Genomic DNA, 57,671 nt, shown 5'->3' with positions numbered 1-57,671 from the left:
TGCATGGACAGGCACTTCGTAACTTGCAAGGTCGTGGTTGACAAAGTAACCCAAGCGCTTGTCTACCGCGAGCTCCTCCATCAGCGCCGCGCCGACTCCCATCGTCATTGCGCCGATCACTTGGCTACGGGCCGTTTTAGGGTTGAGGATGCGGCCTGCAGCACATACCGCAAGCATGCGCCGGAGGCGTATCTCGCCGGTTGCTGCATGGACGCCGACTTCTACGAAATGCGCACCGAAGGTCGATTGCTGATATCTCTTGTCGAGATCGCCATATTCCATCGTATCTTCAGCGACAATGCCATTCTCGCCTGCGGCCTCGGCGAGCGGTACGCTGCGATTGCCCGAGCGAACTTGGCCGTCTGTGAAGACGGCGGATGTCGAATTGAACCCCAGCTTTTTTGACACGCGTTCGCGCAGCGTGACGCACGCCGCGTAAACGCCGGCAGTCGAACTATTGGCGCCAAACTGGCCGCCGGAGCCAGAGGAGGCAGGGAAGCTAGAATCGCCCAGCCGCACCTCTATCCTGTCGAGCGGCAGGCCCATCATCTCAGCGGCAGTCTGCGCGATGATCGTATAGCTTCCAGTGCCGATGTCGGTCATGTCAGTTTCGACTGTAACGATCCCTCTATTGTCCAGCCGAACACGCGCCGCCGACTTCTGGACGAGGTTGTTGCGGAATGCTGCTGCAACACCCATCCCGAGCAACCAGCGTCCCTCGTTCGTCTTCCCAGGTATTGGACTGCGCCTGCTCCAGGCAAAACAGTCGGCGCCGGTGCGCAGACATTTGATCAGCTGGCGCTGTGAGAAAGGTCGCTCAGGCTGCTCGGGATCAACCTGAGTGTCATTCAGGATGCGAAACTCGATGGGATCGAGTCCGAGTTTCACTGCCATTTCGTCCATGGCGATCTCCAAAGCCATCATGCCTGAGGCCTCACCGGGCGCACGCATGGAGTTGCCTTCTGGGAGATCGAGCTCGGCCAGCCGCGTTGCGGTCATGCGGTTGGCGCCGGCATAGAGCAGCCTGGTCTGCTGTACCGCATATTCAGCCCTCCCGCCTGATAAATTGCCTGACAGGCTTTCGTGGCCGATCGCAGTTATCCTCCCGTCGCTGGATGCGCCGATGCGAATACGCTGGATGGTCGCTGGTCGATGCGTTGTGTTGTTGAACACGAGCGGCCGTTGCAGTGTCAGTTTCACGGGGCGCCGGGCAGCGCGCGCCCCAAGAGCCGCAAGAACGGCGTCGGCGCGCAGGAACAATTTGCTACCGAAGCCGCCCCCCACAAATGGCGAAATGAGGCGGATCTTCTCCCTGTCTATCCCGAGCGTCTGGGCAAGATCTACCGTGCACCAACGGATCATCTGGTTCGAGGTCCACACCGTTAGCTTGTCCTCATCCCACGCAGCAATCGAGGCATGCGGCTCCATCATCGCGTGGGACTGATCGGGTGTCGTGTAGGTCGCATCAAGCGTCACTGCCGCGTTAACGAATGCGGTGGTGAAATCGCCTACCGCGGTGTCGGCCGGGCCGCCATACACCGTCCTCGGATTGACTGCGCTTGATTCTGCCGCCACCAGATCGAAGCTGCCGCTGGAACGGATATATTTGACGCGAACCAATTGTGCTGCCGCGCGGGCCTGCTCGAAAGTCTCCGCCACAACAAGCGCGATCGCCTGGTGATAGTGTTCGACCAAAGGACCGCCGAGCAGCTTTGCAGCGTTGCGACAACCCTTTCCCAGATCGCCAGCATTTTCCGCCGTGACAATGGCGAGCACGCCGTGAGCGGCTTTCGCCTCTGTCAAGTCGATCGAGGCAATCCGCCCCTTGGCTATGGCCGACCCCACGACATAGCCATATGCCGGGTCCGGGACGATATCGCGCCATTCATAGGCATAGGTTGCCGCTCCGGTGGTCTTGAGCGGCCCATCGATCCGGTCGACCGGCCTGCCCACCACCTTGAGCTGGTCGATAGGGTTGGTCGTGGCGGGGGTGTCGAATCTCATGGCTCAACTCGTCGCTTCCGCCAGCACCGACGCGAGCGTACGCTCTGTCAGCGGCAATTTGAATGCGTTCTCAACGGTGGTTCTGGCACCAGCCAGCAGCTGCGCCGTCACGGCACGGGCGCCGCGCGGCATCTCGGCCTCCGCCGCCTCGACGCGCCAAGGCTTAGGCGCGACGCCGCCCAAAGCCACGCGGCCGCTCCCATCCGGCTGCACGATCGCGCCAACCGACACGAGGGCAAATGCATACGAGGCGCGGTCGCGGACCTTGCGGTAGATATGTTTGCCGCCGATCGGCCTGGGCAGCGTGACCGCAGTGATCAACTCGCCGCATTCCAGTGTCGTTTCGATGTGCGGCGCATCGCCGGGCAGCCGGTGCAACTCGGAGATAGGTATGCTCCGCGTCGTGCCGTCTGGACGCACTGTCGCCACCTTTGCATCAAGTGCGCGCAGTGCCACAGCCATATCGCTTGGATGGGTCGCAATGCACGCCTTACTTGTGCCGATAATGGCGTGCTGACGGCTGAGCCCGCCAATGGCCGAGCAACCGCTGCCGGGTCGGCGTTTGTTACAAGGCTGGTTGGTGTCGTAGAAATATGCGCATCGCGTGCGCTGCAGCAGGTTGCCAGCGGTCGTAGCCCTATTGCGCAATTGGCCCGAGGCGCCGGCGAGCAGTGCAAGAGAAAGCAACGCATAATCGTGCCGCACGCGCTTGTCGGCGGCGAGGTCGGTATTGCGTACCAAGGCGCCAATGTGCAAGCCGCCTTCAGCTGTGGCTTCGATCCTGTCAAGCATCAGTCCGTTCACATCGATCAGGTGCGTCGGCGTTTCGATTTCAAGCTTCATTAAATCGAGCAGGTTGGTTCCGCCCGCGATGAACTTGGCTGCCTTGGTGCGCGCAGCGGCAGAGGCGGCTTCGGCAGGCGATCGCGCACGTTCATAGGTGAAGGATATCATGACCGCCATCCGGCTACTTCGGTGATTGCTTCGATGATGTTGGAGTAGGCGCCGCAACGACATATGTTGCCGCTCATCCGTTCGCGCAGCTCATCGGCCGTGAATTGCGGAGATGCGGTCAATTCCGTGCTGGCAAGGCTTGGGATGCCAGCCTTGATCTCATCGAGCACAGCGACAGCCGAGCAGATCTGTCCGGGCGTGCAGTAGCCGCACTGGTACCCGTCATACTCCACGAAAGCGGCCTGCATCGGATGCAGGCGATTGGGCGTGCCTAATCCCTCGATCGTGATGATGCTATCGCCCTCGTGCATCACCGCCAGAGTGAGGCACGAATTAATCCGTCGCCCGTTCACGAGCACCGTGCAAGCACCGCATTGACCGTGATCACAGCCCTTCTTTGTCCCGGTAAGATGCATGTGCTCGCGCAGCGCGTCCAACAGCGTGGTCCGCGTGTCGAGTTCGTGTTCGTGGTGCTGTTTGTTCACGACCAAGGAGGTCATGACCATGACTGGCTCCGCTGATCGATCAACCTCGTCGAAGGAGCTCGCTTGCATGTCGTTTGTATAGGCTGTTGCAATCGCGACAGCAGAAGCTGTTCCTACATTCAAGGTGGCGGACCGACCAATAGCCCGGGCGCGACTGCTTTCTCCCTCGTGCTCGATCCCCATGTCCCTTCCTTCCTCAGAATGAGTAGCGTTGCTCACAGCGGCCGGCTCGGGAGCGTGTCGAGCAGTGACCGCCGTCGTCCATGACTTTGGCCGGTGCAGATGCCACTACGTGCCTTTGACGGCACATGAAGACAAAACGTAAGGCTGCATCTATGCCCCAGCATCGAGCGAGTCCTTCACCCTGCCCCGGTAGCGCACCTCCCCGTGGACTGGGGGCGTAGCGCTCCGACTTTCCAGGACGGCCTTCATTGGACCTGCTGGCAGTCAACATTCCTGCAACGGTGCATAGCGTATTTCCAGCCGGCCCGCGCGTCGTATGCGCCGGCGTCGCCGGGCAAACTCAGGATGGGCAGGAAGAACTGACGGACCACAAGATGTGAACAAGCCGACTCCCTCGGATAGAATCCTCCAGGGAGAATTTGTCTTCGCGTCCTCCCAGCACGTGCTCGAACAAAAATAGTATTGGCATGGGTTTTTCCGCACGACGCACTCACAATTTATGCAACGCATTGAATGCCTCCTGTTTTACACTAGGACCGCAGCCGAAAAACTTGTTTTGAGGTCCGCCAGTGGCGCGGCCCAGTGGAGTCATAAAAACGCGCTTGCAGCTCAAAACTCACAATTGATGCGTCGCGTCCAAATCTAGCAACGTGCTCGACTAATATGCTGTCAAATTGTTCCGACCACAGCTTTCCAGTGAGATTGGTTACGGCTTTTGCGGTCACCACTTCCTTCCAAGTTGATCCTCAAACCAATTTAAGCCCGATTTTCACGGCGGTGCCATTGTACAGGTGGCTGTGTCCATAATCGGCATGGTCACCGCAATAACACTTTGGTTTGTGACAGTGCCTGGGGAAGTGCGAAGCACCTACCGCAGGCTCAGAGCGGGCCCCGACACGAAGGTAGCCGGAGCTTTCCAGTTCGTGCACTTCCACACGTAGCATCAACGATTGCCGTTCGGGGTAATCATGACAGGTGGAGCACGCGATGCCATCAGCCGACATCCTTGCGCGACAGAACCCACAACGACATTCCGTAATAGTTGATCTGTCCGGGTCCGCAAATATGAGGAAAGCGCGCTCTACGATGACGCGAAGGCAGCCGGTCTGATCCAGAAATATGAGGTGAGCCCTCGGCCGCCGAGAAGGGGGCAACGGCCCCTACAACCCGGGCCCTTAGCTGCAGGGAGAGTCTGATGCTGTGGGACGAAGCCCTGCCCCCCAAACTCCGATCAAAGGGTCACATTTGCTGGCCGCACGACGTCAGAGACCGCCTTCGCCTTCACATCCTAATGCGTTCGTATGGGTCATCCAGCCCGCTGTCTGATCGTCTGGCACGCCCTCAATCCGTATCTTTCATGGGTGCATGCCCTCAAAATCAACGTCGGAGTTACTGAGATGAAAGCGATCGTTTTTGCCGCCGCCCTCTTTGTTTCAGCGGGGACCGCTATTGCCGGAAGCGACCATTATGGGTCGGGCGGTGACCAGCAGCCCGCATCCCCACCTGACAGCAGGCATACTGCCTCGACTAAAAAGGCAGACGGCAATGTCGGCGTGCCACAGACCATGCGCAAGTCGATCTATCCAGACGCGGACTACGGCCAGGGTATCTGGGGCCACTAACACTAATCAAACGAATGTTTTGGAGGATCGACGGGCGACCCGGTCCTTTAAAAGGGTCAACAATACTGCTTTGGAATGTGAAGCCAGCTTCTTGCGCGAGGTGACCCGCGATGTCGTCCGTGGTCTGGCTGCAGCGCCTGACGAAAATCTCTCCGTTAGCGAAGCATTTGGACTACAAAGCCAGTGATGGCGCGATCCTGGCTAGGTGCCGTAATTTAATCTCGTGCGCCACGGTCGTGCGATCAAGGAAGACAGACTGCGAGAGCAATCATGAGTATAGAAAAGGATTTTCACACGAAAAGGAGGCGCAACTGCAATGGTAGAGGGATTGACCACCCTAGGGAGCGTCTTCGGGCCCGAAGAGACCATGAACCGCTTCGAGGCCGAAGTCAGAGCGAACGGACTGACGGTCTTCTGTCATATCGATCATGCGGCAGGAGCAGCCAGCGCGGGGTTGTCGTTGCGGGCAACAGACTTGCTGATCTTCGGCACAGCCAAGGCAGGCACTCCGCTCATGGAGGCAAATCAAACTATCGCGATCGACCTGCCAGTGAAGGCACTGGTATGGCAGGACGAGTCGGGCGCAACATGGTTGTCCTACTATCAGCCGACGTGGCTGGCCCAACACCATAGTCTCGGCGAGGACGTAAGGGCCGCTATCGGGGCGATGGCCGGCAGCCTGGATCAGTTGGCCAGGGCCGCGGTTGGATCATGAACCGGCCATGGGTCCGGCGAACAAACGTCTTGTGAAATGCGACTGCGTTGCGGTTAGTTGTCACTCCGGATCTCGCGCTCCATCGCGGCAATGCGCGCATGAAAAGCCTGGAGAAGAATCGCTGCGAAATCCGCATTAAGAGCCGCATTTAACTTCTCGACCGACCGCCGAAGTCGATGTTCGCAGACAGGAAGGAAGGCAGGCCGCCCCTGGAAGCGGACTAGCTGCTTTATGGCTCGCACTCGATCTTCGGATTTCGCTCTGGCTAGGTCGTTGCTCAGTCACCTTCAGTTTGCGTGCTCTGCAACATCGTCAAGCAGGGATGTCTCATCCGGGCCTTGCCGCGAGTCACCGCGCAAGTCACCATGCGGCGTCAGGTTATTAATCGCCTCCGGCAGATGCCGCGTGGTCGCGACGATGAGCTCGTCGCGCGTAAGTCCTGTTTGGATAGAAAGAAAAGTGAGCGTATCCTCGTCCATGACTGCTTCCACAACTTGCGGCTCGATCGGTTCGTTCGGTCCGGTGCTGACCCAAGAGTCTACCGCAGATCCTGCACCCACATTTCTGAACCGTTCGAGGATGTCGCCGAGAGCGGTCGCTGCCACGCCCTTGAACAGCTGATCAACAGTAATACTCTCCGGATCGCCTAGGTCGTGTTCTCCTGTACGACGGTCAATGCCGCCGACCGTGTCGCGGTTCTGATAGGCTAGAAGCCTAAGCATAGAGATCGCTATTTTTCCCAGATCCGCCATTGGTTTCTCCTAGGTAAAGATTAGATTACCTGTCAAAAGTTAATGTTTTAAGCGCAGAACCTACCCCTCCCCTGCAGTCGCATCCTTATTAGTATAAAAACGGTAACTTTTCAAACCAACGACAATCTGAAGCGGCGGATTACCTTTTCGTTCAGATAGAAAAAATAGTGCTTATAGGGAATACCTCGGGCAGATCGATGCCATATCACTGTCCCAGTTTTTCTTCGTGAGACTGTATCGTGATGCCCTTACAAACCTCAAAGCTTGACAGTGCATTATTGAAAGACTGCTTTGATCCCCTAGCCCCGCCATTGCCTCACTAATGATTTCGAGGTGCATCGCGACGCTGGCGATGAGACAAGCCGTTCCAGGCGATCGAAGAGCGCCTCGGCCGAGCTTCTAGTCTCGGTGATCGACGATGGTTCGGTGTACCAGAATGCAATGTCGGAACCGAGGTAACCTCTGCCGCTTTACCGAACGTCCCGGGAATGCCACTCCAGGAGACCACAATGAATAATGCAATCGTGCTCACCGGACGGGTTCTGCTCTCGCTCATCTTCATTCTCTCCGGCTCTGAAAAGCTGACCGACATTTCCGGCACAGCCGCCTATTTCGGCATGTACAATCTGCCCGCGCCGGGCGCACTTGCCGGCGTGTCAGGTCTTGTCGAACTGGTCGGCGGCCTTGCCGTGCTGGCGGGATTCCAGACGCGCATAGCGGCCTTCGCACTTGCAGCGTTTTGTGTGTTGACCGCACTGATCGCGCATCGGGACTGGGCCGACGTAAATCAGTTGATCCATTTTCAAAAGAATCTGGCGATGGCAGGCGGGTTTTTGCTGCTCGGCGTGGGTGGTGCTGGTGCCCTTTCGGTGGACTCGCGTCGCAGCGGCTGAAGTGCGGCGCGTCGCCTTTGCAGATTTGCCCCTGCCCGGTTTGCGACGCCGTCACCCATCGCTCACATTCGTGGCGGAGGAAAAGGGGCCAACTCTTCCACAGTCCTCTCATGGGAGGCGCCGAGTCTTTGATCGTCGAGCGCTCGGTGGACAGCTGCCAGAATGCGACAGCCTAGCTTGAAGGCATGACTACCTCTCCGCGGGCGTTTATCGCTGTTGTCGTAAGCTGCGTTGTTGTTGCTGAAATGCCCAATATCCTAACCTTCAACGCTTAACTGCGCTTCTTCTCTCCAGCAGTCCGTGCTCCCCTGATAAGGGACGTCTATATTCAATGCCTGATGGATATCTATTTTTCAGGTCCGCTCGCTGGCCCCTCCACCCACGGCGCGTCCTCGCCTACCTCGTTTGAAATGGCGGCGGATCCTTCAGATGTGCATAGTGCGTCGGGGCACACCGACGCCGCCAAGGCGAGCAGCAGGAAAACTGACTGCGATCGCCAGAACATTTCTGCAAATTTATCAATTGAATTTCGGCACAGTCCCGATGCGCCATTGCCAAGCATCAGCTTTCTCCCCTGAGCGAGTTGCCGATCCGGCTCTGCAAGGCGTACCGCTTTCACGCAGCCGCCCGGGGTCCACGCGTTCTCTGTTCTGCTCCCTGTGTCAACGAATTCGATGACGCATTCGCCGTCTAAAGCAGGACCTCATCACTCCGCCTCATCCGGTAGTGCTCCATTTCGGCAACAACGCGTAAATCGCTGCAACAACGGACAAGCACTCAAATTGAACCCGTGGCTGGATAGGGATCGAACAGTCAAGTGCAGTGAGAGAGCATGAAAAAGTCCCTAGCCATTCGCCGATCCTTTCGTCGGGTGCTGTCATGGTCCGTTTGATCCCCTTCTTCTCGCCGATGAGGGGCCGCTCGCCCCGAAACTTCGCTCTGCCAAAGTTCGCGGAACTGTCGTTACCAGGATCATCGAGGTCAACAGTGACCCACGGGTATTCGCGGTGCGAGCCGAAAGTTTCTGTCGTTGTGCGTTTAGATTCTTCACATCGTCCCCAAGTTCGTGTGGTTACCTAGATTAGCTCAAACAAAGGAGCTTCGCGGTGCTCAGGCAAGTTCTCCAAACAGCCATCCCGATCGCACTCGCCATCACCCTCTGCACCGGTGCTGCCGTCACAAACACGCTCCCGTTGCGTCCTGTCCTTACCTTGGAGGCCGCCCGAATGGTGCTGAGGGCGGCCGAGGCCAAAGCAAAGGCCGAAGGTTGGCCATGTGTCATTTCCGTCGTCGACAGCGACGGTTTGCCAATTATTTTGGAGCGCATGGACGACGCGGCCGTTCCGGGTGGGGTTTTACTTGCGCCAGGCAAAGCCCGAACGGCGGCTCTCTTCCGCCGGCCAAGTGGGGCGCTTGAGGACGCAATCAATGGGAAGCGTCCCGCGGCCGTGACCGCCCAAGGCTTCGTTATGATGCGGGGCGGTGTACCGATCACGGTGGGAGGCAATATCGTAGGCGCGATTGGAGTGTCTGCGGATATTCCTGAACATGACGAGGCGATCGCAAACGCGGGTATTGCCGCGCTCACACAATAGTTCCGAGGGCCACCAACATCGATTGATTGAGCGTTTTGCCCATTCGTCATTGCGTGGGCATGTTGAGCAAGGGTAGCGGCGGTGGCTGAATTATCACGTAGAACGCTAATCAAAGGGGCAGGCGCGATCGGGGCGTCGATGGTACCGGCGGCCCTAGTGCCGGACACTGCAACGGCACAAGAACGCCCGGAACACAGCGCTTCTCCGACTCATTATCCTGTGGTTCCAACGACTGCACCAGGAACGTCAGTTCAATCCCAGACCTATCTGTTCTTGAACGATGAGGAAGCTGCATTCATTGAGGCCGCAGTGGCCCGCCTGATCCCAAAAGATGAGCAGTGGGCGGGTGCATTGGAGGCCGGTGTCCCGAATTACATCGACAGGCAATTGGCCGGAGCGTGGGGCGCGGGCGAACGACTGTATCGCAACGGTCCGTGGCAGCCCGGAACGCCAAGCCAGGGTTACCAGCTGCCGTTCACGCCGGGGGAAATGTTCCGAACTGCGCTGGCCGCAATCAATAAGGAACAGTCAACGACCGATCGCCCCTTGGCGACGATGAGCTCCGACGAGTGGGACAGCTATCTAAGGTCGCTCGAGGCGGGGGAAAAGGACCTCGCCGGCGTCCCCTCGGACGTATTTTTCGCGCACCTCTGGCAGTGCACCCTCGAGGGCTTTTTCGCCGACCCTGTCTATGGCGGCAACCGAGACATGACCTCATGGCGGATGATCGGTTTTCCTGGGGCCTACGCATCCTACTACGACCTGGTCGATCAGCATGGGATTAAATTCGATCGGCTGCCCACTAGCCTCGGCGAAGACGTCCACGGGCATGTCCACGTGAACCCTGGCATCCCGGCGAGCTCGCCATAACCAGAGCGGACCTGAAAATGGTTAAACGTCTCCGACCTGTTGATGTAGTTACGATTGGGGTTGGGCTCACTGGCTCGCTCGCGGCACTTGAGCTTGCGAAGGCGGGACTGAAAGTGGTCGGGCTCGAAAGAGGGGCTCCACGCCACACGGTGCCAGATTTCCAATCACCGGCCATGCACGACGAACTCCGCTTTTCGATTCGCAAGGCGATGATGCAGGACAACGTCAAGGAAACGGTGACATTTCGCAACAACTCCGACCAGACAGCGCTTCCGGTCCGTCGCTGGCAGGGTTTTCTGCCGGGAACCGGCTTAGGCGGCTCGTTTGTGCACTGGAATGGTCAGAGCTTCCGCTTCCAGATCGCCGATTTCATATACAAGACGCACCTCCAGCAGCGCTATGGCAAGAACTTCATCAAGGCTTGTGGCCCTGATCTGACGGTTCAAGACTGGGGCGTAACCTATGAAGAGCTTGAGCCGCACTACGATCGGTTTGAGTATCTCCTAGGTGTGAGCGGGAAGGCGGGAAACATCAAGGGGCAGATACAGCCGGGCGGCAATCCATTCGAGGCGCCGCGTTCCCGCGAATATCCAACTGCACCGATGAAGGAGCCATATTTTGGAGCTCTGTTCCGGAAAGGCGCGGCCGATCTCGGCTATCACCCTTACCCGCAGCCGTCGTCTAATTTGAGTGCGCCCTACACCAACCCTGAAGGCCTCAGCCTCCAGCAATGCGTGTTCTGCGGATTTTGCGAGCGCTATGCCTGCGAGCACTTTGCGAAGGCGAGTCCACAAACAGTCATCCTGCCGGCTCTGCTCAATAGATCAAATTATGAACTGCGAACAAACTGTCAGGTCCTGCGCATCAATCTGGACTCCACTCGCAAGAAGGCAACCGGCGTCACCTACTCCGATGCTTCGGGTGCCGAGTATGAGCAACCCGCCGATCTCGTCCTGATCACAGCGTTCCCGCTCAACAATGTGCGGATGCTTCTGCTTTCGGGCATCGGCAAGCCGTACGATCCGAAGACCAGCGAGGGCGTCGTAGGACGAAACTACACCTATCAGACCATCGGCGGACCCACGGTTTTCATGGACCAGGAGATCAACATCAACGCGTTCATGGCATCGGGCTCTGCTGGAACGATGATCGACGATTTCAGCGGCGATAATTTCGATCACTCGCAGTTGGGTTTCATCGGCGGCCAGTACGTAGGTGCGATCATGACCGGCGGCCGCCCGATCGAGTTTCATCCAACCCCGCCTGGGACCCCGACATGGGGTCTCGAATGGAAGCGGGCCGTCGCCCGACACTACAACCACACGGTAGTGATCAATCAGCACGGCACATCGACAGCGAGCCGTCTCAACTATTTGGATCTCGATCCGAATTACAAGGACGCCTGGGGGCAGCCATTGCTGCGCATGACCTTCGACTTTCCGGACAACGACATCCGTATGTCGCAGTACGTCGCCGATAAGGTCGTGGAGATCGGCCATGCGATGGGCGGCAAGACCGTTGTCCGCGGCGGTACTGAGCGACCCTACACGACGACGGTTTATCAGACCACGCACTGTGCCGGCGGGGCCGTCATGGGAGACGATCCCAAGACCAGCGTCGTAAACCGCTATCTGCAGTGCTGGGATGTGCACAACGTGTTCAGCATCGGGGGTTCTGCGTTCCCCCAGAACGGGACGTACAATTATAGTGTGACCATCGGTGCGCTGACGTATTGGGCGATCGACGCGATCAAGAATCGATACCTGAGGTCGCCGGGGGCGTTGGTGCAGGCATGACAACCCGACACCGTTTTGTGTGCGCAGCGACGGCCGTCGTCACTATGAAATTCGGTTTGGTCGGGCTCGCACACACGCAGGGCACACCGCGCCAAACCGATGTCGATCACGGGGCGATCATAGCCGCGCAAGGCGTAGGAGGCGCCCCGGCTTGTGCGCAGTGTCACGCTTTCAACGGCGGTTCCGATGGAAGCGGCGCGTTTCCGCGGATTGCCACCCAGTCAAATTCTTATCTTGCCCAACAACTCCGGGCCTTCGCCTCGGGCGTTCGCGCCAATGCCGTCATGTCTCCAATCGCGAAAGCGCTGTCGGAGGACGACATCGCAGACGTGGCCGCCTATTATGCCGGCGTCAACGCGCCGTACCTGCCGCTGGCGAAGCCTGCACTGGCCCTCATCCAGCATGGCGAGCAACTGGCCAAAGTGGGCAATGCTGCAAAAGACCTTCAGGCCTGCGACAACTGTCATGGACCGGGCGGCGCCGGCCAACCACCCGCAATTCCGTATCTCGCCGGACAATATTCCCAGTACATCACCTTCGAGCTTCGGATGTGGCAACTCGACTACCGCAAGAACAGTCAGGACGTCATGTCGAAGATCGCTGGCAAGCTTGACGATCAGGATATTGCGGCGCTCGCCGCCTACTATCAGCAGATCGTGGGGATAGAGCAAACCCGAGCGTTGCAGCAGGAGATGCGCTGATGNCGCTCGCCGCCTACTATCAGCAGATCGTGGGGATAGAGCAAACCCGAGCGTTGCAGCAGGAGATGCGCTGATGGCCGGAACCGAAAGTGAGGCGGGGCAACGCCCAGCGGCCGACGAGTCTGCGGTGCCGATTGAATGGAACGCGGCGCAGGAAGCGCTGAGGAATGGGCCTCGCGGGGCCTTCCTCGTTGCGGGCATTGCGACGGCGCTTCTCTTCGCAGGCTGGCTCGCGTTCTACTTCCTCCTGTTCCTTCCACGGGGCCCCATTGGTTGAGATTCGACCCAAGTTGATTCAGCACGATCTTCCGGATGCAATTGTTCCGAAGGAGGTGGTTGCTGGGACCGAGAAACGCTGGTTCATCATCATGGGCGCAATGCTGGCGGTGATGATGACCGTCATTGTGGCGACCGGAGTCACCAATGCGCTCCATCCGCCTAGCAATGTGGAGACGGTTGACCCGACGACTCTGCACCTCGGCGGCGAATTCGCCGAAAGCAATCTCGGAACCGCCGTCGATCCTGATGGTTCGCTCACGGTCAGGCTGGTTGCCGAGCAGTATATGTTTGTGCCGTCCTGCACACTGGTCCCGGTCGACACACCGGTCAAATTCCGCCTCACCAGCACTGATGTGATCCACGGGTTCCTGCTTCCCACAACCAATGTCAATACGATGGTGGTCCCGGGATTTGTCGCCGAGGTCCGTACAACATTCAGCCGACCCGGCGTCTACAACATGCCGTGCGATGAATTCTGTGGCGATGGCCATCACGGCATGTGGGCACGCGTAAACGTTGTCCCTCGAGAGCAGTTTCCAAAATTGGCTCCACTTGGAAGGACGAACTGTGCAAAACAGTAGTCGCCTAGCCCTGTATCACTATTGGGTCGCCTTTGCCGTTTTCCTACCGGCCGTGGCACTGGGCGCCTGGCAAATGCTGATGCGCAGCCCGCTGCCGGCTCCGCTCGACGACCCCAGTGCCTACTACACTTCGGTGACGCTGCACGGGTCAGCGATGGCCTATGTGGTCACGACATTCTTTGCGATGGGGTTCGGCTATGCGGTGTCGGCGACCAGTCTGGGTCGTCCCGTTCAGGGCGTCACCGCAGCCTGGATAGGCTTTGGCATTTGCTTGGTCGGCACCCTGATGGTTGTCATCATCGTTCTCTCTGGTCGCGCTTCGGTGCTCTATACCTTCTATCCTCCACTGCTCGCGAGTTCGTGGTATTACCTTGGCACCCTGTTGCTGGTCGGCGGCTCGATGATCTGGGTCGTGCTGATGATCTACAACATGGCCAATTGGAAACGCGACAATCCGCGTCAACCGGTGCCGCTACCGATGTTTGCGATTACCGCGACGGCCCTTCTTTGGGCGTGGGCGTCGAGCGGTATGATCCTTGAACTTGTAAGTGTCATCCTTCCGGCCACCCTGGGCCTCACCACGCAAATCAACGCCGGCCTGGCGCGCACAATGTTCGCCGTTACGCTGCATGCCATCGTCTATTTCTGGCTGATGCCGGCCTACATCGCTTTTTATACGTTGGTCCCGGAAGCAGCGGGGGGACGCCTGTACAGCGACACGATGGGACGACTCACGTTCATAATGTTCCTTATTTTTTCGCTGCCAGTGGGAATGCATCATCTCCTGGCAGATCCGGAGCATGGCGCAGGCTTCAAATTTCTGCATTCTTTCCTCTCGTTCTTTGTCGCTCTGCCGACGCTGCTCACCGTCTTTTCAATTTGCGCGAGCCTGGAGATCGCCGGCCGCGCACGCGGTGGCCGCGGGCTGCTGGGCTGGATTCCAGCACTGCCGTGGCATGAACCAATGGTGCTCGCTGTCGGACTGTCGCTCGTGATGCTCGGGTTTGGCGGGTTCGGCGGCCTCATCAACATGAGCTATGCAATGAACTCAATGATCCACAACACGTCTTGGGTGACGGCGCATTTCCACCTCATCTTCGGCGGGGCTACCGTGATCATGTACTTCGCAATCGCTTACGAGATGTGGCCACGCATTACAGGACGACCGTTGCGTTCCAAAGCGTTGGCACGCTGGCAGCTTTGGCTGTGGTTCTGGGGAATGATGATTGCCACGATCCCATGGCACATCACCGGGTTGATGGGACAACCGCGACGCGTCGCCATCTTCAATTACAGCGACCCATTCGTTGCCCGCATGGGCCCACTAGTAGTCGTGTCAGTCATCGGGGGCCTGATCCTGCTCATTTCGGCGATACTTCTCATTGTCATTCTCGTGCGATCGCAACTCGGTGAGAAGCGGCTCTCAGCGCCGTTACACTATGCTCTTGCGGTGAATCCGCCCAAGCAGGTTCCCGCGTCCCTGAACGGCTTCGCGCTATGGAACACGATCGTCGCTGTGTTGATGCTGGCCGCCTACGGCTATCCGATCGGTCAATTCCTGTTCCTGAAAGCGGCGGTTCCGATCTACGAAGTGACGCGCCAGCCTATCAGTACAGGTGCGAGGTGACGGCCAGCGAACAAGAAACACGCGACCTACGCAATCCCTGGCCGCGGATCGGGTGGGCGGGCACGGCAGCTGTGGTCGCAATTTCCATGGTTCTCGGTTTCACCTTCCTAAGCCGTTATCAACAAAACGAGGCGACGCTCGGACTGCTGGGCGCAATCTGTCGCGGCCTTGGCATCACCAGTGACAGTGGGCCTGCAGCAGAAGAAACGCCCCTCTTGCATACCCCGACACTGGTCGCCTGGACCAGAAGCACGCTAGACCAGATTGCAGCAGGTAACGTGAAGCGTGGCGGGTTCATTGCGATGAATTGTACAGCCTGCCATGGAGAAGCAGGGGTGAGTTCTTCGAGCTTGGTTCCAACACTCGCCGGGATGGATGCGGCGGTGATTTACAAACAGCTTGACGATTATCGCAACAGCAAGCGCCTGTGGGGTGTTATGGCGGCCATGGCGAGGTCATTATCACTTCAGGACTCTGCAGACGTCGCAGCATATTTTGCCGTGCAAGCCGGTGGACTGCCGTCGCTAGGTGCACGGCTTCCCGAGTCGGGACGCAGCTTGTGGGCGAGTGACCCGGCGAAGCGGCTGGTATTTGCCGGCGATCCACAACGCGGAATCCCGCCTTGTTCGGGATGTCATGGCGCCGGCGATTTCAAAATCGGCGCGCCCGTGCTGCAGGGGCAAAACCCCGCCTACCTTGAGCGGCAGCTAGCCGCCTTCGGTCAAGGTGGCAGGCACAACGATATCTATGAGCAGATGCGCGCGACCGCCAAGCAACTCACGCCCGGCGAGAGGCAAGCGCTTGCCGCCTTCTACGGGAAGCCCGGAACCAACCCATCAGAGGGCCCTCCTTGGCGATAACGTGAGCGATGGGTAATCCTTGCGCCTCAGCCGTAACGGAGAAATGGTCATGGCTAAAAGAACAAGCCCAGAATTTGTTGATGGACAGCATGCGCGCGATCTCACGCCATCTGATGAACGGACCTCGTTCGTATCCCGAAATCCTCAGCGATTTAGGCTCCCTCTGACTTCGCTCTGCATCTGGGCAACGCGCGCGACGTTCGGATGGGCCGGAATATAATCCCGGCGTGGGTGTTTCACCTTACCACTGGCACCAACCGTAGCGATGGGCACGCCCTCGAAACCGAAAGCAGCAATGACCCTCGCCAAAAGTGTCCTCCGCACCTTCAACCTTGCCGGGTTTCCGCTTTCGGCTTGGCTCTTTGCGCTACGTATTTGGATCGCCATGATGATGGCGCTATACGCCGCGTTCTGGCTGCAACTCGAAAGCGCGTCGTCTGCTGCGGTCACCGTCGGCATTCTCGCCTTGCAGACGCGGGGGCAGTCCTACCAAAAGGCCGTCTATCGGATCCTCGCTACCGTCGTCGGGGTTGCCGCCTCATTGGTGATCGCTGCGTCGTTCGCACAGAGTCGCGAGCTCTTTTTGGTCGGCTTCGCTGGCTGGCTCGGCCTCTGCGTCTACATCGCAGGACTGTTGGACGGCAACCGGGCCTACGGCGCCGTCCTGGCCGGCTATACTGTTGCCGTGGTTGCAATGACGCAGATCGACGCACCGCAGACAATCTTCCTTGCTGGTATCAACCGGGGCGCTGCAATCGTTATAGGAGTCGTCGCGGTTGCCTTGGTCAGCGACGTGTTAGCCGCTCCGAACGTGCATTCGGCTTTGTCCGACAAGCTCAAGGCTGCTCATCGGCGGGTAGGTCACTTCGCGATCGCCACCCTCGGCGGTGAGAGTGCAGACCCGATCGAGTCGGCGAATCTGCTGCGCGAAATCACCGGTCTTCGGCCTGACATCACCGCGCTTGCTGCCGAATCGAGTCGTGGAGGGGCGCGAGGCGCGGCAGCCCGGAGCGCCGCCGTGGCGTTGGTCGCGGAGGTAAGCGCCGTGGGCGCATTGGCGTCGCTTCCTCCGAAGACCTTGCCATGTCTCCGTAAGGCGCTTGGCGAGGCACTTGCCTGCCCGCTGAGGGAGAGGAGCCGTGCGTTGCAGGACCGCTTGCAAGGCCTCGTGGATGTCGGCTACGCCGACCTACCCGGCGCGCTTTTCGCCCGCCACGCCCTAGACTTGCTGATCCAGAACTCTAGAGCGCAAGACGCTATCGAAGACGTCCTGGCGGATCGCCACCCGGCGCGCGCTATCCATGCACCGATCTACCGATCGCGTCGGGCGGCTTTGCGACACGGGCTGCGCGCCTTTCTGGCGGTGCTGATCTCGGCCATGCTGTTTTCGCTTAGCGGCTGGCCATTCCTGTCGTGGGGCGTTGCCCTAGTGGCGGCCCTTACAGCCCTTAGCGCAACCGTACCGAACGCAAGGGCCTTCGGAGTAAACGCTGTCATCGCGATGCCGATCGCCGCATTGCTTGCTGGCGTAACCGAGTTTATGTTGCTGGACGGCGTCGACCAGTTTCCCCTTCTCGCGATCGGCATGGCGCCGACCGTCCTCGGATCCGCCCTGCTGTTGACGTGCTCAAATCAACAACTGGCCTCGATTGCATTCCTGGTACTCGTCTTCTTCGTCGTGATCCTCTCTCCGGCGGACCCACAGGCCTATAACCCCGAAACCTATCTGTTCTTGAGCATCATCGCGATTGCGTCTGCCATCCTGCTGCGCGTTCTTCTGGGGACTGTGCTCCCGACATCCGACGAGCTTCGGCGGCACTGGTACCTGACATCGGCACAATCGGAGGTGCATAACCTTCTGGTCGGCGGCCGGTCCCCGCGCCCTGATGACGAGGCCCTGTTCCGGGACGCGGATCGCATCGGGCAACTGGCTGCCCTACAGCCCCCCAGTAACGATAATCGCCGAGGCGACCTCCGTCAGGCGGTCTACATTTTCGGATGCGCGGCCGCAGTGCGCCAGGTCCGGACCAAACTCGCCGAACTGTCCGCTCGCTCGGGCGGGCTTCTGGTTGGAGACGCATATTCCGCCTTGTCTGGCTGTGAACCCCGTGGCCTGCGCCAGGCAGCCGCTGATCTCGCGGCCAAGGGAGGGGAGCTCAATCAAGACGCTCATTCGGCAGCTCGCTCAGCGAGCCTGGATCTGATCTGGGTGGCCTTCCTGCTCGAGGCGAGTCCGTCCGGGCTGGATCCACATCGGTCGACCAAATGATGCAAAGCTTTCCGGAATTGACGGCCGGCGGCGTGCTCATCGCTCCTTTCGTGATTTATGCGGGCGCCGCGATGGTGATCTTCGCTATGTTGCGTCCTTTGCTCCGCCTTGTCGATTTCGATCGCGCATTCAGAAATCCAGCTGTTGCGGAATTGGCCCTCTACGCACTAATCCTCGCGCTGCTGATTGTGCTGTTCTAAGCGGGATTACGAAAAATGACCCTGTGTCGTGTAAAAAAGATCATTCGTAAATAAGAAGATAGGGCGCCATAAAAGTGGATCCACCTAGAAGGAGGCACCCTTGCAATCGCCGCACCCCAACTCAGACGGCCAAACCGCTAACTCAGAGGCGGATCGAAGGCTGGCCGACCGCTCCGGGCTTCTCGTTGGCGCCCCCGACGAGAGGGAATGGGCCGCCGCTCTGGAAATGCGCTCGCGGATTGCGGATTCGAGCGAGGATCCTCTGCCTGCCGACCCAAAGTCGACATCGCGAGGGCCGAGGCGGCGCGGGCGCGTCGCTCGTTTCGCTTGGGAAATGAGCCAAACCATAGCGACGTTGCTCGCGCTGCTCCTCGCCGTAGTCGCCGCGCTAGTCATCTGGGATTTCTACGTGACCGCGCCCTGGACGCGAGACGGCACCGTGCGCGTACAAGTGGCGAACATCGCACCTCAAGTTCCGGGGCAGATAACGGAAGTACGGATCGTTGACAACCAATACGTCCACCAAGGGGAGGTGCTTTACGTCATCGATCCCTTCGATTTTCAGGTCGCGCTCGACACAAGCAAGGCGCAACTTCGGCAGGCAGCCGCCGATCTGCAAGTTAAACGGATCGAGGCGGAACGTCGCCGGAGGCTCACTGAGCTCAGTACGTCAATGGAGGAGAAGCAGCTATTTGTCGGCAGCGCCATCCAGGCGCAGGCGGCATTCGACGCTGCCCAGCAGCAGGTTGCGCAGGCTGAAATCAACCTCAGGCGGACGCAGGTACGCAGTCCCGTGAACGGCTATGTCACCAATCTTCTCATGCGGGTGGGCAACTATGCTCAAGTGGGAACGAACAACATTTCGGTAATCGATACCGACAGCTTTTGGATCGACGGGTATTTCGAGGAAACCAAGATGGCTCATGTCTGCGTGGGTGACCGCGCAGAGGCCGCGCTGATGGGGTATCCCGATCCTATCGTGGGGCAGGTCCAGAGCATCACCCGCGGCATCAGCGTCGCAAACGCCGCGCCGAGCACCCAGGGCCTGCCAAATGTCGATCCTGTCTTCACCTGGGTACGCCTAGCGCAACGGGTGCCGGTCCGCATTCGGATCACCGATGTCCCCGCTGGAATTCCGCTCATTTCAGGAATGAGCGCGACAGTGACAGTTCGCGGAGCCGAGGCCCGGGGAAGCGGTAGCTGGCTTCATCAGCGCTTGGCAAGGCTGGAAGACCGCCTGTTTGACACGATCCATAACCGCCGGCCGTCACCGGAGTGCGTGCCGCGGATCGGTGACGAAAGCGGCACTACGGCAATCCTTTCAACACCCAAACCAAGCACACCACTCAATCCTGCAGAAATCGACCCTGCCCTCGCGCCCGAAATGGGCAAGCAGCAGACGGGAGGACCAGGATCTCAGGCACCGCCCCGGCATCAATCGCGGCGACATTGAGGGTGAAGATTATTGTCTCCGTAACCGTACATTCCAGGCCCCGTAGCGCGAGCGCCACGGCGCGCAATGTCGGCAGAGCCGCCCGATCGGCCGAGATCAACCGCATGGCCAGCGCCTTCGAGCATCACGATCTTAAAGAGGGCTGTAACCGACTAGGCAGGAATATCAACGGTTCTGAACATCGCCCCCATCTCCTCGTTTTCGGTCAAGAATCCCAACGAAGCCCTAATCTGGTCGACGCCTTCCGAAGCACCTTCTGGCGGAATCACTGGCGTTCGGCTTCTAGGAGCTGGAAGACAAGGTCAATGAGCCGATCTTGACGATCTCGTCGGCCAACACACCAGACGCGGCCGGTCGCCCAATCGAGAAACGCGATCAACTTCGCTGTACAAATCGAGGCATCAGCCCCGCGTCAGGTGGATGTCGATCGGGTGCACGTCTCGGACGACCAATTCCATCGGGCGCATGCCTTCGATAGAGGGCCGTCCGCGCGAGCGGCTGTCCTCGTAGGCTTTGCGGTTGGTGCGGAACTGGTGGACTTTCCGATGATGTAGCTCTTCCGAAACGAGCGTCCACGGGATCGAACAAGCTTGCTCGAAACTCGAAAAATCGCTAGGCCGGAACCCCCATGACCTGGTCGTCTCGACCAGGAAGTTACGGGCCAATAGCTTGAGGTGTCCCCAAGCTGCGCCGTCTGCCAAAAGCCCTCGGATTTCCTGTTTTAGGTCCTCTGCAATTTTGGCCTTTGTGCCAGTCGTCGAAGGGTACCAAAGCATCCCGCTGCCGACTGATGACTACGCGTCTCTTGCCTTTGTCGGCTCGGCCGTGCCGGCCTCGGCATGCGATCGGCTTCGGACCATTTTGAACGGTCGTTTCAATGGGCTTCAACCGGAGTTGCAACTCGGGTGGGAGTGAAGCCAAACTGACGAGATAATGCTTGCCCGCGTTGCCACCCTTACCCTGAACAACGCGCACCTCCAGGGTGTGCCCTTGCCAGTGGCCACGCTGGCAGGCCTTCCAAACTGCCTGCCGCGAGATTCCTGCCGACTTGGCGAGCAGGTTGAGTGGGACGAATTCTTTCCTCGACATCGTGCCGCTAGTCCCTAGCGGTGGAACGGAAACCACCGGGTAGCAGCCCGAGTTGTCCCTGGCGTGACAGCCACACCTTGGATTTCCACGCAGCCTCAGGAAGCCGTACGGATGACAGCCATTGGCCGCAGTTCGTTTCGCGAGGGTGTGGAAGGGTGACCGGTGACAGTGGAAGGGAGAGTTGGGCCTTGGCCGACAGGGCTGCGGCCTTGGTTACAATCCTAGGTCATGGGTTGACCAATCAGCTGCCGACCGTAAGCGGGTGTACCAACAAGGACGGCTAGATTATAAATCCAACCAGTTAATGCCAGTCCAGAATTACCTGTCATTGAGGCCATTGGTAAACCTCGTCTTAGAATCAGAATCTCCTACCCTCGGCCCGAAAATTCAGTGGCATAGCCACACACACGCAAGCCATAATTCCGGACTGGTAAACCCCACGAAATGCCAGATAATTCCGGACATCACATCGCGGACGGGAAAAGTTCCTGACTGCCAATTATGCGACTTTCGAAGCACAAACCATGAACACTGCGGCGCAGTGCTATTGGATTTCTAATCGCCACTTAGTCGGAGGCCCTAATCCGGTCATTTCGGAACATGCGAAGTCAGCTCGGCCCGTCCCTGATTCAAAGGCCGCCAGGCGGGTTTCGCGTCCAGCTGCCATTGAACTTCAGGTTCCGACCGTCAAAGGCATCGGAAGTTGCAAGATATGTAATCGAACTAAAGTCCGGCATCGACTAGTTCGCCCAGAATTTTTCCGCCAATAACAATCCGATCCACCGCATCGATGGTGCTATTGGCCGACATCTTGGCTATAGAGAGCAGGTTATTGGAAATGCCATATTTTGCGGCTATGACGTGATAACTGATATTCTGCGCCGCATCCTCTGGCGGAACCACTTGGTAGCCGTCAGGAATGCACTGGATCTTCGTTCCACTCCTGGTCAGCACCATCAGCCGCGGAATGTGCGCGTAACCGTTGAACCGGTCACGCACGGAATCATCGGGCGCGCCAGCCTGCTTGATGATCGCCGAAAGAAATGGATCGCGGTAGTTGCTGTTAAGTTGCGTTTTGTCCAACATGCATAGGCCATAGCCCAGCTCACGGTCATTACCGACATAGATACCGGAATTGCCGTCGCGCATGATGGGATATTTGACCAGATACCAGCGCCAGTCATAGCCATCCGAAGCTGGTGCGTCGGCCAGGTAGTCGGCAATCAAGCCCTCCAGCAAGGTCTTTGGCTCACTCGTCGATTGCGACAGCCGGTCGAGCAGGATCGCCAGGATGTCCCGAGTCCGCTTGGCATCCTCGCGGTTGCCCCGCGTCAATACTTCACGCCACGATGTCGCATTGTCTTTGGCGCTGCCGAAATAAAACCGTGCACCCTTCGGTCGGCTGTAGTTCCCCACCGCCAGGAGGGCCGCCGTCAGAGTGGGCCAGAGGGTTTTGTCCGAGAAGCAGCACTCGAATTTTGCGGCGCGAGCATTGAAAGTCGCCGCATCGACATCGAGGTCAAAAGCGATCAAACAGCCGCGCAACAGGGTATGATCCTCGAGGCGAAGAAGGGCGGCCTCGATGGCCGGCTCCCGCTCGATGGCGGCGACCTTGTCATTCTCGTCCCCGACCTGCCCGGAATTGAACGTCGTCAGCCGCAAGGCTTTCCTAATGTCAGGCTCGCGAACAAGAGTCTCTACGTCCTTGATCAAGCCGGGCATATTCTCGAGGCGCAGCTCGTTGGGCGAGGCCTCGATCAGATTGCGCAGCATGCGCAGCCGCCGTGGGAAGTCCGCCGTTTCCTCATCGCGGTGGGTGACAAAGGCATACAACAGCAGCGTTTCGGGCCAGCCGAAGGGCCGACTGCCCGCGCGTCGCGAATAGCTGTCGCAACACTGCTTGAACAGGTCTACCTCATCCCGAAACATTGGGAGGCCCTCGGTCGGGTCTGACGCATTGCAGCGCATATGCGACCCGAAATAGGCGGCAATGTCGATATCGCTCCAGATGTCGATGGACCGTGCGAGCCAATTCAGATTGTCCGCAGCCGCCGGATTGTTGGCGGGCCCGAACAATTGCTCGGCTAGCTTGAACGTATCTTCCAAGGCAAATTGCCCTTGGCGCCACAAAGCGATCTCTAGAACGAATTCCAGGTAACGCAGCATCTGCTCGTCGACGATATTGTCTCTGCCGCGGTAGACCCAGAACAGATCCGACCAAGTCGTATCCATTTTTCGGGCGAAATCACCCGCCTTCGGTAGGCGATTCGTAATTTGCTCAAGCCGCGCCTTGAAGTTTTCGAATGGCGTTAGCGGCTTTCCTCGGGAATTCATCTTGATGTAAAGCGCATTGCTCTCGACGGCGCTTTTAAGCGGCAAGACGTGAAACGATACCGCAGGCCGCGTCTTATCGGTCAAGCGCGCCCATGCCTGTTCGAAATCTGCGGCGGCGAAGTGCGCATGGATTGTGTCAAGCATCCTGAGCATGGATTGCACGGTCGGATCGTGGTTCCAAGTATGCAGATACCAAGCTTGGTCGGTCAGCCATTCCGACACAGTACATGACCCAGCAAAGGCATGTCGGCCCAGCAACTCGCAGAACAATTCCGCGGTCGGACGGGTAGAATAGCGGAAGCGCGTCCAGCTGTCGCCCGGCGATAGCCGTCCGGTGCGAGACGCGAGATACCAATGCAGCAGAAATAGCGTAGTCAGCCTCTGCTGACCGTCAAGCGGCTTCAGCGTGCCACTGCTGAGGTCGCCATAAACGAAATCGAGACTAATGGGATGGTCATCGATGATGGCCTTATGGAGGGCCTCGACAAAGGAAGCTCGGATTTGAACCGCCGTGTTGTCGCTACGCCCCTGTGCATAGTCGCGCTGGATGAGGGGCACCTCGACCTGATCGATCTGAGTTCCGCCGTCCCGCGTCTCGAACAGATGCGCATAGGAGGTGATGAAGCTTTCCAGCATCAGACTGTCGCCTTGAAATAGGGACCGAGCAGATCTTCGAGCGCCTCAAAATAAGCCTCGCGATCCTGCAGGCTCCAGAAATAGGGTTTGCGGGCGCCGTGATCGCCGAAATATTTAAGGAATACCTGCCGCGTGCAGACGGGGATATAGGCGCCTTCCTTGTCCATCGCGAGCAGATCCTGCCGCTTAGCCTCAAAGGCTGAATTGCTCAGGACGCTGTTCTTGCCGCTCTGTAGCAAGGCTAGGTTGGCGATGCCGTGCATGTCATTTGCCATATTGGCAGCGCCCACAGCCTGATCCGTGGCGGTCAAAAGGTCGATCACAGCTACCGAAAGCCGCTGGAACACTAAGTTGGTGACCGGCCGGGACACAGCTTTCAATTCAGCGAGCAGGTTGTCACGCTGGATCAGCAACTCGTCGCTAATCGGCAGGTCGGCCAGTACCTTGTAATGAAGCGCGAGCCAGCTGTGCCACTCCTCCTCGTTCCGCAGCACGTCTGAGTGCTGGGCGTGGATATGTTCTAGCGACCAGCTTTCGCCGTGATGCGCCGCAAAGGGAAAGCGCTCGCCCGACAGGTCGCGGCGGCGGGAGGTCTCGACATTCATTAACAACAATGCCTGTTGGGCTTTCTTCCGGCCGGCGCCGCTCTCGTAACTGATCTCGGAAAGCGCCTTGCGGCTGAGGTCGAGCTTTTCCACAATTCGTCCGACCAGCGCCTGGGTGAATTCACTGACCAGCTTGCCTCGCGCCAAGGCAAGTATCTCCGCAAAGCTGTCTCCGCTGGCGATCAGGAAGCCGATCCGGTGATAGAGGTGATGATCCTCGAACCAGCCCAGCACGCGAGCGTGCAATTCCACCACCTCGTTCCAGAAGTCCATGGGGTCGCGCGTTATTGCATCCCTCAGTCTCTCAAAGGTCTGGCGCTGGCCATGCTGTGCATCCGGTAATTGCAACCGCTCGGCGAGCGTATCGAGCAGCAGGGTGATCCGCGTGGGGTAATCGTCGCCCTGCCGATTGGAGATGAAGGCCCAGATGTCGGGGCGGCGCAGATCGCGCTCGATGCCATCCCATTGCGCGGCAACCGAAAAGGCGCGGTCCGCACGATGTTGAGGCCCCTGTACCTGCGTTAGCAGATGCGCCTTGACCAACTCAGCATCGGTAAGCGGAATGCGCCCGACATTGAGCCGCGCAAACAGAGCGATCGGGTCCTCTTCGGCACCCGTCTCATACCAGATTACCTCGACCCCGTCCTTGAGCCAGATGAACAGCTTGTCGGCCCGTTCCTGCTGCTTGTGCTCGTCCGGGCCGAACCAGGCTTCGATTTCCGCATAGGCCGCGTAGAGAAAGTAAAAATCGATATTGTCCTCGGCCTGCGCACTATCCGGCGCCCTGAGAAACTCGGCGCTTTTGTAACGTGTCTCGTAGACGATCGAATACTGGGGACCGAACTTTTTCAGCCGCGATCTCTGCATGAAAAGATAGATCAGGTAGAGCGTTGTCAGGCGCTGCTGTCCGTCGATTAGTTCCCATTCGTTCTCGCCGATGGCCCGAACAACGATCGGCTGCAGCCGATACGTTTGACCTTTGCTTTCCCAAATGTCCTCGAGCAGTTGGTGGACTTCGTGCCTGCCCCAGCGATATCCGCGCTGATAGGCGCAGATGCGGAATTGCCCCTCTATATCCCCGACATTCATGGTCGAGAGTGCAGTCGTCATTGGTCCCTCTTCGTCAGGCATTTGGGGTGTTGGGAGCATGAATAGTTCTGGCCGGCCTATGAACGAGCGAGGATTGTGGCTTAGTGCGGCAGCATTGAAACGAACTTATGCCACGGCCCGAATCGGGTAGGTTGACGAGATCAGAAACGGACTGGCAAGTCACCAACATTGTCCGGCTCCAGATTTCGCTGTGATCTCTGGAATGACTGACATTGGGCGCACTGCGGCTATGCACAGCATCACCCGCGATTGTTTGCTTCGTGCCAAAAAGGGGCGACCACCTATGGTCTTGAAAGGAGCGGGCCAAAGACCCCCAGTTGAACGCAGTCCGGCCCCAAACGGCGGCCGTGCAGCTCAGCGAAACCTGGAAGCAAGCGCGGCTGGCCTCATCGACCAGTCGCGGCCGACAACTGTCGAGTGACGGATGCGGCTCGTATTTCGTAGTTTACGCTGCTGAAAAACTAAGCGGACACCATCCCGAGAATTTACTTTCAAATTCTGGTCGCAAAGTTCTATCGTGAATGAAAATAGGGGATGGGGCATGGAAACGAGTTCGGACACTGGCGACGCCGCCGGTATATCAGCCGCGCCCGTAATAGAAGTAGTGGCTGACATCGCCGCCAGCTTTACATATGCATCCTTCCAAAATGCCATTCCGGTGATCCGGTCCATTTCTCTCAATAACCCAACCCAGCAGGGCTTCGAAAAATGCACTCTCGAGCTGACATCGAACCCCCCTTTTCTGCGCGCCAAAAGCTGGACAATTGATCGGATCGTTGCTGGCGACCGGCTTCCCTTAAGCGATCGAAAAATCGATCTCGACGCCAGCTATCTGGCCGGTCTCAACGAGGCTGAGCGTGGGGAGATAACGTTGCGCCTAACCTCAGGAGGCGCAGTGCTGGCCGAGCAGCGTGTTGCGGTGCGCCTGCTTGCCCGCGACGAATGGGGTGGCGTCATCGATATGGCGCAATTGCTGCCTGCGTTCGTCATGCCGAACGACCCGGCGATCGCAGGACTGCTGCGTTCCGCAGCGGAGCGGCTCGCAGCGCATGGTCACGCCTCCAGCCTCGATGGCTATCAAAGCGGCAATCCGCAACGCTCATTCATGCTGGCGGCCGCAATTTATTCGGCCGTTGCTGGTCTATCCCTGCATTATGCCGAGCCTCCTGCAAGCTTCGAAAGCCGAGGCCAAAAAATCCGACGTCCCTCAACAATTACGGCAGAGAGGCTGGCTACCTGTCTCGATGCCAGTCTGTTGTTCGCCTCCGCCCTGGAGGCGACGGGCCTGCACCCAGTCGTGCTTATGTTCCAGGGCCACGCTGCCGTCGGCGTCTGGATGACACAAAAGACGCTCGCCAACGCCATCGAAGCCGATGCCATGGAGATTCGCAAGGCGCTGGCTTCGCGCGAACTGATCGTATTCGAAACAACCGGCGTAACGCATCGGCCGGCGATGACGCTGGAGGCTGCGCAACGAACAATCGAACAGCGGCTCGATGAAACGCAGGTGGGCACCTTTGTCGCCGCTATCGATATCCGCCGCTCGCGCAGCGGCGGCATTACGCCGCTTGCCTCGCACGAACCGATGCGTCGCAGCGTGGATACCGAAGTAGCAACCGAAATCGCGCTGCCGCTGCCAGCGGCACCGGCCGTGACAGCCCAGCCTGCCGACATCGTTGAGGTGAAGCCGACGACAGCTGCCGGGCGGATCGACCGCTGGCAGAAAAAGCTCCTCGATTTGACACTGCGGAACCGCCTGCTCAATTTTCCGGACTCCAAGAAGACAATTCCGTTTCTTTGCACTGACGTCGGCTACCTCGAGGACCGCCTGATGGCAGGCGCTTCGATCCGGCTGATTTCGCTGCCCGAACAGAATCCACTGGGCGAGCGGGATGCTGCCCTCTATCGCGAGGTGCACGGACGTGACCTCCAGCGTGGCTTTGCCGCGGAAGCGCTTCTGCGCGACGAGCTCCCGTCGACGCTCGATGGGCGTCAATTGGAATCCCGGCTGATCGATCTTTACCGGCAAGTGCGCAACGATTTTGCCGAGGGCGGCGCGAATACGCTTTTCCTGGCGGTCGGCTTCCTGCGCTGGAAGAAGAAGGCCGAGGACGAGCGCAGCTATCGCGCGCCATTGTTGCTCGTGCCGGTCAAAATCGAGCGCCGCAGCGCAACGTCGCGTTTTACTTTGCGCTTTCATGAGGATGAGCCGCGGTTCAACGCAACCCTGTTGCAGTTTCTTGAGCGCGATTTCGAGCTCAAACTGCCACAGTTCTCCGGTGAGCTGCCCGAAGACGAAAGCGGCGTTGATGTGCCGCGTCTGCTAAGTCTCATGCGTCAGGCAGTGCGCGACGTCCCCGGCATGGAGGTGGTAGACGAGACGGCGCTCTCAACCTTCTCCTTCGCCAAGTTTCTTATGTGGAAAGATCTGGTCGAGCGTACCGATGCTCTGCGCGAAAACCGCGTCGTGCGCCACCTGATCGATACGCCGGAGATAGCGTTCGAGGGGAATGGTTCAATATTCCGGGACGAGCGCGAACTCGATCGGCACTATGCCCCGTCCGATATCGTTTCGCTGCTGCCGGCCGACTCTTCACAGACCGCGGCAAGCCTTGCCGCCGCTGAGGGTCGAGACTTTGTCATCATCGGTCCCCCCGGCACTGGCAAGAGCCAGACCATCGCCAACATGATTGCCAACTGTCTTTCAGTTGGCAAAACCGTGCTGTTCGTGGCCGAGAAGACGGCGGCGCTCGATGTGGTGTATCGCCGCCTTCGCGAACATGGCCTGGGCGCGCACTGTCTCGAACTCCATTCCAGTAAGGCGGACCGACGCAACTTTCTCAACCAGCTCAGGATCAGCTGGGAAAGCGGCGTGCGCGTGGACGCAGCGGAGTGGATTGCGATCAATGAGCGGCTTCGCGTCCGTCGCGACGAACTGAATACCTATGTCGAAGCGCTGCATCGGCCCCATATCAATGGTCTCACGCCCTATCTGGCGCTTGGCATAGCTCTCAAGAACAAGCAACAGCACGCTCCAGGATTGTCGTGGCCTTCGTGCGATGGCCATGACGAGGCAAGCCGGCTGGCGCTGGAGCGTATTGCCGCCGAAACGGGTCTCGCATTTCAGTCAGTGGAGATGCGACCGGTCTTGCGTCTCATAGATGTCACCGAGTGGACGTCAGGCTGGCAGGATAATTTGCTTGAAGGGGCAAAGACCCTCAAGAGTGCGTCCGAGGTTCTAACCACCGCACTCGACGCCTTCCTGGTGAGCATCGGCCTGCGCGCCAAAGGCGATGCGTCAACAGCAGAGCTCGAAGCGCTGCGAAACCTAGCAGGGGCACTCCAGGACAGTGCCGGCTATGACGTCAGCATTGTCTTTGATCGAGATTTCGCCCAGTTGCGGGGAGGCCTCGCCACTCTCAATGATGCAATCGGAGACTATCGCAAATCTCGCAAGGACCTGTCGGCACGCTATGACGAGGCTGCGGTTGCGCGCATACGAATAGAGGACATAGAGCAGCAATGGCAACAGGCCGCTTCTGCCTTCTGGCCAAACAGTCAGTTGGGCAAACGCAAAGTCCAGAAGCTGCTTCAAGGCTATGTGGCAGAGGGCGCGGCCGATCCTCAGCACGACTTGCCGCTGTTGCGCGTGATGCAGGACCGCCGGGCCAGTGTCGAAGCGAACATCCTATCTGGGAAGCCGATCGGATTTGCCGCACTGGACACCGATACCGACCGTATCGATCAGATACTCTCGCTCGCCGAAAGGCTTCGACAGACGCTACGCCTACCCGGCCTCGGCACGGAGGATCTCAGAGCGCTCCTCCAAGCAACCGCCCCCAGCCTGCGAAGCGGTGCAGCAGATAGCACGATGCGCCATGGGGCAGCCCGCTTCCTTGCGGCTTCTGCAGCATTTGAGGCTGCGAGGACCCAGTTTGCGATCACTGCTGGAAAGACGCCTTCGTCGGCAGGACATGATAACCCGCTGACCGAATTGACGACTGCGATCGGAGACTTGCTCGATGCGCATCATCTTCTGCGGGACTGGACTTCGTGGTGCGGCATACGTCGCAGAGCTGTCAGTCAGAATCTGGGAGCGTTGGTAGACGATATCGAGGCGGGTCTAGTGCGACCAACCGAAGCTCAATCCGCGTTCCGCCTGGCCTATGTACGCTGGTGGCTACCGGCCACGCTAGATGCCGATCCGGTGCTGCGGAATTTCCGTCGCTTCCAGCACGAGCACGCCATCGAAGATTTCCGGGAGATCGACGATCTTGTCCGCGCTCAAGCGAGCCTTCGCGTTATCAGTGCCATCGCTCATGGTTTGCCGGCTGTGCAAAGCGTCCCGCGCAATTCCGAGTTGGGCCTGTTGCGCCATCAGATGGAATTGCAGCGGCCCAGCAGGTCAATCCGCGAGATGATCGGCGCTATGCCATCGAGCTTTGCCAAGCTCGCTCCTTGCATGCTGATGTCGCCTCTTTCAATCGCTCAATACCTACCTCCCGACCAGGCGCTTTTCGACGTGGTCATTTTCGACGAAGCATCGCAGATCACCACCTGGGACGCTGTCGGTGCTATCGCGCGAGCCCATCAAACCATTATCGTAGGCGATCCCAAGCAGTTGCCGCCCACCAATTTCTTTGGCCGCAACGAGGAGGACGAGGAAGTCGTCGAGCACGAAAAGGATCTTGAGAGCATTCTCGATGAAGCCAAAGCGGCCGGCATACCGGTGCGTGACCTGCGCTGGCATTATCGTAGCCGCAATGAGTCGCTGATCGCCTTCTCCAACCATCACTACTATCAGAATAGGCTCATCACCTTCCCTTCCCCAACGGTGGAAGATCGGGCAGTGCAGCTGCGAAAGATCACGACCGGCATCTACGACCGAGGAAAAAGTCGCACCAACCGGATCGAAGCTCAAGCGGTCACCGACGAGGCGGTCAGCAGGATGCGGTGTTGGCTGGCCCTTCCAGAAAAGGACCGCCCCACGCTCGGAGTCATCACCTTCAACGCGCAACAGCAGTCGCTCATCCTCGACTTTTTCGACAAGGCGCGACAGATGGAGCCGGAGCTTGAATGGTTCTTTGCCGATGATCGTATTGAACCCGCCATCGTCAAGAATCTGGAAAATGTCCAGGGCGACGAGCGCGACATAATCCTGTTTTCGATCACTTTCTCGCAAGATAACGCCGGCAAGCGCTCCATGGATTTCGGGGCGCTAAATCGGGACGGCGGCGAACGCCGGCTGAACGTCGCGGTGACGCGTGCGCGGCAGGAACTGATAGTATTTTCAGGTTTTACCGCCGACCAGATCGACCCCAACCGGACTAAGGCAATCGGTGTACAGCATCTTAAAACCTTCCTCGATTTTGCCGAGCGCGGCGCCGTGGCGTTGCCAGCGCAGGAACGCGGATCGGTCGGGGCCTTGGAATCCCCTTTCGAGGAGGCTGTAGCCGCCGAGCTTGAGAAGCGCGGATGGACCATCGTTCCACAAGTTGGCATTTCTGGCTTTCGAGTGGATATAGGGATCCGGCATCCCGATCTCGCCGGAGCCTATCTGGCGGGGGTCGAGTGTGACGGCGCTGCTTATCACAGTTCTGCCACGGCGCGAGATCGAGACAAGGTCCGCGAGCAGGTCCTGCGAGGCCTCGGGTGGAACATTGTCCGGGTATGGTCAACCGATTGGTGGTTTGATCTCGAAGGTTGCACCGATAGGCTCCATGCCAGCCTGGCCGCGCTGCTCGAGGAAAGCCGTCGCAAGCAAGCTGAACAACAGGAAAGTGAAGCGGCGATCCAATGGGACATGGGCCATAAGGTCGACCCCATAGACCCATTGCCAGCTGAAGAGTTTGCATCGACCGGCGAACCTGCAAGCTTGTCGATAAAATCAGAGTCAGAGCTTGTCGCCGCTCCCGTCGCGACGGTAGAGCACCCATCAGCATCTGGAGCAATTTTGCCTGCTGCTGCCGCGAATTCGACGCATGATTCCGTACCGACGGACGACCGTTATCGCCTCACTGACCTATCAGCATTCGCTACCAGCCCGGATCATTTTTACGATTTCGCCTACCGAGGCACTTTGCGGACCATGGTCGACGCAGTGATCGTACAGGAAGGCCCGCTGCGAGAAGACGTCCTTGCGCAGCGCATCGCACGGGCGCATGGCTGGCTCAGAACGGGCAACAAGATTCGGGAGCGGATCGACCTGCATCNCAGACGTGTGCTCTTCCGATCTTTGCGCAGCGCATCGCACGGGCGCATGGCTGGCTCAGAACGGGCAACAAGATTCGGGAGCGGATCGACCTGCATCTGCGCGATTTTGATAGAACTGAAGAATCCAGCGGCAGCTTCCTATGGAAAAAGGGGACGGTGGTCGATCTGCTTGATTATCGCATGCCGTTTGACGCCCATGCCCGCCGGTCCATTGCCGACATTCCAATGGCCGAGCTAGCCGCTGTCGTCGTCGCGAACGAGGACATTCTGGAACAGTCCGACCCCGCTCTCGACCTTGCACGTCTGCTCGGCGTCGAGCGACTTGCGGCGATATCACGCTCCCGGCTGGATGAGGCCATCGATCGCGCCCGGCGCTACCTGGCACCGACATAGTCTCGGAGACTCCATGTTTCGATTCATCCACAGCTCCGATCTTCATATCGGCAAGCGGTTCGGCAACATGCCGGAGGATCTGCGCGGGCGGCTCCGTGAAGCGCGCCATAGCGCGATCAGCCGGCTGGCAGAACAGGCACGGGTCCGTGGTGCATCCACCATATTGCTGGCCGGCGATACGTTCGACACCGAAACGCCCACACCAGCGATGTTGCGGCAGGCCCTTGCCGAGATGAGCCAGAGCGCGCCCTTGCGCTGGATACTGCTCCCTGGCAACCACGATTCACTGTTAGCTGATCAATTGTGGAGCGCCGCGGGTAGCGTTGTGCCAGACAATGTCCTGCTGGCGACCCGGCCCGAAATCCTGACCATTGCTGCGGACGTGGCGCTGCTACCTGCGCCGTGTACGACCCGTCGGCCCGGGCGCGACCTTACCGAGTGGATGGACAGCGCCGCGACGCCGGAAGGCGCCATGCGGCTCGGCCTTGCTCATGGCGCCATCCAGTCCTTTTCGGAGGAATCAGCAGCGTCCGACGTCATTGCGCCAGGTCGCGCGGCCAAGGCCGGTCTCGATTATCTGGCACTGGGAGATTGGCATGGGACAGTCGCCATCAATGAGCGCACCCGCTATAGTGGCTCGCCCGAACCTGACCGTTTCAAGCATGACACACCCGGGCAGGCCCTTGTCGTTTCCATTGCGGGGCCCCGCGCCATACCGGAGATCGCGGCCGTCGAGACCGCCAGCTTTTCCTGGAAAGTCGCTTCCCTGCATTTGCTGTCGGGCGACAACAGTCCGGCGGCATTTGAAGCGTTGCTACCGCCTGCACACCTGCGGCGTCAAACCTTGTTGCGAGTTGTCGCGTCTGGCCGGTTACGGTTAAGCGGACGAACCGCCCTTGAAGCGGCGGTAGCAGCAGTCGCGCCCGACTTGGCCTATCTGGAGCTGGAAGGGGACGGGCTCGCGACCGATTGCGAAAGCAGCGATTTGGATCGGATCGATCGCTCCGGTGCCCTGCGCGAGGCAGCGCAGGCGCTGTTGGATGAAAGCGCCGATGAAACGCGGTCGTCTGTCGAACGCGACATATCGCGAGAAGCGCTTGTTCGGCTGTTCGGCTATTGCGAGGCAATGGGATCATGAAGCTTACAGCCCTTAGGCTTCACAACGTCAAACGGTTCGCTGGTAAAGGCGTTGCCATCGAAGACATCGGCGACGGCGTCAACGTGCTTTGCGCGGTCAACGAGTTCGGCAAATCAACCTTCTTCGAAGCGTTGCACGCCCTCTTTTTCCAACCCCATTCGGGGACGCCCGAAGGCGTAAGACTGCTACGGCCTTATAGTGGTGGCAATCCGGTGGTGGAGGCCGACATCACCACTTCAGAAGGACGCTATCGGCTTACCAATCAGTTTTATGGAGGCAAGCTGGCCAGCGTTACGGACCTCGAGCGGGGCCGACTGTTGGCTCAAGCCGATGAGGCCGAAGCCTTTATCGGCAAACTAATCCATGGCGGAAGCGCAGGACCGGCAGGATTGCTCTGGGTTCGCCAAGGGATCACCGGCATCGAAAGGCGCAGCAAAAGCGAGGAGGATGGCGACAAACGCGTGCGCGAAAGCCTACTATCCTCGGTTCAGGGGGAAGTTGAAGCCCTGACCGGCGGGCGACGCATGGCGGAAATCGCCGCAGCATGCGAAGAAGAACTCTATAGCCTGGTTACGTCAACGCTGCGTCCCAAGAGCGGCGGTCTCTATGCGGCGGCGCTCCATGAGCGTGACAAACTGCTGGAAGAAGAACTGCGCCTTGGTGCCGAAGTTGCAGGTTTGCGCGATGCGCTCGACAAGCGGCGCATGGAGTTGGCGCGTCTGTCTGAGCTTGAAAACCCCGAAGAAGGCGCCATCCGGCGGGAAGCCATCTCGGCCGCGGAAGCCGCAGTTGGGGCCGCCAAATCGCATAGCGAAGCCCTGAAGGCTGCTGAGGCGGAAGCTGCCCTGGCCGTAATTCACCACGACGCCGCGAAGCAGGCCCTCGACAGTTTTCATACCGCGCTCAAACGAGCCGCGGATTTGCACCAACAGTCGACCATAGCGCAGCTCCGCCGCAGTGAGGTTCTCGATCGGCGCGCTTCTGCCATAGTCGAAAACGAACAAGCGATGGCCGAAGTTCAAGCGGCCGAACAGGAAGAGCGCGAAACGCGCGAATTGCTCGCGCGGCTGGATGCGGCCCTCTTGGCGCGCGATGCTGCCGAACAACTGGCCAGCCTGCACAACCGCTTGAAACAAGCTGAAGTCGCCAGAACCCAGATCGAAGATGGAGAGGCAGCGCTGGCGATGCTGGCGGTGCCGGAACAGGCTGTCGAGCAGCTCCAAGAGCTCGAACTCGACATTGCCGGTCTTCGTGCAGCTCAACTGGGAACCCTGCCGACGCTACGCATGGAATACCGGGACGGCGCCGCCGATTTGGTAACCATCGATGCCAAGCCTTTGCTCCATGCAATAGACCAAAGCTTTGCTGGCACCGTGCGCATAGACATTGCCGGCGTCGGAGCTTTGACCCTGCGCTCAAATCGGCCCCAGCAAGCCAACCGGACCATCGAAGAAGCCGAAGCGAAGCACCACACCCTGCTTGCGTCCCTCGGTGTCGACAGCCTCAGGACGGCACGCCAGCGCCTGGTGGAAGCGCGCGACAAGGCAGCCGAACTTAGCTTGGCGCGTCAGCGGCTAGGCGATCTCGCGCCCAAGGGAATACAGCAATTGCACGACGAGTTTGCCCGACTGAGCGCCCTCGGGGCCGGGAACCTCGAACTCAAAGTCGATCCGGAACAGGTCCGGCAACATCATGCCGCAGCCGAGCAGCGGGTGGCGACAACACGGAACAGCGCTCGCGAGGCGCTTCCCTTGCGCAGCCATGCCGACGAGGCTGTCATGGCCGCGGAGACGGCTTACCTCACCATCCAGGCGGAACTGACGAGCCTCGAGGTGATATTGGGACCTGATGCAGCGCGCGAGGGAAAGGAGCGCATGCTCCTCACTGAGGCCACCACACGACAAACTCTGCGCGAAGCGGCCGAAATGCGTGCTGCTCCCTTTCGCGACAGCGCTCATGACCTCGCCAGCGCTGAAGCCGTTCTGCGCCGCGCCCGCTCGGTTCAGGATGCGGCGGCACAGGAAGAAAGTCAGTTGCGTGTAACTCTAGCCGACCTCAATGGCCATATTCGTACTCGGTCCGAAGACGCGGTAGAAGAAGCTTGGCACGAAGCCAGAGAAAAATTGGAAGCCTCTGGAGAACGAGTGAGACGCTTCGAAATCGAAAAGGCCGTCCTCGACCGGCTGCGCACTACGCTGGTCGCCGCGCGCTCGACGGCACGCGATCTTTATCTAAAGCCGGTCATGTCCGAGCTGCGGCCGCTGCTTGGATTGCTATTCGATGACATCTCCATAGTGTTCGACGAGAACACACTGTTGCCGCAGACCGTTCGCCGCAATGGTCAGGACGAGGATGTCGAGAGGCTGAGTGGCGGCATGCGAGAACAGCTTTCGGTTCTGACCCGGCTGGCCTTCGCCCGTCTGCTCGCCCGCGACGGGCGACCCACACCGGTCATCCTAGATGACGCGTTGGTCTATTCCGATGACGATCGCATTGAGCGCATGTTCGACGCTTTGCATCGTCAATCACGCGATCAGCAGATTCTCGTTTTCTCCTGCCGCCAACGCGCGTTCGCAAAACTCGGCGGAAACATTTTGCAGATGAGCGACTGGCAACCGGATCGGTCCTAAGTGGAGATGAGATGGCCCTGTCCGAAATTTGTATATATCTTTCGGACAGGCTTCTTGTTGATCGTCCGAAAAACCTCTACAATTTTCGGACATGAGCAGCGACTCACCCGATCTGAAGACAGCCATGCTTGACCGCATCCGTGCCGACGCGCCGCGCAAGGTGTGGACGCCGAGTGATTTCGTGGATCTCGCATCGCGGGATGCCGTCGATAAGGCGCTGCAGCGGTTGACGAAGGCGCAAACCCTCAGGCGAATCGATCGAGGGTTCTACGATCAGCCTGGCTTCAACAAGCTCACCCAAAAAACCAACCCGCCCGATCCGCGCTCGGTCATCGACGCCGTTGGTCGACGCGACCAAACCCGGATGCTTGTCGATGGCATGACCGCAGCAAACGATCTGGGCCTGACCGACGCGGTCCCGGCAAAAATCGTGGTTCACACAGACGCCCGCCGTCGTGCGATCAAGCTCGGTAACGTCACGATCACCTTCCGTCCGACCGCGGCCAGCAAGCTGTTCTGGGCCGGGCGACCGGCGATGCGCGTCGTCCAGGCGCTTCACTGGCTCCGCGATCTCCTGGTCCGTGAAGGAGAGAGTGATCACGTCAAGCGCAAGCTCGCCAAACTCTTCGAGGATCCCGTTGCGGGCCCGCCGCTGAAAGCTGACATCGCTGCGGGTATGACGGCGCTGCCAACCTGGATGTGGGTGTTTCTCAAGCCGCTTGTCGAAAACGGCGCTGGCGTTGGTCGTCGGCATGTCGGTGATGATGATCATGCCGGTGCCGATGCTGATCATGATCGTCAGCGACAACGAACGAGGGACGGCGACGACGATCACGCAGCCATCGGCCGACGGAAGCCGAAACCGCACTCTGCCGACAAGACACGAACCGCCAAGCGCGGCGCAACCCGGACCGCGAAGACATGAATGCGGCTTTCGACGAGGTCCTCGCGGCAGGGTCGGAAACGATGTTAAGCGCCTTCGATACGACGGCGCTGCGCCTCGGCACGGCATCCCAGAATATCGAAAAGGACTTCTGGGTCTGCTGGACGCTGGATGCCTTGTTCAATGGACTGAAAGAGGGGGGACCCCGCCTCCTTTTCAAGGGCGGAACCTCCTTGTCCAAAGGCTTCGGTCTGATCAACCGCTTCTCAGAGGATATCGACGTCACGGTGTTTCGGGACGACATTGGCGAACCGGCGACCATCGAGGAGCTTGACGCTCTGAGCGGTAAGAAACGCAAGGCGCGCCTCGATGCGATCAAGGACGCCTGCCAAGCCTACATCAACGGCCCGCTGCGCGCTGAGTTGACTCTGATCCTGCAAGAAAGGCTCAAGGCCGCCGGCCTCGATACCGGGGCGGGACGGGTGGACGCCGACGATGCCGATCCCGATGGGCAGACGCTACTGATCTGGTATCCAGCGGCGACGCCGCGATCGGATTATGTGCGAGCGGCGATCAAGATCGAGTCTGGCGCGAAATCCGCGCTCGACCCCAATAGCGAAGTGCCGATCAAACCCTATGTCGATGATGATCTGCCGGCGCTCGACCTGACCGTGCCGGCCGTGCGAACGGTCGACCCTGAGCGTACCTTCTGGGATAAGATCGTCATCCTCCATGGGTTGCGACGCTGGTTCGACAAGCGAGGAGAGCTGCGTGGGGGCGGCCAACGCGTGTCTCGACACTACTATGATCTGCACCAACTCGCCGCGTCGCCGGTGGGCGACGCCGCTATCGCTAACAGCACGCTCGGCGCGGACTGCGTCGCGCATGCCCGGATGTTCTTCGATCGACCGGACTTCGATCTCGCGAGCGCCGTGCCTGGCTCGTTCGCGCTTGCACCGCATGACGCCATGATCGAACAGTTGCGCATCGATTACAGCGCCATGAAGGGGATGATCTTCGGCGATCCTCCGGAATTTGAGGCGGTGCTCGACAGCATCCGCTCGCTCGAGACGCGTCTGAACAAGAGGCGCGATATGGAAAGCGAGGCGGCGCGATGAACCAGTTTGAGGGAGCTGCCGGTGCAGGGCAAGGGGCAGACGCGCAGCGCACGCGCCAAGCGACAGTAACACCGCTGCGCAAGCGACGCCTCAGCGGCGAACTCTACAAGCGCGACCAGAGGGTAGAAGCGCTCATCGCCGAACTGGCGGCCCTGTCGCGTGACGAGTTGATCGCCAGGGCTGCAATAAAGAAACGCTCCGACCCAGCCTACGTCCCCAGCGAATGTCTCGTCTATTTCATCCGCGCGAGCCGTCGCGATAACAACGAGATGTGGTTTGAGCGCCTCTATCGGATCCTGATTGAACGGGTAGTCCGTAGTTTGTCCAGGGCGGAAAGCCCTGATGGCAAGACGGAATCGTTGACGCGCGGAGTCGTGCGCGACAAGGTGTTCGGCCGGTTCGTCGAGCTGTTGTCGGCGGATCGCGCCGCCTATGTCGACAAGGTCGACTACTTCGAGGTGCGTTTCAACGGCGCGCTGGCTAGCCTGCGGCGCGATGCTCAGGAGCAGGCCTGGCGCGACGAGAACCGTTCCCGACCGCTCGAATATGACGAGGAAAGCGGTGAGCTGTCACCGGAGGTCGAGGCGGCTGCCGGGGCTCACGACCCGTTCGCCTTGTCGGATTTAGACGATCCGGCTTACCGGTTGCGCCTAGATGCGGCGATTGCGGCTCTACCGATAGAACAAAGCAGGATCATTCACATGCTAAGACAGGGCTTCCCCATCGACTCAAAGGAGCCGGACGTCATGACCATCGCCCAGGCCCTGGGCCGCTCCGAAAAGACCGTCCGAACCTATCGCGACAAAGCCTTCGCCACCCTGCGGGCCGCCATGGCCGATGGAGAAGAGCGGTGAGTCCCGCAGGAGAACGTCCAACCCGCGAGTCTGTGCTCGACGCGTTCGCGGTCGAGAGCGAGCCTGGCCGGTCAACCTTGGAGCGCTATTTGCGGCTTTATCCGGAATATGCCCTAGAGCTCGTCGACCTGTCGCGCGAGCTTAGCCGCGACGTCTACGACGATGACGCGCCGCTGGCCGTTGCCGATCAAGCCCTCCTCGACGCTGCCTGGTCGCAACACGCGGCGGCCATGCCGGCGCCGATGACCGACCCCTTCGCGGCGCTGACGGTCGCCGATTGGCGTGCCGTCGCCCAGCGTCTTGACGTGCCCCGGCAGGTCGTGACCGCGCTGCGCGAGCGACGGATCTCCCTCATCAGTATCCCGCGACGGTTTCTCGGGATGTTGGCCGAGGCGGTGAGCAGTTCGGTCACACAGTTGGAATTGTCCTGGGGCCCCGCGCAGCTGGCGGCCGGGCGCAGCTACAAGGCCGACGGCAAGCCGGCGATCGGCGGGCAGGTCTCCTTCGAGCAGGTGCTGATCGACGCAGGCGTCCCGGTAGAGAAGCGCGCCCGGTTGTTGTCAGAGGCGGATTGATATGGACAGGGTGGAGCTCGCCAGGCAAGTCGCCGCAGAGCTTCATGCTCGCCTCGTTGCTTCCGGCGCCGATCCTTGGTCGCCCTATGACTTTGCTGTCGCCGAGGCCAAGCGACGGGGGATTGATGTCGAACCGACGGCCGCTGGGGCAGCCGTCCTCAATGGCGGCCGTGCGACCTTCGTCGCCGCCGACGATCTGATCCTTTACGAGAGTGTCGGCTCGCCGTTCGAGCAAGCCTTCCTGGTCGCGCACGAGATTGGTCATGTCGAGCTCGGCGACGATCCTGAGGGCGAGCCGATACCGACGATTGATCCCAGCCGCGCCGCAGAGCCGTCGCCGGTTGGGATGGATCGGGTTGTCGACTATGGCCGCAGGCAGCGCCGTGAGGTCCAGATGGACCTGTTTGCACGCGAGCTGCTGCTCCCGCGCACCCTGGCGCGCGCACTTCATATCGACGAAGGGCTCTCCGCGTCCGCCATTGCCGCGAAGTTCGGCGCACCGTTCGAGGTCGTCGCGCAGCAGCTGTTCGACGCCTTGCTGCTGCCGCCGGTGCCTCCCGCGACAGCCATGACGCATGTCGAGCGGCCGCTGAATTCGCTGCAAGCCTCGGCGGCGGCACATCGCGGCGAAGCCTATCTGCTTGAGGCGGGTCCTGGCACTGGCAAGACGCAGACGTTGATCGCTCGCGTCGAAGGCCTTCTGGACGAGGGTGTCGATCCGCGGCGCATCTTACTTCTGACCTTCTCGAACAAGGCGGCGGGCGAGATGGCGGAGCGGATCGCCCGCAAGCGGCCCGAGGCTGCCGCCGCGATGTGGATCGGCACGTTCCACGCATTCGGTCTCGATATCATCCGTCGTTTCCATGCAGAACTGGGCCTGCCGAAAGACCCGCGGATGATGGATCGGACCGAGGCGGTCGAACTCCTTGAGGAGGAGTTCCCGCGCTTGAGGCTTATTCATTACCGCAATCTCTACGATCCGACCCAGATCATCGCCGACATGTTGGCCGCCGTCTCACGGGCAAAAGACGAGGTGGTCGACGCCGAAACCTACGCCACGCTCGCCGACGCAATGCTTGCGAAGGCCGGGGACTCCGATACGCGCGAGGTCGCTGAATTCGCCGGCGAGGTGGCACGCGTCTACGCCGCCTATGAACAGCTCAAGCGCAACGCGCATTGTGTTGATTTCGGCGATCTCGTCACTCTGCCGGTACAACTGCTTGAGACCGACGCGGCCATCTGCGCAACGCTACAGGCGCAATATGAACATGTCCTGGTGGATGAGTATCAGGACGTGAACCGCAGCAGCGTGCGGTTGCTGCATGCGTTGCGGCCAGATGGCAGCAATCTCTGGATGGTCGGTGACGCCAAGCAGTCGATCTACCGGTTTCGCGGCGCCTCTTCCTTCAACATGGCACGGTTCGGCAAAGAGGACTTCGCTAACGGCAAGCGCGGCCGTTTGAAGCGCAACTATCGTTCGGTGCCGGAAATTGTCGAAAGCTTCTCCAGCTTCGCTACCACCATGTGCTCCGGCGACGCGGACAGCGGCCTTGAAGCGGATCGGGACGGCAAAGGTCAAAAGCCCGAACTGCGGACTGTGCAGCGGGCCGAGCAGCAGCAAGTTGCTCTCGCAGACGCGATCGAGCAGCTTCGCGGTGAGGGCTTTGGCTACCGTGACCAGGCGGTTCTATGCACCGGCAATGAGAAACTGTCGACGATCGGGCAGGATCTCGAACGGCTTGGTGTCCCCGTCTTGTTTCTGGGTAGCCTGTTCGAGCGGGCCGAGGTCAAGGATCTCCTGGCCTTGCTGTCCATTCTCGTCGACCGGCGCGCCATGGGCTTGCTGCGTATTGCGTGCTGGCCCGACTTCACAACTTCCTTCTCTGACGTGGCGGTGATCTTTGAGCACCTGCGGGCAGCTGACCACGCGCCGGGCGGCTGGCTCCAGCAGGTGGATGCGATCCCCGGCGTAAGCGACCCCGGCCGTCAGGCACTCTCCAGGCTGGCGATCGCGCTCAGCGGCTTCGACCAGACAGCCTTGCCCTGGACCGTGCTCGCCACGCTATTGCTCGATCGTACCCGCATCGTCGCGCGCCTTGGCGCATCCGCAGAGCTCGCCGACCGTACGCGCGGCATAGCGATCTGGCAGTTCCTCAACTTCATGCGCGTCCAGCCTGCCGGCCGCGGCCTGCCAATCACGCGTGTGCTTGATCGGGTGCGTAGGCTCGTCCGTCTCGGCGACGATCGCGACCTGCGTCAGCTTCCGGCAGCCGCCCAGCATCTCGACGCCGTGCGGCTGATGACCATCCACGGTGCCAAGGGCCTGGAGTTCAGCGGCGTCCATATTCCGGGACTCAACAGCGACACCATCCCGCGCACTCCGCCGGCGCCGCCCTGTCCGGCGCCCGACGGCATGATCGCGGGGGCCGTAGGCAACGCGCTGGAGGCGTTCCGCGCGGGCCAGAGCGAGGAGCAGGAGTGCCTGTTCTATGTGGCGCAATCGCGCGCCCGCGATCGCCTGATCCTCTATGCGCCGACCGAGAAGAGCAACGGCTACAATCGTCCGCTGTCGCCCTTCCTCGACCGTCTCGGAGCCACCCTGACGCGCGGCTCGGTCGTGCCGGCGCGACCGCTTCCCATGGCGGCGGAAGCGCAGGGCATCGATTTGATCATCGAGGGACGGCTGCAGTTCGGAGCTCCGCAAATCGCTCTGTATGAATCCTGCCCGCGCCGCTTTTTCTACACCCATGTCCTGCACGTCGGTGGGCGCCGAACCACTACGGCCTTTATGCACTTGCACGAGGCGGTTCGCTCGGTAGTCAAGGCGGTTATCGCGTCGAACCTGCCTATGACTGAGCAAGAACTCACCGATCGCACCGATACTGCGCTTGCCGGTGAGGGACTGGGGGAGCATGGCTACCGCGCTGAATTCCGCGATCTCGCATTGGCGATGCTGCGTTTATTTCTGTCGGGCCGCGCAGGAGCGATCGCTGAGGCGCCGGTGGCGGTCAGCATCAACCTCGGCGGCGAAGAGATCCTCGTCGAACCGGACGAGGTTCTGATGCGGCCCGACGGTATCCGCGCCGTGCGCCGCGTCCGCACGGGCCATAGGCGATCGGCCGAGAGCAAGGATGTCGGCGCGGCAGGGCTGATCCTGGCGGTCAAACAGGCCTATCCCGGCGCTGTTGCGGAGCTTGTCCATCTTTCCGACGGCGAGGCATCTGAGCTTTCGCTTTCAGACCGCGAGTTGAAGGGACGCACGGACAAGCTTTCAAAGTTTCTTGGCGACATCCGTGCTGGACGGTTCCCGGCCGAAATCTCATCGCGCACCTGTCCGAACTGCCCGGCTTTCTTCATCTGCGGACCGACACCCGACGGACCCTTGCAAAAAAAGTTCGCCTGATCTTACCGGTCGGCGAAACTCGATCCGATTAGTCGCTTAGAGCCGTGGCCCCGCCCCGGCCCCAACCTAAGGACCAATCGTATGAACACTGAAGAACTTCTCGACTACGACGATGTCGGTGACGCCCTGCGCGAAGCGCGGTCGCTGCGTCCGGCGCATGGATATCGCTTCCTCCTCGCCCAGGGCGATCTCAACTTCCTGTCCCGTCAGGTGAGCGATCCCGTACCGCTTGGCCGTCAGCTTCTCGAGGCCGGCGCCCTGGACCCTCAGGACGGCTACAGCCTCTTCGCTATCCTGCCCTCGGGCGATTTCGAGGATGTGCGGCTGAACGAGCCCTTCGATCTGCGCGAGCACGGCACTGAGCGGTTCGTCGCCTTCCTGACGGATCGCGACTTCAAGCTCACCTTGAACGATGACGAGCTGCGCTGGGGCAAGCCCGTGATCAGCGGCGCTGTGCTCTATGGCCTGGCCAAACCTGGCGAGGGGGAAGGCGTTTTCCTCGAAGTTCCCGACGGCGAAGATCGCCAGATCGAGCATGGGGAGCTGATCGATCTGGCCGAGCCGGGCATCGAGCGCTTCATCACCGCGCCGAAGCGGCCGCCGACGTTCGAGATCATTGTCAATTCGCGGCCGCGCACGGTGAACGACGACACGGTCACGTTCGAGCAGATCGTCCAGCTCGCCTTTCCGGGCCAGCACGAGCCCAACGTCGTGTTTTCGATGACCTACCGCCACGCGGCATCAACGCCGCACGCCGGTGAGCTCGGGGCTGGCGGCTCTGTCGATGTCAAGAAAAAGGGGACCGTGTTCAATGTCACACGCACTGTTCAGTCTTAACCCAGACCTCAAGCGGCTGAGGGACGAAGGCTACTTCGTCCAGCAGCGCGGTGGATATCTCGTCATGCGCGAGGTGCCCTATGTCGATGCACAGGGGCAGCTGCGCATTGGCACCCTGATCTCCAGCCTCACACTGGCCGGGGACCGGACGCGCAAGCCCGACACCCATGTTGCCCACTGGGATGGCGACTTCCCGTGTCACGCCGACGGGTCGCCCATCCAGGCCATCGCGCACCAAACCGGCGCCTTCGATCTCGGACATGGCCTGAAGGCGACGCATGCCTTCTCAAGCAAACCGGCCGAGGGCTACGCCGACTATCACCACAAGATGACCAGCTACGCCAACATCATCGCCGGTCCGGCCGCGGTGCTGAACCCCGGCACGACGGCTCGCACCATCCGTGAGCCTGAAGCAGAGGAAGACAGCGTCTTCAACTATGTCGAGACCGCCTCCGACCGTGTCGGGATCGGCGCCTTGGCCGAGCGGCTGGCCAGCGACCGGGTTGCCATCATTGGCGTCGGCGGCACTGGCGGCTACATCCTGGATTTCGTCGCCAAGACGCCGGTTCGCGAGATCCGCCTCTTCGACAGCGACGAGTTCTTGACCCACAACGCGTTTCGGGCACCGGGCGCTCCGAGCCTGGACGAACTGCGACAAGCGCCAAAGAAAGTCGAATATCTGAAGGATATCTATAGCCGGATGCATCGCAATATCGTGGCGCATGACGTGGCGCTCGGGGCGGATAACCTGCACCTTCTCGATGGCGTTACCTTCGCGTTCCTGTCGCTCGATGCCAGCGATGCGAAGCGCCTGATCGTCGAGAAGCTCGAGGCGACCGGCGCTGCGTTCATCGATGTCGGCATGGGCCTTGAGCTCGACGAAGGATCACTGGGCGGCATCCTGCGGGTGACCGCCAGCACGCCTCAGAAGCGGGATCATGTGCCTCAGCGCATTTCATTCGCCGGTGGGGGCGAGGAAGACATCTATGCGTCCAACATTCAGGTTGCAGATCTCAATGCCCTCAATGCTGTCCTTGCCGTGGTGAAGTGGAAGAAAATCCGCGGCTTCTACCGAGACCTCGAGCGCGAGCATCACTGCACTTACACCACCGACGGCAACATGCTGATCAATGGGGACCTCACGTGATACGCCACAAGCGACTCGAGCATCGTTTCGTCGACCACATTCCCGAGCGCCTTGGGACAGGCGTGCTGTACGTGTCGATGGAATATGCGACATCGGCCCATAGCTGCTGCTGCGGTTGCGGCGAGGAAGTTGTCACGCCGTTCACGCCCACGGACTGGAAGATGACGTTCGACGGTGAGACCATTTCGCTTTGTCCGTCGATCGGCAACTGGACGTTGCCGTGCCGGTCGCACTATGTGATCGACCGCGGCAAGGTGGTCGAAGCTGAGCCCTGGAGCGACGAGCAAGTGGACGCCGAGCGTCGGCGTGATCGCGCCGCCAAAGCTCGTTTCTACGGGCAACCGCCCATGGCCGAACCTCCCGCTCAACCCGTTCCGCCCAAGGTGGCACCAGGCTTCTGGCAGCGCCTTTGGAACCGGATATCCAGTCGATTCTAACGATAAACTTGTGGATTACATTCTATCAGAGCATCTCGCCCGGAATTCTAGTGTTTGCCTGCTACAGATAGCTTCATGAACGGATTTGACAGACTTCTCACAAAATAGCCCGTCAGAAAATATTGCAACGCAACAGTCACGCGCGAGACGGCGCCGGCCCTGGGCCGGCGCCCGAATGAGAACTGACTTGAAAGGAGGCGACCCCCCAATGGCCATTTCGGGCCGATCCACCCTCGTCGTTCACGGCCGCCTCGCCATGCGGGAAGGCCGCCTGGCGGCGGCGCGCGACCGCCGACATGGCCTGCAGGTCATGTCGTTCGAGCAGGCGGCGGTGCGGCTCGCCGGAGGTTTCGTCCGGCCGATTGATGATGAAAGACTACGCGCCGCGATCCAGGCCGTCTTGCCGGCAACGCCAATGGGCGAACTGGAGAGCATCAAATCGCTGCCCGGCATGATCGACGCAGCTGCGGGTACCCTGCACAACGCGTGGCACGCGGGTATGGACCTAGCTGCGCGAGCGGTCGATCATCCGCGCCTGAAGGCCATCGCACGCCTGGAAGCTGCGGTCCTCGACCAGCTTCCAGCCGGCATGATGCGCCCTGTCGACATCGTCGCCGCAGCGACCGGCCGTGTCGGCCATGCGCCGGCTATCATCGGTCCGATGGAAATCATCGGCCTGACCGAACTCTCGCCCTGCTGGAGGCCGTTGCTCCGAGCCCTCACCGCGCACATCCCGGTGCAGTGGACGGCCGGCCCTAGGAGCGCGCCCGCGTGGCTGGAAGGCACCGGCGTTGCCGTTTCACGCGCGGCGGCGCAAACGCCGGAGATCAGTGCTGTGAGCGCGGCGACGGCTTATCACGAGGCCATCGAAGCGATGCGCTGGGCGCGGCGCCTACTCGCCTCTGGCGTGTCGCCATCCGAGATCGCCATCGCGACCACGTCTCCCGCCGAGTATGACGATCATTTCCTGGCCCTGCGCGCCGACGCCAATATCGACCTGCATTTCGTCCACGGCGTCCGAACCGTGACCACCCGCGAGGGCCAGGCGGCTGCGGCGCTGGCCGACATCGTCGTTCGCGGATTGTCGCAGTCGCGCCTACGGCGCCTCGCGGCACTGTGCCGGGACACGGGCCCTTTCGAGGTGCTGCCCGAAGGCTGGCTGCGCGTCCTGCCGGCAGATGCCCCGCTCTCGACGACCGGCGCCTGGAACCGCTTGCTGGCCCGGCTGACGCCGGAAGATTGGCCCGGCGGCACGGACCATGCCGCGGCGCTGCGCACAGCGGTCGAGACGTTGGCAAAAGGACCGGACGCCGCCAGCGAGATCGGTGAAGGCTTCCTCAAGGGCCGCGCGCTCGCAATATGGCGCAAGGCGTTGCTCGCCGGCCCCGCCGCCTCGATCGACGCGACACTGCAGACATTGAAACGGGACGACGGACTGGAAGCGTGCGTTTCTGTCGCCTGGATGCCGGCCAGTGCGCTCGCGGCGTCGCCCCGCCGCTTCATTCGGCTCCTCGGGCTCAATTCCTCGCGCTGGCCGCGAGGGCTTGCCGAGGACCGGCTGATCCCGGACCACATCATCCCGACCTCCGTGCTCGATCCGCTTCCGGTGAATCTCGCCGACCGCCGCGACTTCGAGACGATCCTCGCAACGACGGCTGCTGAAGTCGTCCTCTCTCGTGCTCGGCGCGACAGCGACGGGCGCCTCCTGGGACGCAGCCCGCTGCTCGCTGGAAATGGCGATGAAACCTACCTTCGCCGCAACGCGACGCCGGTTCATGCCTTCAGTGAGACCGACCGCCTCATGGCCCGGCCTCAGGAGTTCGCCGCCGATCCGCAGTCTATCGGGGCACAAGGCTGCTGGCGCGACTGGCGGCAGTCGCAGATCACTCCCCATGACGGGCTCGTGCGCGCGGACCATCCGCTGGTGCTCGCCATCCTTGGTCGCACCCAGTCGGCCAGCTCGCTTCGCCGCCTGCTGCGCAATCCTCTCAGCTTCGTGTGGGTCTATGCGTTCGGATGGCGCGAACCGCACAGCACCGCCGAACCGCTCGTGCTCGACGCGCTTGGGACCGGTGATCTTGTCCACATGGTTCTCGACCGTGCGCTGAGGGACCTCGAAGCCGGAGACGGACTCGCATCCGCCGGCGCGGAGACCGTCGAAGCGGCGGTGGCCCGTGCCGCGCAAGCGGTCGCCGCCGATTGGGAAAGCGAGCGTCCGCTTCCTCCCGCCGTCATCTGGGGCCGCAGTCTCGAGGATGCCCGCGTGATGGCTGGCCGCGCCCTGTCCTATGGCGACGATGTCTTGCCCGGCGCGCGCGCTTATGGGGAAGTCCCCTTCGGCGGCTCGGCACCAAAATCCGACGCAAAGACGCCGTGGGATGCGAGCGCGCCCGTCACGATCCCCGACACCGGCTTCAACATCGCCGGCTATATCGACCGGCTCGACATCTCGGGCGACGGTAAGCGCGCGCTTGTCCGCGATTACAAGACCGGCCGCCCGCCGCGGGGTGACATCCGGCTCAACGGCGGTCGCGAGCTTCAGCGCTGCCTCTACGCGTTCGCCGTAAAGGCGCTCCTCGGCGACGACGTCGCCATCAGCGCCTCGCTGCTCTACCCGCGCGAGCCCGTCGATCTGCAGCTCGACGATCCCGAGGCCGTGCTCGCGGAGATTACGGGCTATCTCAGCGCGGCAAGGACCAGTCTTGCTGGAGGTGCGGCCCTGCAAGGCCCCGACACCGGGGGCGATTATGACGACCTCGCCTTCGCCTTACCGGCCAATGCCAGCGCCACCTATTACAAACGCAAGATGGCCGCCGCGACAGAACGGCTTGGCGAAGTCGCTCGGGTCTGGGAGGTGGAATAATGAGCAAGTTGTCCAAGAAGCTGAAGGATGACGGCGCGCGCCGCGATGCGATCAGCCTTCATGATCGTTCGATCCTGGTCGAGGCCGGCGCGGGTTCGGGCAAGACAGCCGTCATGGCCGGCCGCATCGCCGCCATGCTCGCAGAGGGCGTCTCGCCGCGTTCCATCGTCGCCGTCACCTTCACCGAACTCGCCGCGAGTGAGCTGCTGTCGCGTGTTCGTGAGTTCGTCGCCGACCTCTCGGCTGGCAAGATCGCGACAGAACTGCGCGTGGCGCTGCCCGATGGGCTGACCCAGGCCCATCGCGACAATCTCGCTGCAGCCAGCGCGGCGATCGACGAAATCACCTGTTCCACCATCCACGGCTTCTGCCAGCGCCTGATCAAGCCCTATCCAGCGGAGGCCGACATCGATCCCGGCGCCAGCGTCATGGATCGCAACCAGGCCGATCTCATCTTCCTCGAAATTGTCGACGGTTGGCTGCGCGAGAGCCTGTCCGGCAGCCAAGGCGGCGTTCTTGCCGAGATGGTGTTGCACAGCCCCGGTGAAACCGTGGCGCTCCTCCACAAGATTGCCGAGAATCTGCGCCGCCGCCGCACGCTCATGGCTCCGCCCGTGTCGCCGCTTGACGACCATCTGCAGGCGTTCCGGCGGACCGCGGCAGATTTCGCGGGTTTGATGGCCGCCGCGGCGGCGGCCGAGCCGGAAACGGTGGTGATCGTCGAGCGGCTGACCGAGATGGCAACCGCCTTGGCGAGCGGTTCCGATCCCGCAACGCCCACGGGCCTCGTCCGGCTCCTGACCTCGCGTCCACACCCGGACCTGTGCACCAAGGCTGGTGCCTTCGCCTCTTACCGCAAGAAGGGCAAATGGCTCGCCGCGGCAAAGCAGGCTGGTCTCTCCAAGGCCGACGGCGACCGGCTGAACAACGCCGCCGACGCCCATTACACCGGATGCTGCGACGCCTGGGTTTCGCTTCTCCAGGCTGCGGCAGGTCAGGGTCTGAAGGCGCTGATCGAAGAAGCGCGTCCGATCCTGCAGCGCTATCGCGACCACAAGCGTGCAAGCGCCCAACTCGACTTTGACGATCTGATTTTCGCCGCGCGCGATTTGTTGCGCGATCATGACGCCATACGCCGCGCACTGGGCCAGCGTTTCGCCCATGTGCTCGTCGATGAGTTCCAGGACACCGATCCACTGCAAACCGAGATCTTCTGGCGGCTGTGCGGCGAGCCCGATCGCGATGACGACTGGACGCGGTTCCGAATCCGGCCGGGAGCGCTCTTCCTGGTCGGCGACCCCAAACAGGCGATCTATCGCTTCCGGGGCGCCGATGTTGGTGCTTATGTGCAGGCACGCAACGCCTTCCGCGCCCAGGACCCCGACAGCCTCCTGTCGATCTCTACCAATTTCCGCTCCTGCGCCTCGATCCTCACCTTCGTTAACGAGCGCTTCGAGGCCGTGCTCTCGGCTGAGGGGCAGCCAGGCTTCTCCGCCCTAGACCCGTTCCACGACGAACGCGACGGCCTGTGCGTGGCGGCCCTCGACATCGCGGTCGCCGACGAAAACGGCAAGGCTAGCGCCGAGCAGCAGCGTGATGCGGAGGCCGATGCCGTCGCCGATTTGTGCGCCCGGCTGATCGACAACTACCCCATCATCGACAGGCGCAGTGGAGCGGAACGCCCTTGCCAGCCGGGCGACATCGCCTTGCTGGCGCCGACTGGCGCGGATCTGTGGCGCTACGAGGAAGCCTTGGAACGCCGCGGCATTCCGGTGGCGACGCAGGCCGGTAAGGGGCTGTTTCGCCGCCAGGAGATTCAGGACCTGATCGCGCTGGCGCGCGTCCTCGCCGATCGTCGCGACACGCTCGCGCTCGGCGCCCTGCTGCGCGGGCCCCTGGTCGGCCTCACGGAAGAAGAGCTGCTGGATGTCGTCTGGGGCCTACCGCGCTCCGAGGAGAAACCTACTCGGATTCCGCGCCTCGACCTCAGTGTCGATCCTGCTGCCANCTGCTGCCATCGCGCACCCGCTCGCACGCGAGATCATCGAGAGACTGCAATCGCTCTACCGGCGCGGCAACAGCACGACACCGCACGAGCTGCTCTCTCAGGCCGTGGATATGATGCGCGTGCGCCCGCTCCTCCTTGAGCGCCATCGTGGTCAGGCCGAACGCGCGCTTGCCAATGTCGATCTCTATCTCAGCCTGTCGACCGGCTACGCTGTGCGCGGCCTCCGCGCCTTTGCCGAGGCGGTGACGGCAGCTTGGGCCGACGAGGCGCGCGCCGTCGAGGGCCGGCCCGACGCACAGGAAGAAGCCATCGCGCTCTTCACCATGCACGCGGCCAAGGGGCTCGAATGGCCGATCGTCATTCCGGTCAACACCATGACCGGCGTTATGGCGCCCGACAGCGCGATCACCGACCGACAGACGGACACCTTCTATTGCCCGGTCTTGGGCGTCGCGCCGGACGGTTACGAAGCCGTGCGGCAGATTGAGAAAGACGAGCTGGATCGCGAGCGCATACGGCTCTGGTACGTGGCCGCCACGCGCGCCCGCGAGCTTCTCGTCCTGCCCCGGCTCGACACAACGCCGTCGAAGTCCGCCTGGATCGGTCTCGTCGATCTGTCGCTGGCCGAACTCCCCGGCCTGGATCTCTCGCATCTGCCCGCCGACGTCGCGACGGCTGGCACCGGAGCGGCCAATACCCAGACTCGCGCGATCTTTGCCACGGAAGCCGAAGCCATTGCCGCGCGGCAGGCGCGACTGATCTGGCTTGCGCCCAGCCGCGACGAGAACGCTGCCGGAGCCGTGCTGCAGGAAGACGAGGCCAGGATCTGGACCGGATCGGCTGATGGCCATCCACCCGAACTGGAAGCCGTTGTTCTGGTTCAGGGAGGCCGCGAACGCGGACTGATCCTACACAAGCTCATGGAAGAGGTGCTAACCGGCGAAACCCATGAGGCCGAGGCCGCCCTTGCCGAACGGGCCTCCGAACTCATCCGTGCCCTCGGCCGGACTCCGGTCGCCGATCCGGTTACGGGACTATGGGCCGAAGAGCTGGCGGGCTGTGTTGTCCGGACCTTGGCACTGCCCGCCATCGTGGTCTTACGACCGGATCTTTTCGCCGAATTTCCCGTCTATGCCGCGTATGCGGCCGACGGGGCGGAAACGGCAACGGCCGGGATCGCGGACGCCACAACCCTGACGTCCGAAGGCCGTCCCGCCGTCGTCGTGGATTGGAAGAGCGATGTGGCGCCCGATCCCCAGACACTCGACCACTACCGCGCGCAGGTTCGGGCCTATCTCGACATGACCGGAGCCGAGCGCGGTCTGATTGTGCTGATGACCACAGGTGTGGTGATCGGTGTCGGGCCGACAGCCCAGCCGATGGCGGCTTGATCGGAGGGACTGTGCATGCCATCAACGTCTAGCGACGGTCAACGCAATGATGGGCTTGCCGCCGCTATCGACGATCTAGCGGCCTCCTCTCCGTTTTTTCTCGCGAATGCAAAGGCTCAATACCGGCTGCCGTGATCTCACTGATTGGCTGAGTTCTGTCGCAGATCCCCACTACCGCGGACTTGAAAAGCAACAGATACATTAGCATGGATTGATTGGTCGGCTAAACCGGTCCTCAGTACGCCGTCGGCAAAAGGCATGAAGACTGGGTATATTTGGGGGAGCGATTTGGCAGGCAAAATCTATGTCATCATGACGGGGAACGAAAACAGCCTTTGGTCTCGGTGCCTCAGCGAGAGCCTCGTAGCCCTCGAATTTGGCAAGACCTATTTTGATCCATGGCGCGCAGAAGACTACGATAGCTATCTGGAGGTTACGAAAGCTGAAGCCGCCAAAGACGACTCAGAGGCCGACGTCAAAGGTCGGGCGACGCTCTGGTTCAATCGAGGTAACGACCTGACGCGCAGCGAAGGCGATTTCTGGCTCCACAGAGACAAGAACAGCGATAGTCTCTATTGGGCCCAGACGACGAGTGCCGATCCGGTTTTTGATCACTCCGATCCCGACAGCGTTATGCTCGCGAAGCCTGTTACCAAGTGGTCCCGCCATGACAAGAAAAAAAAGCCGTTGTCATGGAAGACGATCCATCCAGTCGCGAAGGACTATATCTCCTCAATGGCAGCCATGTTCAGCGTCGCCAATGCGGATATGAAAGGCTATGTACAGGCGCTCATCGACGGAGGTGACCTCACTCCGTGGCATTCGCGCCCAAAGTGGGAAGAACGCCTCGGCGCGCACAAAGGGAAGACCCTCGGATCGAGCGTGTCGCTGCATGAGCTCACTCTCGCAAACCTCATGCTCTCGATCACGGGCGCGGTTGCGAATTCGAATGGCCAGAAGGTCTTCAAAACCTTGAAGAACAAGGAACTCCATTGTTCCGAGGCCGAGATGAAGGCTCATCTTGCCAAACTCTACGAGGAGCAGAAAGGTAAATGCGCCATCACCGGCCTTGAGATGCATCTGCATGGGCAGGACGATTGCGATAGCGATATGCTCGTTTCTCCGGACCGGATTGACAGCTACGGCCACTATTCGATCGGCAATGTTCAGCTCGTCTGCCGTTTCGTGAATTTCTGGAAGATGGCTCAGGATAATAACCGCTTTGCCGAACTCCTGGACCGCGTGGTGGCCAACCGGCTCGCAGGTTCGTTGTAGCCGCGCGCATCGACCCTCCTGTCTCCCACGTTCAAAATGACAAGGCGCTGTTCGTTATCGTTCCGCAGGAATTAACCGTCGAAAGTAGCCAAGAGCGTTGGTTTCCGACTTCGAAAAGTGGATGATCACAAAGGGATTATGAGACTTGGTACGGCCTTCCAAACGTAGCAGGCATCTCCTCTCGACGCAGCGGCGTCAGACGGGCATTCTTGTGAATGTTCATACCCTGAGAATCACTGAAATTTTGGCAACCTCAGCTTTCTCGGTCGGAGCCGAATGGACAACCTCCTGAAAGCTCACAGCTAGGTCGTAAGCCGCATGCAGATTCCAGACAAGGTTCTCGAACTAATCGAACGTTTCCACCAGCACGAAGACGCGTATACCAGTCACCGGTACAACGAGGCTCAAACCCGACAGGAATTTATCGATCCGCTATTTGAGCATCTCGGTTGGGATATGGGCAACCTGCAGGGATTTGCAGAAGCTTACAAGGACGTGGTGCACGAGGACGCCATTAAGGTCGGCGGATTGCACAAGGCACCCGATTACAGCTTCCGTGTCGGCGGCGTCAGAAAGTTCTTCCTTGAAGCGAAAAAGCCCTCCGCCTCGATCAAGGACGACGCGCAGGCGGCGTTCCAACTTCGTCGATACGGCTGGTCGGCGAAGCTTGGTCTATCTCTGTTGACAAATTTCCGGGAGATTGCCGTTTACGACTGCCGCGTTCAACCGACGAAGACTGACAAGGCTTCGACGGCACGTGTCAAGCTGATACGCTTTGATGAACTGCCGGAGAGATGGGAAGAACTCGCCGCCATCTTTTCGAAGCAAGCTGTTTACAAAGGCTCGTTTGACGCGTTCGATACTGGAAAGATTGGAAAAAAGAAGGGCACGACCGAAGTCGACGCCGCATTTCTTGATGAGATTGAGCGCTGGCGTGACGAACTGGCCCGCAATCTCGCTTTGCGCAACAACGCCCTGAATGCCCGCGATCTCAACTATGCGGTCCAGGTCACGATCGATCGAATCGTATTTCTTCGAATCTGTGAGGATCGAGGGATTGAGCGCTATGGACGGCTCAGAGATGCCGCCGCCAAGAAGAACGTTTACAGCGAGCTCCTCGACCTGTTCCGGGAAGCTGACGCGCGATACAACTCGGGGCTGTTTCACTTCAAGCGTGAAAAGGATGTCATAGAACTACCAGATACGCTGACGCCATCCCTTTCAATCGACGACAAATTGCTCAAGGGGATAATCAGAGACCTTTACTATCCCGACTGTCCCTACGAATTCTCGATGGTGCCGAGTGAGATTCTCGGCCAAGTTTACGAGCAATTCCTCGGCCGCGTGATCCGCATTACAGGGCGCCGCCGCGCGGTTGTGGAGGAAAAGCCGGAAGTCAAGAAGGCCGGGGGCGTCTACTACACCCCGGCGTATATCGTCGACTACATTACTCAGCAGACGATCGGGGAACTGGTTCGCGGCAAATCACCCGCAGATGTGAGCAAGCTGCGCGTCGTTGATCCGGCCTGTGGGTCAGGGTCTTTCCTGTTGGGCGCCTATCAATTTCTGCTGGATTGGCACCTCAAATGGTACGTTGCCAATTCGCCGGAGAAGCACAAAAAGGCGCTATATAAGTCTGCGTCTGGCGCTTGGAAACTCAGCATTGATGAGAGGAAGCGTATCCTCCTAGGTAACATCTATGGTGTCGATATTGACCGCCAGGCTGTCGAGGTCACCAAGCTATCGCTGCTGTTGAAGGTACTCGAAGACGAAACCGGCGACACGCTAAAGAGGCAGTACGAGCTGTTCCGACAAAGGGCACTGCCTGACCTGAGCGCCAACATACGCTGCGGAAACTCCCTAATTGGGCCGGATTTCAGGACGACGGTGCAGCTCGACCTGCTCAGCGACGATCAGCTGACCGACGTCAACGTTTTCGATTGGCGCCAAGCCTTCCCAAAGGTGTTCGCCGACGGTGGCTTCTCTGCGGTGATCGGGAACCCACCTTATGTAAACGCCTGGACTCTTTTCGAGTCGGCACCCCACATCCGCGACTACATTAATTCTACCACGCTCTTTGAGTCCGCGGATCGTCATTGGGATCTCTACGTCTTGTTCATTGAAAAGGCCTTGGAGATATGTCGACCGAACGCGCTGATTGGGATGATCATTCCCTACTCATACGCTATCCAAAAATACGCGGTGCTATCACGAAAGTATCTTCTAACTCGAACAGAAATTCGACGGGTCGCAGATCTGCGAACGGTCAAGGTCTTCGGAAAGATACCAGTAATCACGATGATCCCGATCGTGCAGAAGAGGAAACCAAGGCTGCGGCACATCATTCAGATTGATGGGCCGTCTGATGCCGCCACGACATATCACCCAGGTACAATACAACCTGCGCACCAGGTCGCGCAGGCTCGATTGCAGACCCTGCCAGAGGCAATGCTCCGCATAGACTTTACGGAAGGGGTTGCGAGCTTAGTAGATAAGATCGGAAAACTCAGCGTCCAGCTAGGCGAATTAGCCCACGTGAATTACGGAGCTCAGATGTCGAGCAAACGGAAGGGTGGCTTCGGAAAGGAATATGTCCTGCGAAATACCCAGGCAACCGCGACCTGTCGCAGGACAATCGGAGGGCGCGATCTCTATCGCTATCAGGCTGCATGGAATGGAAAGTACGTCGAATGGGCAATGGCGCCCGAGATGTACGGCCCACGGGCACCCTGGTTCTTCGATGGCCCCAAAATCATGATTCGAGACATCACCGGCACTCACCGCATCGAGGCCGCATTGGACCGGTCTGGACTCTACTGCGATCACACCATTCTTTGCGCGCATCGCCTGGCCGACATTTCATCGACTAGGATTTATGATCAGAGCAAGGTCGATACCTCCGCTCGCTATTCGCTCGCACTGCTTCAGGGTCTCGTGGCCAGCCGCTTGGTTTCCGCGTATTACTATTGGACTTTAACTGGGGAAGGCGTGCGCACCGGGGGCGGATTCCACACTTATCCGACAACGGTACGCGCTTTTCCAATTGCCTCGCTGAAACTCCTAGAGGAGCCAGCGAACGCAAGCACGATCGCCGAAGTCGAGCGACTGGCGATGCGATTGGGGGAAACCGCAGCTGAGTTGACGAACGAAAAATCACCTTCGAGGCGAAACCAGCTCACAACTCGCTTCGATACAGACGACGCGCGCCTTGATGCATTGGTTTATAAGCTCTACGGACTGGGCAGGGACGAGATCAAACTCATCGAGGCGGCGACCCCGTAGCGTCAACAAACCATCTGCGCAAAGCGCTCGGGCAATGATAGGCCCATGTCGCGGTTCACGATCCCGATGCCGGCTGCCGCACGACCATTCGTCCTGGTCCTGAATTATCGACTGTCTCTGTGGTCGCAACGCGACAACGCTCGCTCACCACACCCGGTCCTCAGCGACATCGTCCTCGCCCTCCCTGTCAGCCAAATCGGCTGGAATACCGCCGGCCAGCAGCTTTTCCTTCGACAGCAGCCCTGCGTCCTCGAGCGCCTCGAAATCCGGCAGTTGGCGCAGCGTGTCGAGCCCGAACTGCGACAGGAAATTTTTGGTCGTCACATAGGTATAGGGCGCGCCCGGCTGCGGGCTGCGCGGCCCGGAGGCGATGAGGTCCTGCCCGCGCAGCACACCGATCAGGTCGCGCGACACCTCCTTGCCGAAGAAGGAAGACAGCTCGCCACGCGTGATCGGCTGGAAATAAGCAATGCACATCAAGACAAGCGCCTCGGATTGCGACAGTTCTTTTGTCCCCTCCCCCGCAGCTGTCCCGAAGGCGGCGTGGATGGCGTCGCCAAAGGCTTTGTTCGTCCGGTGCTGCCAGCCGCCGGCGACCGCGGCCAGCTCATAGGGGCGGCCGACGAGTTCGGCGCGGATGTCGTCGATGATCAGGTCAATGTTGCAGCTTCTGCCCACCACCCGCGCCAGCACCTCGCGTGTCACCGGTTCGCTGGCGGCAAAAATCACCGCTTCAACGCGGCCCATCCACTCGCGCCAGCGCAGCTCGGCGGGCAGATGCTCGAGCTCCGTGTCCAGCAGCATTCGCTGGACGTCCCTCTTGTCTGTCGGGCGTTCGGCTCTCGCGGTCCCAGCCATCGCTACAGTCCAAAAATCCGGAAGGTGGTGCGGCCGGAGAGCTCGCGGACCGCCGCGAGCTGTTGCAGCCGCTCGAACAGGCGTCGCGCCGCAAACCGCGACAGGGTTTTGGTCGTCAGCGAGCCAGAAACAGCATCGTCGTCGAGCAGTCTTTGGATGACATCGCCGGCCCCCTTTGCTCTGAGCTTCGGCGCCACGCTGATGAGCCGTTCCGCCCGACGGCCAATCTCGGTGGCCAGACGGCACGCTTCGACGGCGCCCTGAACCAGCGCGACGCAGACCGCGCGCTCAAAGCTTTTCTCCCCGGGTCGGATACGCTTGCCGCTGGCCTCGCCGCGAAAGGCCGGGCCGAAGGCCTGGGCCATCAGCAGCGGCAGCGGCCGCGGCCAGCGCAGGCTTTGCGCCAGCACCAGGTCGGCCAGCCACCAGGCAAAAAGCTCGGCATCGGGGCGGATCGTTACGACGCGGGCGGCGATCGCCGCGGCGGCGAACGGCGCCGGCCGTCCCGAGCGCGCCAGGTCGTCGATGTGTTCACAAAGCGCCGCAAGGGGCTCGACATCCGAATGGAGGCCAAGCTGCTCGAGTATCTTGCCAAGCCGGTCAGGGGTAGCGACGGGGGCCTGCGCGGAAAACTGCCGCCAGGCGCCAAAGATGGTGCCGGCGGGTCCAGGGTCGGCCCCAGCCTGGCGCAGATACCAGGCGTCGCGCAAGGCGGCCGCGTCCTCGGTGCGGCCGGCCAGCCGCATGCTGGCG

The 57,671-nt window shown here is 60.4% G+C and carries 38 protein-coding genes and 1 pseudogene (1 of these 39 running past the window's edge); 30 read left to right on the top strand and 9 right to left on the bottom strand.

Annotation, left to right across the window (positions count from 1 at the left end; translation table 11 throughout):
- The 3 genes in view from paoC to paoA are tightly spaced (at most 3 nt apart) and all read right to left on the bottom strand, a layout consistent with a single transcriptional unit that may run on beyond the window.
- Window positions 1-2,004, bottom strand: the 5' portion of a protein-coding gene (paoC, locus tag X739_RS143380; protein ID WP_023795450.1) for an aldehyde oxidoreductase molybdenum-binding subunit PaoC. Its footprint begins 204 nt before the window's first position; only the first 2,004 of its 2,208 coding nucleotides appear in the window; its start codon is at window positions 2,002-2,004; the stop codon falls past the left edge of the window.
- 3 nt (window positions 2,005-2,007) lie between these two features.
- Entirely contained in the window at window positions 2,008-2,958 is a 951-nt protein-coding gene (locus X739_RS143385; RefSeq protein ID WP_031252231.1) for a xanthine dehydrogenase family protein subunit M, read from the bottom strand.
- The gene (paoA, locus tag X739_RS143390; RefSeq protein ID WP_023795448.1) at window positions 2,955-3,626 is read right to left on the bottom strand and encodes an aldehyde dehydrogenase iron-sulfur subunit PaoA; all 672 of its coding nucleotides are present in this window, start codon (window positions 3,624-3,626) and stop codon (window positions 2,955-2,957) included. The genes X739_RS143385 and paoA overlap by 4 nt, the downstream gene beginning before the upstream one ends.
- Before the next feature lie 1,397 nt (window positions 3,627-5,023).
- Here paoA and X739_RS0135045 point away from each other — a divergent pair.
- Window positions 5,024-5,248 carry a DUF680 domain-containing protein gene (locus tag X739_RS0135045; RefSeq protein WP_023795447.1) on the top strand — a complete coding sequence of 75 codons (225 nt, stop codon included), beginning with the start codon at window positions 5,024-5,026 and terminating at the stop codon, window positions 5,246-5,248.
- Between the two features lie 367 nt (window positions 5,249-5,615).
- Window positions 5,616-5,963 (top strand): DUF302 domain-containing protein, encoded by a 348-nt coding sequence (locus X739_RS143395; RefSeq protein WP_348625769.1) that lies wholly within the window; start codon window positions 5,616-5,618, stop codon window positions 5,961-5,963.
- 287 nt (window positions 5,964-6,250) lie between these two features.
- Here X739_RS143395 and X739_RS143405 read toward each other — a convergent pair whose 3' ends face one another.
- Window positions 6,251-6,715: a YidB family protein gene (locus tag X739_RS143405; protein ID WP_023795444.1), complete on the bottom strand. Its 465-nt coding sequence runs from the start codon at window positions 6,713-6,715 to the stop codon at window positions 6,251-6,253.
- 509 nt (window positions 6,716-7,224) lie between these two features.
- Here X739_RS143405 and X739_RS143410 point away from each other — a divergent pair.
- Entirely contained in the window at window positions 7,225-7,608 is a 384-nt protein-coding gene (locus tag X739_RS143410; RefSeq protein ID WP_023795443.1) for a DoxX family protein, read from the top strand.
- A 346-nt stretch (window positions 7,609-7,954) separates the two neighbouring features.
- On the opposite strand, the gene X739_RS1000000169465 is transcribed toward X739_RS143410, so the two are convergent.
- A complete protein-coding gene (locus X739_RS1000000169465) occupies window positions 7,955-8,170 on the bottom strand; it encodes a hypothetical protein (RefSeq protein WP_156939917.1) in 216 nt (71 codons plus the stop codon).
- A gap of 544 nt (window positions 8,171-8,714) precedes the next feature.
- Here X739_RS1000000169465 and X739_RS143415 point away from each other — a divergent pair.
- The 11 genes from X739_RS143415 (at window position 8,715) to X739_RS01000000166425 (ending at window position 19,839) form a co-directional block, all read left to right on the top strand.
- Window positions 8,715-9,203 (top strand): heme-binding protein, encoded by a 489-nt coding sequence (locus X739_RS143415; protein WP_023795442.1) that lies wholly within the window; start codon window positions 8,715-8,717, stop codon window positions 9,201-9,203.
- Window positions 9,204-9,341: 138 nt separating this feature from the next.
- Complete coding sequence (locus tag X739_RS0135040; RefSeq protein ID WP_084056441.1) at window positions 9,342-10,073, top strand: gluconate 2-dehydrogenase subunit 3 family protein; 732 nt, start codon at window positions 9,342-9,344, stop codon at window positions 10,071-10,073.
- A 17-nt stretch (window positions 10,074-10,090) separates the two neighbouring features.
- Complete coding sequence (locus X739_RS143420; RefSeq protein ID WP_031252220.1) at window positions 10,091-11,869, top strand: GMC family oxidoreductase; 1,779 nt, start codon at window positions 10,091-10,093, stop codon at window positions 11,867-11,869.
- A gap of 44 nt (window positions 11,870-11,913) precedes the next feature.
- A complete protein-coding gene (locus tag X739_RS0135035) occupies window positions 11,914-12,570 on the top strand; it encodes a c-type cytochrome (RefSeq protein ID WP_023795439.1) in 657 nt (218 codons plus the stop codon).
- Window positions 12,571-12,643: 73 nt separating this feature from the next.
- Complete coding sequence (locus X739_RS1000000169460) at window positions 12,644-12,847, top strand: hypothetical protein (protein ID WP_023795438.1); 204 nt, start codon at window positions 12,644-12,646, stop codon at window positions 12,845-12,847.
- Between the two features lie 13 nt (window positions 12,848-12,860).
- Window positions 12,861-13,430 (top strand): cytochrome c oxidase subunit II, encoded by a 570-nt coding sequence (locus X739_RS143425; protein ID WP_023795437.1) that lies wholly within the window; start codon window positions 12,861-12,863, stop codon window positions 13,428-13,430.
- A complete protein-coding gene (locus X739_RS143430; protein ID WP_051410616.1) occupies window positions 13,417-15,057 on the top strand; it encodes a cbb3-type cytochrome c oxidase subunit I in 1,641 nt (546 codons plus the stop codon). The genes X739_RS143425 and X739_RS143430 overlap by 14 nt, the downstream gene beginning before the upstream one ends.
- Before the next feature lie 86 nt (window positions 15,058-15,143).
- Window positions 15,144-15,917: a c-type cytochrome gene (locus X739_RS143435; protein ID WP_023795435.1), complete on the top strand. Its 774-nt coding sequence runs from the start codon at window positions 15,144-15,146 to the stop codon at window positions 15,915-15,917.
- Window positions 15,918-16,212: 295 nt separating this feature from the next.
- On the top strand, window positions 16,213-18,186 hold the full coding sequence (locus X739_RS143440) for an FUSC family protein (RefSeq protein ID WP_023795434.1): 1,974 nt from the start codon (window positions 16,213-16,215) through the stop codon (window positions 18,184-18,186).
- Window positions 18,183-18,386 carry a DUF1656 domain-containing protein gene (locus tag X739_RS143445; RefSeq protein ID WP_023795433.1) on the top strand — a complete coding sequence of 68 codons (204 nt, stop codon included), beginning with the start codon at window positions 18,183-18,185 and terminating at the stop codon, window positions 18,384-18,386. The genes X739_RS143440 and X739_RS143445 overlap by 4 nt, the downstream gene beginning before the upstream one ends.
- Window positions 18,387-18,720: 334 nt before the next feature.
- Window positions 18,721-19,839: an HlyD family secretion protein gene (locus X739_RS01000000166425; protein WP_051410615.1), complete on the top strand. Its 1,119-nt coding sequence runs from the start codon at window positions 18,721-18,723 to the stop codon at window positions 19,837-19,839.
- 1,812 nt (window positions 19,840-21,651) lie between these two features.
- Here the strand turns inward: X739_RS01000000166425 and X739_RS143455 are convergent.
- Window positions 21,652-23,898 carry a DUF262 domain-containing protein gene (locus tag X739_RS143455; RefSeq protein WP_023795430.1) on the bottom strand — a complete coding sequence of 749 codons (2,247 nt, stop codon included), beginning with the start codon at window positions 23,896-23,898 and terminating at the stop codon, window positions 21,652-21,654.
- Complete coding sequence (locus X739_RS143460) at window positions 23,898-25,613, bottom strand: DUF262 domain-containing protein (RefSeq protein ID WP_023795429.1); 1,716 nt, start codon at window positions 25,611-25,613, stop codon at window positions 23,898-23,900. Before X739_RS143460 ends, X739_RS143455 begins: the two co-directional genes overlap by 1 nt.
- 541 nt (window positions 25,614-26,154) lie before the next feature.
- Between X739_RS143460 and X739_RS07055 the strand changes: the two genes are divergently transcribed.
- From X739_RS07055 to X739_RS143525, 16 genes and pseudogenes are all read left to right on the top strand, one after another.
- Window positions 26,155-32,064, top strand: coding sequence for a DUF3320 domain-containing protein (locus tag X739_RS07055; protein ID WP_023795428.1), 5,910 nt, complete (start codon window positions 26,155-26,157; stop codon window positions 32,062-32,064).
- Complete coding sequence (locus X739_RS1000000171375; RefSeq protein ID WP_023795427.1) at window positions 32,052-32,219, top strand: hypothetical protein; 168 nt, start codon at window positions 32,052-32,054, stop codon at window positions 32,217-32,219. Before X739_RS07055 ends, X739_RS1000000171375 begins: the two co-directional genes overlap by 13 nt.
- Before the next feature lie 13 nt (window positions 32,220-32,232).
- Complete coding sequence (locus X739_RS143465; protein ID WP_023795426.1) at window positions 32,233-33,357, top strand: DNA repair exonuclease; 1,125 nt, start codon at window positions 32,233-32,235, stop codon at window positions 33,355-33,357.
- Window positions 33,354-35,987: an AAA family ATPase gene (locus X739_RS143470; RefSeq protein WP_023795425.1), complete on the top strand. Its 2,634-nt coding sequence runs from the start codon at window positions 33,354-33,356 to the stop codon at window positions 35,985-35,987. The genes X739_RS143465 and X739_RS143470 overlap by 4 nt, the downstream gene beginning before the upstream one ends.
- A 124-nt stretch (window positions 35,988-36,111) precedes the next feature.
- Window positions 36,112-36,912, top strand: coding sequence for a DUF6088 family protein (locus tag X739_RS143475; protein ID WP_245273923.1), 801 nt, complete (start codon window positions 36,112-36,114; stop codon window positions 36,910-36,912).
- The gene (locus X739_RS143480) at window positions 36,909-37,988 is read left to right on the top strand and encodes a nucleotidyl transferase AbiEii/AbiGii toxin family protein (RefSeq protein WP_023795423.1); all 1,080 of its coding nucleotides are present in this window, start codon (window positions 36,909-36,911) and stop codon (window positions 37,986-37,988) included. The genes X739_RS143475 and X739_RS143480 overlap by 4 nt, the downstream gene beginning before the upstream one ends.
- Window positions 37,985-38,842: a transcriptional regulator gene (locus X739_RS143485; protein WP_023795422.1), complete on the top strand. Its 858-nt coding sequence runs from the start codon at window positions 37,985-37,987 to the stop codon at window positions 38,840-38,842. Before X739_RS143480 ends, X739_RS143485 begins: the two co-directional genes overlap by 4 nt.
- Window positions 38,839-39,417, top strand: a complete 579-nt coding sequence (locus X739_RS143490) for a hypothetical protein (protein ID WP_031252213.1) — start codon at window positions 38,839-38,841, stop codon at window positions 39,415-39,417. Before X739_RS143485 ends, X739_RS143490 begins: the two co-directional genes overlap by 4 nt.
- Window position 39,418: 1 nt before the next feature.
- Window positions 39,419-42,820, top strand: coding sequence for a UvrD-helicase domain-containing protein (locus X739_RS143495; protein ID WP_023795420.1), 3,402 nt, complete (start codon window positions 39,419-39,421; stop codon window positions 42,818-42,820).
- Between the two features lie 81 nt (window positions 42,821-42,901).
- Window positions 42,902-43,657: a multiubiquitin domain-containing protein gene (locus X739_RS143500; protein ID WP_023795419.1), complete on the top strand. Its 756-nt coding sequence runs from the start codon at window positions 42,902-42,904 to the stop codon at window positions 43,655-43,657.
- Window positions 43,632-44,804: a ThiF family adenylyltransferase gene (locus tag X739_RS143505; RefSeq protein ID WP_031252211.1), complete on the top strand. Its 1,173-nt coding sequence runs from the start codon at window positions 43,632-43,634 to the stop codon at window positions 44,802-44,804. Before X739_RS143500 ends, X739_RS143505 begins: the two co-directional genes overlap by 26 nt.
- The gene (locus tag X739_RS143510; protein ID WP_023795417.1) at window positions 44,801-45,241 is read left to right on the top strand and encodes a DUF6527 family protein; all 441 of its coding nucleotides are present in this window, start codon (window positions 44,801-44,803) and stop codon (window positions 45,239-45,241) included. The genes X739_RS143505 and X739_RS143510 overlap by 4 nt, the downstream gene beginning before the upstream one ends.
- Window positions 45,242-45,449: 208 nt before the next feature.
- A complete protein-coding gene (locus X739_RS143515) occupies window positions 45,450-48,104 on the top strand; it encodes a PD-(D/E)XK nuclease family protein (RefSeq protein WP_023795416.1) in 2,655 nt (884 codons plus the stop codon).
- Window positions 48,104-51,503, top strand: a pseudogene (locus X739_RS01000000166420) (UvrD-helicase domain-containing protein). Before X739_RS143515 ends, X739_RS01000000166420 begins: the two are co-directional and overlap by 1 nt.
- A 288-nt stretch (window positions 51,504-51,791) precedes the next feature.
- A complete protein-coding gene (locus X739_RS143520) occupies window positions 51,792-52,778 on the top strand; it encodes a hypothetical protein (protein ID WP_023795413.1) in 987 nt (328 codons plus the stop codon).
- Between the two features lie 318 nt (window positions 52,779-53,096).
- A complete protein-coding gene (locus X739_RS143525; protein ID WP_023795412.1) occupies window positions 53,097-56,060 on the top strand; it encodes a DNA methyltransferase in 2,964 nt (987 codons plus the stop codon).
- Between the two features lie 144 nt (window positions 56,061-56,204).
- Here the strand turns inward: X739_RS143525 and X739_RS143530 are convergent, their stop codons facing one another.
- A complete protein-coding gene (locus X739_RS143530) occupies window positions 56,205-56,864 on the bottom strand; it encodes an SMC-Scp complex subunit ScpB (protein ID WP_023795411.1) in 660 nt (219 codons plus the stop codon).
- A gap of 56 nt (window positions 56,865-56,920) precedes the next feature.
- Window positions 56,921-57,671 (bottom strand): DUF1403 family protein (locus tag X739_RS143535; protein ID WP_023795410.1); only part of this gene is annotated, 751 nt, incomplete at its 5' end.

Origin of the sequence: Mesorhizobium sp. LNHC209A00 (assembly GCF_000502915.1) — a bacterium.
GTDB lineage: Bacteria > Pseudomonadota > Alphaproteobacteria > Rhizobiales > Rhizobiaceae > Mesorhizobium.
Note: the sequence above shows the minus strand (reverse complement) of the source record. Positions and strands in the feature narration are given on the sequence as shown.

Coding starts and splice junctions, on each gene's coding strand:
- X739_RS143405 (WP_023795444.1), bottom strand. CDS start 6,715: ATGGCGGATCTGGGAAAAATAGCGATCTCTATGCTTAGGCTTCTAGCC.
- X739_RS1000000171375 (WP_023795427.1), top strand. CDS start 32,052: ATGGCCGAGCTAGCCGCTGTCGTCGTCGCGAACGAGGACATTCTGGAA.
- X739_RS143395 (WP_348625769.1), top strand. CDS start 5,616: ATGAACCGCTTCGAGGCCGAAGTCAGAGCGAACGGACTGACGGTCTTC.
- X739_RS1000000169460 (WP_023795438.1), top strand. CDS start 12,644: ATGGCCGGAACCGAAAGTGAGGCGGGGCAACGCCCAGCGGCCGACGAG.
- X739_RS0135040 (WP_084056441.1), top strand. CDS start 9,342: ATGGTACCGGCGGCCCTAGTGCCGGACACTGCAACGGCACAAGAACGC.
- X739_RS143385 (WP_031252231.1), bottom strand. CDS start 2,958: ATGATATCCTTCACCTATGAACGTGCGCGATCGCCTGCCGAAGCCGCC.
- X739_RS143515 (WP_023795416.1), top strand. CDS start 45,450: ATGGCCATTTCGGGCCGATCCACCCTCGTCGTTCACGGCCGCCTCGCC.
- X739_RS143455 (WP_023795430.1), bottom strand. CDS start 23,898: ATGCTGGAAAGCTTCATCACCTCCTATGCGCATCTGTTCGAGACGCGG.
- X739_RS143445 (WP_023795433.1), top strand. CDS start 18,183: ATGATGCAAAGCTTTCCGGAATTGACGGCCGGCGGCGTGCTCATCGCT.
- X739_RS143475 (WP_245273923.1), top strand. CDS start 36,112: ATGCTTGACCGCATCCGTGCCGACGCGCCGCGCAAGGTGTGGACGCCG.
- X739_RS01000000166425 (WP_051410615.1), top strand. CDS start 18,721: ATGAGCCAAACCATAGCGACGTTGCTCGCGCTGCTCCTCGCCGTAGTC.
- X739_RS143495 (WP_023795420.1), top strand. CDS start 39,419: ATGGACAGGGTGGAGCTCGCCAGGCAAGTCGCCGCAGAGCTTCATGCT.
- X739_RS0135035 (WP_023795439.1), top strand. CDS start 11,914: ATGAAATTCGGTTTGGTCGGGCTCGCACACACGCAGGGCACACCGCGC.
- X739_RS143420 (WP_031252220.1), top strand. CDS start 10,091: ATGGTTAAACGTCTCCGACCTGTTGATGTAGTTACGATTGGGGTTGGG.
- X739_RS1000000169465 (WP_156939917.1), bottom strand. CDS start 8,170: ATGCTTGGCAATGGCGCATCGGGACTGTGCCGAAATTCAATTGATAAA.
- X739_RS143485 (WP_023795422.1), top strand. CDS start 37,985: ATGAACCAGTTTGAGGGAGCTGCCGGTGCAGGGCAAGGGGCAGACGCG.
- X739_RS143465 (WP_023795426.1), top strand. CDS start 32,233: ATGTTTCGATTCATCCACAGCTCCGATCTTCATATCGGCAAGCGGTTC.
- X739_RS143480 (WP_023795423.1), top strand. CDS start 36,909: ATGAATGCGGCTTTCGACGAGGTCCTCGCGGCAGGGTCGGAAACGATG.
- X739_RS143525 (WP_023795412.1), top strand. CDS start 53,097: ATGCAGATTCCAGACAAGGTTCTCGAACTAATCGAACGTTTCCACCAG.
- X739_RS143435 (WP_023795435.1), top strand. CDS start 15,144: ATGGTTCTCGGTTTCACCTTCCTAAGCCGTTATCAACAAAACGAGGCG.
- X739_RS143460 (WP_023795429.1), bottom strand. CDS start 25,613: ATGACGACTGCACTCTCGACCATGAATGTCGGGGATATAGAGGGGCAA.
- X739_RS143505 (WP_031252211.1), top strand. CDS start 43,632: ATGTCACACGCACTGTTCAGTCTTAACCCAGACCTCAAGCGGCTGAGG.
- paoA (WP_023795448.1), bottom strand. CDS start 3,626: ATGGGGATCGAGCACGAGGGAGAAAGCAGTCGCGCCCGGGCTATTGGT.
- X739_RS0135045 (WP_023795447.1), top strand. CDS start 5,024: ATGAAAGCGATCGTTTTTGCCGCCGCCCTCTTTGTTTCAGCGGGGACC.
- X739_RS143440 (WP_023795434.1), top strand. CDS start 16,213: ATGACCCTCGCCAAAAGTGTCCTCCGCACCTTCAACCTTGCCGGGTTT.
- X739_RS143500 (WP_023795419.1), top strand. CDS start 42,902: ATGAACACTGAAGAACTTCTCGACTACGACGATGTCGGTGACGCCCTG.
- X739_RS143530 (WP_023795411.1), bottom strand. CDS start 56,864: ATGCTGCTGGACACGGAGCTCGAGCATCTGCCCGCCGAGCTGCGCTGG.
- X739_RS143410 (WP_023795443.1), top strand. CDS start 7,225: ATGAATAATGCAATCGTGCTCACCGGACGGGTTCTGCTCTCGCTCATC.
- X739_RS143470 (WP_023795425.1), top strand. CDS start 33,354: ATGAAGCTTACAGCCCTTAGGCTTCACAACGTCAAACGGTTCGCTGGT.